General features: G+C 51.0%; 52 protein-coding genes, 1 tRNA gene, 1 other RNA gene, 1 pseudogene and 1 other annotated feature (1 of these 56 running past the window's edge). Of the genes and pseudogenes, 29 read left to right on the forward strand and 26 right to left on the reverse strand.

Annotation, left to right across the window (positions count from 1 at the left end; translation table 11 throughout):
• Window positions 1–629, reverse strand: the 5' portion of a protein-coding gene (gene rnm / locus PMPD1_RS11915; protein ID WP_173634244.1) for an RNase RNM. Its footprint begins 277 nt before the window's first position; the window shows 629 of its 906 coding nt (coding positions 1–629); the start codon lies at window positions 627–629; its stop codon lies off the left edge, out of view.
• Window positions 630–750: 121 nt separating this feature from the next.
• Window positions 751–851, forward strand: a sequence feature (Trp leader region).
• Between the two features lie 23 nt (window positions 852–874).
• Between rnm and PMPD1_RS11920 the strand changes: the two genes are divergently transcribed.
• The 6 genes and pseudogenes from PMPD1_RS11920 to PMPD1_RS11950 all read left to right on the forward strand — a co-directional run bounded on the left by PMPD1_RS11920 (window position 875) and on the right by PMPD1_RS11950 (window position 7,883).
• A complete protein-coding gene (locus PMPD1_RS11920; RefSeq protein ID WP_173634245.1) occupies window positions 875–2,437 on the forward strand; it encodes an anthranilate synthase component 1 in 1,563 nt (520 codons plus the stop codon).
• Window positions 2,437–4,030: pseudogene (trpD, locus tag PMPD1_RS22725) on the forward strand (bifunctional anthranilate synthase glutamate amidotransferase component TrpG/anthranilate phosphoribosyltransferase TrpD). The gene PMPD1_RS11920 and the pseudogene trpD overlap by 1 nt, the downstream one beginning before the upstream one ends.
• A gap of 2 nt (window positions 4,031–4,032) precedes the next feature.
• Window positions 4,033–5,394, forward strand: coding sequence for a bifunctional indole-3-glycerol-phosphate synthase TrpC/phosphoribosylanthranilate isomerase TrpF (trpCF, locus tag PMPD1_RS11935; protein ID WP_173634248.1), 1,362 nt, complete (start codon window positions 4,033–4,035; stop codon window positions 5,392–5,394).
• A 47-nt stretch (window positions 5,395–5,441) separates the two neighbouring features.
• Window positions 5,442–6,632, forward strand: coding sequence for a tryptophan synthase subunit beta (gene trpB / locus PMPD1_RS11940; RefSeq protein ID WP_173634249.1), 1,191 nt, complete (start codon window positions 5,442–5,444; stop codon window positions 6,630–6,632).
• Complete coding sequence (gene trpA / locus PMPD1_RS11945; RefSeq protein WP_173634250.1) at window positions 6,632–7,435, forward strand: tryptophan synthase subunit alpha; 804 nt, start codon at window positions 6,632–6,634, stop codon at window positions 7,433–7,435. Before trpB ends, trpA begins: the two co-directional genes overlap by 1 nt.
• Before the next feature lie 133 nt (window positions 7,436–7,568).
• The gene (locus PMPD1_RS11950) at window positions 7,569–7,883 is read left to right on the forward strand and encodes a BON domain-containing protein (RefSeq protein ID WP_173634251.1); all 315 of its coding nucleotides are present in this window, start codon (window positions 7,569–7,571) and stop codon (window positions 7,881–7,883) included.
• Window positions 7,884–7,962: 79 nt separating this feature from the next.
• Here PMPD1_RS11950 and ompW read toward each other — a convergent pair whose 3' ends face one another.
• Window positions 7,963–8,595, reverse strand: coding sequence for an outer membrane protein OmpW (ompW, locus tag PMPD1_RS11955; protein WP_173634252.1), 633 nt, complete (start codon window positions 8,593–8,595; stop codon window positions 7,963–7,965).
• Between the two features lie 267 nt (window positions 8,596–8,862).
• On the opposite strand from ompW, the gene PMPD1_RS11960 reads away from it, so the two are divergent.
• Genes PMPD1_RS11960 through yciA form a run of 4 tightly spaced genes read left to right on the forward strand, consistent with a single transcriptional unit; the run spans window position 8,863 to window position 11,112 of the window.
• Window positions 8,863–9,282, forward strand: a complete 420-nt coding sequence (locus PMPD1_RS11960; RefSeq protein WP_173634253.1) for a YkgJ family cysteine cluster protein — start codon at window positions 8,863–8,865, stop codon at window positions 9,280–9,282.
• Between the two features lie 25 nt (window positions 9,283–9,307).
• Window positions 9,308–10,045: a YciC family protein gene (locus PMPD1_RS11965; protein WP_173634254.1), complete on the forward strand. Its 738-nt coding sequence runs from the start codon at window positions 9,308–9,310 to the stop codon at window positions 10,043–10,045.
• Window positions 10,046–10,092: 47 nt separating this feature from the next.
• On the forward strand, window positions 10,093–10,629 hold the full coding sequence (locus PMPD1_RS11970; protein ID WP_173634255.1) for a septation protein A: 537 nt from the start codon (window positions 10,093–10,095) through the stop codon (window positions 10,627–10,629).
• A gap of 54 nt (window positions 10,630–10,683) precedes the next feature.
• Window positions 10,684–11,112: an acyl-CoA thioester hydrolase YciA gene (gene yciA / locus PMPD1_RS11975; protein WP_173634256.1), complete on the forward strand. Its 429-nt coding sequence runs from the start codon at window positions 10,684–10,686 to the stop codon at window positions 11,110–11,112.
• 41 nt (window positions 11,113–11,153) lie between these two features.
• Here the strand turns inward: yciA and tonB are convergent, their stop codons facing one another.
• On the reverse strand, window positions 11,154–11,888 hold the full coding sequence (gene tonB / locus PMPD1_RS11980) for a TonB system transport protein TonB (protein WP_173634257.1): 735 nt from the start codon (window positions 11,886–11,888) through the stop codon (window positions 11,154–11,156).
• A 205-nt stretch (window positions 11,889–12,093) separates the two neighbouring features.
• Between tonB and PMPD1_RS11985 the strand changes: the two genes are divergently transcribed.
• Window positions 12,094–12,390: a YciI family protein gene (locus PMPD1_RS11985; protein ID WP_173634258.1), complete on the forward strand. Its 297-nt coding sequence runs from the start codon at window positions 12,094–12,096 to the stop codon at window positions 12,388–12,390.
• 37 nt (window positions 12,391–12,427) lie between these two features.
• Here PMPD1_RS11985 and PMPD1_RS11990 read toward each other — a convergent pair whose 3' ends face one another.
• Window positions 12,428–12,607, reverse strand: coding sequence for a YciY family protein (locus tag PMPD1_RS11990; protein ID WP_173634259.1), 180 nt, complete (start codon window positions 12,605–12,607; stop codon window positions 12,428–12,430).
• A gap of 144 nt (window positions 12,608–12,751) precedes the next feature.
• Between PMPD1_RS11990 and cls the strand changes: the two genes are divergently transcribed.
• The gene (gene cls, locus PMPD1_RS11995; RefSeq protein WP_173634260.1) at window positions 12,752–14,212 is read left to right on the forward strand and encodes a cardiolipin synthase; all 1,461 of its coding nucleotides are present in this window, start codon (window positions 12,752–12,754) and stop codon (window positions 14,210–14,212) included.
• Between the two features lie 44 nt (window positions 14,213–14,256).
• Window positions 14,257–14,580 carry an HI1450 family dsDNA-mimic protein gene (locus PMPD1_RS12000; RefSeq protein WP_173634261.1) on the forward strand — a complete coding sequence of 108 codons (324 nt, stop codon included), beginning with the start codon at window positions 14,257–14,259 and terminating at the stop codon, window positions 14,578–14,580.
• 46 nt (window positions 14,581–14,626) lie between these two features.
• Here PMPD1_RS12000 and oppF read toward each other — a convergent pair whose 3' ends face one another.
• The 7 genes from oppF to PMPD1_RS12035 all read right to left on the reverse strand — a co-directional run bounded on the left by oppF (window position 14,627) and on the right by PMPD1_RS12035 (window position 23,309).
• Window positions 14,627–15,628, reverse strand: a complete 1,002-nt coding sequence (gene oppF / locus PMPD1_RS12005; RefSeq protein WP_173634262.1) for a murein tripeptide/oligopeptide ABC transporter ATP binding protein OppF — start codon at window positions 15,626–15,628, stop codon at window positions 14,627–14,629.
• Window positions 15,625–16,638, reverse strand: coding sequence for an ABC transporter ATP-binding protein (locus tag PMPD1_RS12010; protein ID WP_173634263.1), 1,014 nt, complete (start codon window positions 16,636–16,638; stop codon window positions 15,625–15,627). Before PMPD1_RS12010 ends, oppF begins: the two co-directional genes overlap by 4 nt.
• An 11-nt stretch (window positions 16,639–16,649) precedes the next feature.
• Window positions 16,650–17,558 carry an oligopeptide ABC transporter permease OppC gene (gene oppC, locus PMPD1_RS12015; RefSeq protein ID WP_173634264.1) on the reverse strand — a complete coding sequence of 303 codons (909 nt, stop codon included), beginning with the start codon at window positions 17,556–17,558 and terminating at the stop codon, window positions 16,650–16,652.
• A gap of 14 nt (window positions 17,559–17,572) precedes the next feature.
• Window positions 17,573–18,493, reverse strand: coding sequence for an oligopeptide ABC transporter permease OppB (gene oppB / locus PMPD1_RS12020; RefSeq protein ID WP_173634265.1), 921 nt, complete (start codon window positions 18,491–18,493; stop codon window positions 17,573–17,575).
• 99 nt (window positions 18,494–18,592) lie between these two features.
• Window positions 18,593–20,230 (reverse strand): oligopeptide ABC transporter substrate-binding protein OppA, encoded by a 1,638-nt coding sequence (gene oppA, locus PMPD1_RS12025; RefSeq protein ID WP_173634266.1) that lies wholly within the window; start codon window positions 20,228–20,230, stop codon window positions 18,593–18,595.
• A 183-nt stretch (window positions 20,231–20,413) separates the two neighbouring features.
• Window positions 20,414–22,048 (reverse strand): ABC transporter substrate-binding protein, encoded by a 1,635-nt coding sequence (locus tag PMPD1_RS12030; RefSeq protein WP_173634267.1) that lies wholly within the window; start codon window positions 22,046–22,048, stop codon window positions 20,414–20,416.
• Window positions 22,049–22,661: 613 nt separating this feature from the next.
• A complete protein-coding gene (locus PMPD1_RS12035) occupies window positions 22,662–23,309 on the reverse strand; it encodes a YchE family NAAT transporter (RefSeq protein WP_173634268.1) in 648 nt (215 codons plus the stop codon).
• A 489-nt stretch (window positions 23,310–23,798) separates the two neighbouring features.
• On the opposite strand from PMPD1_RS12035, the gene adhE reads away from it, so the two are divergent.
• Window positions 23,799–26,486, forward strand: a complete 2,688-nt coding sequence (gene adhE, locus PMPD1_RS12040) for a bifunctional acetaldehyde-CoA/alcohol dehydrogenase (protein ID WP_173634269.1) — start codon at window positions 23,799–23,801, stop codon at window positions 26,484–26,486.
• Between the two features lie 65 nt (window positions 26,487–26,551).
• Here adhE and tdk read toward each other — a convergent pair whose 3' ends face one another.
• On the reverse strand, window positions 26,552–27,169 hold the full coding sequence (tdk, locus tag PMPD1_RS12045) for a thymidine kinase (RefSeq protein ID WP_173634270.1): 618 nt from the start codon (window positions 27,167–27,169) through the stop codon (window positions 26,552–26,554).
• Between the two features lie 527 nt (window positions 27,170–27,696).
• Between tdk and hns the strand changes: the two genes are divergently transcribed.
• Window positions 27,697–28,104: a histone-like nucleoid-structuring protein H-NS gene (gene hns / locus PMPD1_RS12050; protein WP_173634271.1), complete on the forward strand. Its 408-nt coding sequence runs from the start codon at window positions 27,697–27,699 to the stop codon at window positions 28,102–28,104.
• A 153-nt stretch (window positions 28,105–28,257) separates the two neighbouring features.
• On the opposite strand, the gene PMPD1_RS12055 is transcribed toward hns, so the two are convergent.
• From PMPD1_RS12055 to rssA, 5 genes are all read right to left on the reverse strand, one after another.
• A complete protein-coding gene (locus PMPD1_RS12055; protein WP_173634272.1) occupies window positions 28,258–29,262 on the reverse strand; it encodes an NAD-dependent epimerase in 1,005 nt (334 codons plus the stop codon).
• A 10-nt stretch (window positions 29,263–29,272) separates the two neighbouring features.
• Window positions 29,273–30,616: a UDP-glucose dehydrogenase family protein gene (locus PMPD1_RS12060; RefSeq protein ID WP_173634273.1), complete on the reverse strand. Its 1,344-nt coding sequence runs from the start codon at window positions 30,614–30,616 to the stop codon at window positions 29,273–29,275.
• A gap of 26 nt (window positions 30,617–30,642) precedes the next feature.
• Window positions 30,643–31,551 carry a UTP--glucose-1-phosphate uridylyltransferase GalU gene (gene galU, locus PMPD1_RS12065; protein WP_173634274.1) on the reverse strand — a complete coding sequence of 303 codons (909 nt, stop codon included), beginning with the start codon at window positions 31,549–31,551 and terminating at the stop codon, window positions 30,643–30,645.
• Between the two features lie 194 nt (window positions 31,552–31,745).
• Entirely contained in the window at window positions 31,746–32,759 is a 1,014-nt protein-coding gene (rssB, locus tag PMPD1_RS12070) for a two-component system response regulator RssB (protein ID WP_173634275.1), read from the reverse strand.
• A gap of 100 nt (window positions 32,760–32,859) precedes the next feature.
• Window positions 32,860–33,762, reverse strand: a complete 903-nt coding sequence (gene rssA / locus PMPD1_RS12075) for a patatin-like phospholipase RssA (protein ID WP_173634276.1) — start codon at window positions 33,760–33,762, stop codon at window positions 32,860–32,862.
• 111 nt (window positions 33,763–33,873) lie between these two features.
• Between rssA and PMPD1_RS12080 the strand changes: the two genes are divergently transcribed.
• From PMPD1_RS12080 to xthA, 5 genes are all read left to right on the forward strand, one after another.
• A complete protein-coding gene (locus PMPD1_RS12080) occupies window positions 33,874–34,332 on the forward strand; it encodes a YchJ family metal-binding protein (protein ID WP_173634277.1) in 459 nt (152 codons plus the stop codon).
• A gap of 52 nt (window positions 34,333–34,384) precedes the next feature.
• Complete coding sequence (gene purU / locus PMPD1_RS12085) at window positions 34,385–35,233, forward strand: formyltetrahydrofolate deformylase (protein ID WP_173634278.1); 849 nt, start codon at window positions 34,385–34,387, stop codon at window positions 35,231–35,233.
• A gap of 145 nt (window positions 35,234–35,378) precedes the next feature.
• Window positions 35,379–35,463, forward strand: a tRNA-Tyr gene (locus PMPD1_RS12090).
• 40 nt (window positions 35,464–35,503) lie between these two features.
• A non-coding RNA gene (locus tag PMPD1_RS12095) (RtT sRNA) lies at window positions 35,504–35,632 on the forward strand.
• Window positions 35,633–35,818: 186 nt separating this feature from the next.
• On the forward strand, window positions 35,819–36,625 hold the full coding sequence (gene xthA, locus PMPD1_RS12100) for an exodeoxyribonuclease III (RefSeq protein WP_173634279.1): 807 nt from the start codon (window positions 35,819–35,821) through the stop codon (window positions 36,623–36,625).
• Between the two features lie 46 nt (window positions 36,626–36,671).
• On the opposite strand, the gene PMPD1_RS12105 is transcribed toward xthA, so the two are convergent.
• From PMPD1_RS12105 to PMPD1_RS12120, 4 genes are all read right to left on the reverse strand, one after another.
• Entirely contained in the window at window positions 36,672–36,968 is a 297-nt protein-coding gene (locus PMPD1_RS12105; protein WP_173634280.1) for a YnjH family protein, read from the reverse strand.
• A complete protein-coding gene (locus PMPD1_RS12110) occupies window positions 36,968–38,890 on the reverse strand; it encodes a DNA topoisomerase III (RefSeq protein WP_173634281.1) in 1,923 nt (640 codons plus the stop codon). The genes PMPD1_RS12105 and PMPD1_RS12110 overlap by 1 nt, the downstream gene beginning before the upstream one ends.
• Window positions 38,891–38,912: 22 nt before the next feature.
• On the reverse strand, window positions 38,913–39,956 hold the full coding sequence (gene selD, locus PMPD1_RS12115; protein WP_173634282.1) for a selenide, water dikinase SelD: 1,044 nt from the start codon (window positions 39,954–39,956) through the stop codon (window positions 38,913–38,915).
• Window positions 39,957–40,110: 154 nt separating this feature from the next.
• Entirely contained in the window at window positions 40,111–40,662 is a 552-nt protein-coding gene (locus PMPD1_RS12120) for an NAD(P)H nitroreductase (RefSeq protein ID WP_173634283.1), read from the reverse strand.
• 173 nt (window positions 40,663–40,835) lie between these two features.
• Here PMPD1_RS12120 and sppA point away from each other — a divergent pair, with 173 nt between their 5' ends.
• Together sppA and ansA are read left to right on the forward strand one after the other, a co-directional pair.
• Complete coding sequence (gene sppA, locus PMPD1_RS12125; protein WP_173634284.1) at window positions 40,836–42,692, forward strand: signal peptide peptidase SppA; 1,857 nt, start codon at window positions 40,836–40,838, stop codon at window positions 42,690–42,692.
• A gap of 82 nt (window positions 42,693–42,774) precedes the next feature.
• Window positions 42,775–43,797: an asparaginase gene (ansA, locus tag PMPD1_RS12130; protein ID WP_173634285.1), complete on the forward strand. Its 1,023-nt coding sequence runs from the start codon at window positions 42,775–42,777 to the stop codon at window positions 43,795–43,797.
• Window positions 43,798–43,901: 104 nt separating this feature from the next.
• Here the strand turns inward: ansA and PMPD1_RS12135 are convergent, their stop codons facing one another.
• Together PMPD1_RS12135 and msrB are read right to left on the reverse strand one after the other, a co-directional pair.
• Window positions 43,902–44,183 (reverse strand): YeaC family protein, encoded by a 282-nt coding sequence (locus PMPD1_RS12135; protein WP_173634286.1) that lies wholly within the window; start codon window positions 44,181–44,183, stop codon window positions 43,902–43,904.
• 4 nt (window positions 44,184–44,187) lie between these two features.
• Window positions 44,188–44,598, reverse strand: coding sequence for a peptide-methionine (R)-S-oxide reductase MsrB (gene msrB / locus PMPD1_RS12140; RefSeq protein ID WP_173636205.1), 411 nt, complete (start codon window positions 44,596–44,598; stop codon window positions 44,188–44,190).
• Between the two features lie 341 nt (window positions 44,599–44,939).
• Here msrB and gapA point away from each other — a divergent pair, with 341 nt between their 5' ends.
• Both gapA and PMPD1_RS12150 read left to right on the forward strand, forming a co-directional pair.
• Window positions 44,940–45,938, forward strand: a complete 999-nt coding sequence (gene gapA / locus PMPD1_RS12145) for a glyceraldehyde-3-phosphate dehydrogenase (protein ID WP_173634287.1) — start codon at window positions 44,940–44,942, stop codon at window positions 45,936–45,938.
• An 80-nt stretch (window positions 45,939–46,018) separates the two neighbouring features.
• Window positions 46,019–46,897: a D-hexose-6-phosphate mutarotase gene (locus PMPD1_RS12150; protein ID WP_173634288.1), complete on the forward strand. Its 879-nt coding sequence runs from the start codon at window positions 46,019–46,021 to the stop codon at window positions 46,895–46,897.
• Between the two features lie 87 nt (window positions 46,898–46,984).
• Here the strand turns inward: PMPD1_RS12150 and PMPD1_RS12155 are convergent, their stop codons facing one another.
• Window positions 46,985–47,734, reverse strand: a complete 750-nt coding sequence (locus PMPD1_RS12155) for a MipA/OmpV family protein (RefSeq protein ID WP_173634289.1) — start codon at window positions 47,732–47,734, stop codon at window positions 46,985–46,987.
• Between the two features lie 440 nt (window positions 47,735–48,174).
• On the opposite strand from PMPD1_RS12155, the gene yeaG reads away from it, so the two are divergent.
• The 5 genes from yeaG to PMPD1_RS12180 all read left to right on the forward strand — a co-directional run bounded on the left by yeaG (window position 48,175) and on the right by PMPD1_RS12180 (window position 55,078).
• The gene (gene yeaG, locus PMPD1_RS12160; protein ID WP_173634290.1) at window positions 48,175–50,109 is read left to right on the forward strand and encodes a protein kinase YeaG; all 1,935 of its coding nucleotides are present in this window, start codon (window positions 48,175–48,177) and stop codon (window positions 50,107–50,109) included.
• 79 nt (window positions 50,110–50,188) lie between these two features.
• Window positions 50,189–51,466, forward strand: a complete 1,278-nt coding sequence (locus PMPD1_RS12165; RefSeq protein WP_173634291.1) for a YeaH/YhbH family protein — start codon at window positions 50,189–50,191, stop codon at window positions 51,464–51,466.
• A 232-nt stretch (window positions 51,467–51,698) separates the two neighbouring features.
• Window positions 51,699–53,426, forward strand: a complete 1,728-nt coding sequence (locus tag PMPD1_RS12170; RefSeq protein ID WP_173634292.1) for a potassium/proton antiporter — start codon at window positions 51,699–51,701, stop codon at window positions 53,424–53,426.
• A 79-nt stretch (window positions 53,427–53,505) separates the two neighbouring features.
• Window positions 53,506–53,739, forward strand: coding sequence for a DUF1480 family protein (locus PMPD1_RS12175; protein WP_173634293.1), 234 nt, complete (start codon window positions 53,506–53,508; stop codon window positions 53,737–53,739).
• A gap of 148 nt (window positions 53,740–53,887) precedes the next feature.
• Window positions 53,888–55,078 carry a multidrug effflux MFS transporter gene (locus PMPD1_RS12180; protein WP_173634294.1) on the forward strand — a complete coding sequence of 397 codons (1,191 nt, stop codon included), beginning with the start codon at window positions 53,888–53,890 and terminating at the stop codon, window positions 55,076–55,078.
• Window positions 55,079–55,090: 12 nt separating this feature from the next.
• Here PMPD1_RS12180 and dadX read toward each other — a convergent pair whose 3' ends face one another.
• Complete coding sequence (gene dadX / locus PMPD1_RS12185) at window positions 55,091–56,161, reverse strand: catabolic alanine racemase DadX (protein ID WP_173634295.1); 1,071 nt, start codon at window positions 56,159–56,161, stop codon at window positions 55,091–55,093.
• Between the two features lie 19 nt (window positions 56,162–56,180).
• Window positions 56,181–57,485 (reverse strand): D-amino acid dehydrogenase, encoded by a 1,305-nt coding sequence (locus PMPD1_RS12190; protein WP_173634296.1) that lies wholly within the window; start codon window positions 57,483–57,485, stop codon window positions 56,181–56,183.
• Window positions 57,486–57,671: the final 186 nt, after the last annotated feature.

The raw sequence follows: 57,671 nt of genomic DNA on the forward strand, positions 1-57,671 counted from the left end.
AGCACTGCACGACCACCAGAATGGTGAATAGCATCAATAGCTTGTTCTATTGTACACCACTGGGGCGGGACATAACCGGTTTTACCGCGCGCGAGGAAACGTTTAAACACCTGCGCCATATTTTCCGCTTTGCCTTGTTCAACTAAAAAACGCGCAAAATGACCACGCGTTACCGCTCCGCCCTGAGCCAACCGCAGCGCCCCTGCCAACGCCCCCGGAATATGTGCCTTTTCCAGGCGCTCAGCGATGAGTTGCGCGCGCGCCATGCGGCGTTCAGCCTGATCGCTAAGGAAATCAATCAATGCCGGTTGCTGCGGGTTAATGCCGAGCCCAACAATATGGATTTCATGGTTTTCCCATAGGGTTGAGATTTCTACGCCATTGATTAAACGCAAGGACAATTGATGGCGCGCAATGGCCTCGTGTGCCGCAGCAAGGCCTGCGGTCGTATCATGATCGGTGATCGCCAGAACACCAACGCGCTGTTCAACCGCCCGCAAGACTAGCGCCTCCGGGGTTAGCCGCCCATCTGAAGCGATAGTGTGACTATGAAGATCGTACAGAGGAAAATTACTTAACGGCGTCGTGTTACTCACACCTGCTCCGGCAGTCAGGAAATCATGCGGCATGATAGCGAGATTTTCGCCGAAGAGAAAAAAAGAGTATTGACTTTTTTGCTACGAACCAGTTAACTAGTACGCAAGTTCACACACTGAGGTTGAGAGCATGACGAGTAATAATACGCTGATGAAAGGTTGGTGGCGCACTTCTCCCTATTAGGGCGACGTCGTCATGCACCTGCGTATAACCGAAGTGCTGAGACCTGAGCCCGCTAAAGCGGGCTTTTTTTTGAGCGAAATTTAGAGAAAACATCATGCCAATTGCGAAACCTACATTGAAGTTGATTACCGGCAACGCGCCTTATCGCGAAGATCCGGCCGCGGTGTTTCATCAATTATGCGGCGCACGCCCGGCGACTCTGTTACTTGAATCCGCCGATATTGACAGCAAGCGTAACCTGAAAAGCTTGCTGATTGTCGATAGCGCGCTGCGCATTACCGCGTTGGATAACAAAGTCACCCTGCAGGCACTGTCGGAAAACGGGCGCAATCTGCTGCCGCTGCTGGACCAGGCGTTACCGGCTGAGGTAGAAAACCTGCCGCGTCCGGACGGCCGGGAATTAACCTTCCCGCAGACCGAAGCCTTACAGGATGAGGATTCTCGCCTGAAGTCACTGTCAGTATTCGATGCATTGCGCCTGATCCCACAACTGCTTAATACGCCGGAAGAAGAACGCGAGGCAATGTTACTGGGCGGCCTCTTCGCCTATGATTTGGTTGCCGGTTTTGAGCCATTACCCGAAGTGAAAAACGAGCAGCGCTGCCCGGATTACTGTTTCTATCTCGCCGAAACCTTATTGGTGCTCGATCACCAAACGCAGAGCGCACGCTTACAAGCGAGCCTGTTTGCTCCCTCAACCAGCGAGTTTCAGCGTTTACAGAGCCGCATTAAACAGTTGCACGATCAAATGTTGCAACCGGCACAGCCGCTGCCGGTGCAGAAAGTCGAGCAGATGGCGTTGAGCTGCAATCAGAGTGATGAAGAGTATTGTGAAGTTGTGCGTACCATGCAGTCCGCCATCCGCATTGGTGAGATTTTCCAAGTGGTGCCCTCACGTCGTTTCTCATTACCCTGCCCATCGCCGCTGGCCGCCTATGACACCTTAAAAACCAGCAACCCAAGCCCCTACATGTTTTTTATGCAGGACCAGGATTTCAGCCTGTTTGGCGCCTCGCCGGAAAGCTCGCTGAAATATGAATCCCTCCAGCGTCAGATTGAAATCTATCCGATCGCCGGTACACGCCCGCGTGGACGCCACGCTGATGGCTCGCTAGATCGCGATCTCGACAGCCGCATTGAACTTGAGATGCGTACCGATCACAAAGAGCTGGCGGAGCACCTGATGCTGGTTGATTTGGCGCGCAACGACTTAGCGCGCATCTGCCAGCCGGGTAGCCGTTACGTGGCCGATTTAACCAAAGTGGATCGTTACTCTTTTGTCATGCACTTGGTCTCACGGGTGGTTGGCAAACTGCGTGAAGACCTCGACGTGCTGCATGCTTATCGCGCCTGTATGAATATGGGCACGCTAAGCGGCGCGCCAAAAGTACGCGCAATGCAACTGATCGCCGGAGCGGAAAAAACACGCCGTGGTAGCTACGGCGGCGCGGTGGGATATTTTACCGCGCAAGGTGATTTGGATACTTGCATCGTGATCCGCTCGGCATACGTCGAAGACGGCGTTGCTACGGTTCAAGCCGGTGCCGGCGTGGTGCTGGACTCAAACCCTCAGGCGGAAGCGGATGAAAGCCGCAACAAAGCCCGCGCGGTACTGCGCGCAATTGCTACCGCTCATCATTGCACGGAGATTTTCTGATGGCCGATATCCTGTTGCTCGACAATATCGATTCATTTACCTGGAACCTCGTCGACCAGTTACGCGCCTTTGGCCACAACGTGGTGATTTATCGTAATAACGTTCCGGCCGATGCGCTGATTGAGCGCTTACAGGAAATGGAAAATCCACTCCTGATGCTCTCACCCGGCCCAGGCGCCCCTTCTGAGGCGGGCTGTATGCCTGAGTTACTACAACGCTTACGCGGACGTCTACCGATTGTCGGTATCTGCCTCGGACACCAGGCGATTGTCGAAGCCTATGGCGGTTACGTTGGTCAGGCAGGTGAAATTCTCCACGGCAAAGCGTCATCCATTTCCCACGATGGTGAAGCGATGTTTGCCGGATTGAGTAATCCACTGCCGGTGGCGCGTTATCACTCGTTGGTTGGCAGCAATACTCCGGACGAACTGACGATTAACGCCACCTTTAACGGCATGGTGATGGCGGTGCGCCACGATGCCGATCGGGTGTGTGGTTTTCAATTCCATCCGGAGTCCATCCTGACCTCACAGGGTGCGCGGTTACTTGAACAAACTCTGGCCTGGGCGCTGGCTTAATTATCGGGAGATCAGGATGCAACACATATTGGAGAAGCTTTACCAGGCGCAGACGCTAACACAGGCGGAAAGCCACCAACTGTTCAGCGCGATTATTACCGGGCAACTCGAACCCACCCAGCTGGCTGCCGCATTGATTGCTATGAAGGTGCGTGGCGAACGACCAGAAGAGATTGCCGGCGCGGCAACCGCGTTGTTGGAAGATGCGAAACCTTTTCCGCGCCCTGAATACGCGTTTGCCGATATTGTCGGTACCGGCGGCGACGGCAGCAACAGTATCAATATTTCTACCGCCAGCGCCTTTGTTGCCGCGACCTGCGGCCTGAAAGTCGCCAAACACGGTAACCGTAGCGTCTCAAGCAAATCCGGCTCTTCCGATCTGCTGGCCGCTTTTGGTATTAGTCTTGATTTACCGGCGCAGCAAGCACGTAACGCGTTGGATGAGTTAAATGTCTGCTTCCTGTTCGCGCCGCAGTATCACAGTGGATTCCGTCATGCGATGCCGGTGCGCCAACAGTTGAAAACCCGTACGCTTTTTAATGTGCTGGGGCCATTAATCAATCCGGCACGTCCACCGCTGGCGGTAATCGGCGTCTACAGCCCGGAACTGGTGCTACCGGTAGCGGAAACGCTGCGCGTACTTGGCTACCAACGTGCGGCGGTGGTTCACGGCGGCGGTATGGATGAAGTGGCCTTACACAGCGCCACGCATGTCGCAGAACTGCGCGATGGTGAAGTGACCAGCTATCAATTAACGCCGGAAGACTTCGGGCTGAACTTCCATCCGAAAGAGGCGCTGGCAGGCGGCTCACCGGAAGAAAACCGTGACATTTTAACTCGATTACTTCAGGGTAATGGCGAACGCGCCCATGAAGAAGCGGTCGCCATCAACGTTGCTATGCTGCTAAAAATATTCGGCAATGAAGACTTGCGCGACAACGCTCAGCGGGCACTGAATGCTATACGCAGTGGCCAGGCCTATGAACGTGTTGTGGCTTTAGCCGCGAGAGGATAATCATGCAAGAAACTGTACTGAATAAAATCGTTAGAGATAAAGCCGTATGGGTCGAAGCCCGTAAGGCGCAACAACCGCTCGCCACTTTTCAGAATGAGGTAAAACCCGCAACGCGTAGTTTTTATGACGCGTTGCAAGGCACGCGCACCGTGTTCATTCTGGAATGCAAAAAGGCCTCGCCCTCAAAGGGGCTGATCCGGGAAGATTTCGATCCGGCAACCATCGCCGGTGTTTACAAAGATTACGCTTCGGCAGTCTCAGTGCTGACCGATGAGAAGTATTTTCAGGGTAGCTTTGATTTTCTGCCAGTGGTGAGCGCCGTGCTGACGCAGCCGGTACTCTGCAAAGACTTTATTATCGACCCTTATCAAATTCATTTGGCGCGTTTTTATCAGGCCGACGCGATTTTGTTAATGCTTTCCGTGCTGGACGATGCGCAATATCGTCAATTGGCGGCCGTTGCCCACAGCCTCAATATGGGTGTGTTGACTGAGGTCAGTACCGAAGATGAGCTAGAGCGTGCGATTGCGTTGGAAGCAAAAGTGGTGGGTATTAATAACCGTGATCTACGCGATCTCTCGATTGACTTGAACCGTACCCGGCAGTTAGCGCCTCGTCTGACTCACGGCGTGACGGTGATTAGTGAGTCAGGAATTAATAACTATGCGCAAATCCGCGAGTTAAGCCACTTTGCCAATGGTTTTCTGATTGGTTCCGCTCTAATGGCGGAAGAGGATCTTAACGCCGCCGTGCGCCGTGTAATATTGGGCGATAATAAAGTCTGTGGTTTAACCCGTGCGGAAGATGCCCGCGCGGCCCATCAGGCTGGCGCTATCTTTGGTGGCCTGATTTTTGCCGATGGCTCGCCGCGCCGCATTGATATTGAGCAGGCCAAATCGCTGATGGTTGCCGCACCGCTCAAGTATGTGGGTGTGTTCCGCAATCACGATCTCCGTGACGTTGTCACTCATGTGAATACGCTGGCGCTGCACGCTGTACAGTTACACGGTGATGAAGATCAGGAGTACGTCAACGCACTCCGCGCAGCGTTACCCACGCAGACACAAATCTGGAAAGCGCTAAGCGTTGCCGAACAGTTGCCGCCCCGCGATTGGCAGAATGTTGACCGCTATGTCTTTGACCAAGGGAGTGGTGGCAGCGGCAAGCGCTTTGACTGGTCGCTACTACAGGGCCAAGACCTGAACAATGTTCTGCTAGCGGGGGGGTTGAGCGCCGATAATTGCGTCGAAGCCGCGCGTCTCGGCTGTGCCGGTCTTGATTTTAATTCCGGCGTCGAAAGTGCGCCGGGCATCAAAGATGCCGAGAAAATCGCGGCGGTGTTCCGCACCTTGCGCGCCTACTGATTTTTACGAGCCCGGATAACCGGCTCCCTGTAATAAAGAGAATACGCATGACTTTATTAAATCCTTTTTTCGGTGAGTTTGGCGGTATGTACGTGCCGCAGATCCTGATGCCGGCCCTGCGTCAATTGGAAGAAGCGTTCGTTAGCGCTCAGCGCGATCCGGAATTCCAGGCGCAGTTCACTGATTTACTGCAGAACTATGCCGGGCGTCCTACCGCCCTAACCTTGTGCCAGAACCTGACTAAAGGTACGAGTACTCGTCTCTATCTGAAGCGTGAGGATCTTCTTCACGGCGGCGCGCACAAAACCAATCAGGTATTGGGGCAAGCGTTGCTGGCGAAGCGGATGGGTAAAACGGAAATTATCGCCGAGACCGGCGCGGGTCAACATGGCGTCGCGTCGGCGCTCGCCAGCGCTCTGCTCGGTCTGAAATGCCGCATCTATATGGGCGCTAAAGATATTGAGCGTCAATCGCCGAACGTTTTTCGGATGCGTTTAATGGGTGCCGAAGTGATCCCGGTACACAGCGGCTCCTCTACGCTGAAAGATGCCTGTAATGAAGCGCTGCGCGACTGGTCAGGTAGTTACGAAACCGCGCACTACATGCTCGGCACCGCGGCAGGTCCGCATCCATATCCTACTATTGTGCGCGAATTCCAACGCATGATTGGCGAAGAGACTAAGGCGCAAATCCTGGAGCGCGAAGGCCGTTTACCGGACGCGGTTATTGCCTGCGTTGGCGGCGGTTCAAACGCGATTGGGATGTTTGCCGATTTTATTGAAGACGAATCCGTTGGGCTGATCGGCGTCGAGCCCGCCGGGCATGGTATTGAAACCGGTGAACACGGCGCGCCATTGAAACATGGTCGCGTGGGGATCTATTTCGGGATGAAAGCGCCGATGATGCAGACCGAAGAGGGGCAGATTGAGGAGTCCTACTCAATTTCCGCCGGGCTCGACTTCCCGTCCGTTGGTCCACAGCATGCGTATCTGAATAGCATTGGTCGCGCGGAATATGTCTCGATTACCGATAACGAAGCCATTGAAGCGTTTAAAACCCTGTGCCGTGCCGAAGGGATTATTCCGGCGTTGGAATCCTCACACGCGTTAGCCCATGCGCTAAAAATGATTGCTGAAAACCCGGAAAAAGAGCAGCTACTGGTGGTGAATCTCTCGGGCCGCGGTGATAAAGATATTTTTACCGTTCACGATATTTTAAAAGCGAAGGGAGAAATCTGATGGAACGTTATCAGCAACTGTTTACTCGCCTTGAAGCGAAGAAAGAAGGCGCGTTTGTTCCCTTTGTCACGCTGGGCGATCCCTCTCCCGAACTGTCGCTAAAAATTATCGATACGCTGGTCGCCGCAGGCGCTGATGCATTGGAGCTGGGTATTCCGTTCTCCGATCCGCTGGCCGATGGCCCGACCATTCAGGGCGCTAACCTGCGCGCCTTCGCTGCGGGTACCACCACCGCGCAGTGTTTCGAAATGTTGGCCACCATTCGCCAGAAATATCCGGATCTCCCTATTGGGTTGCTGATGTACGCCAACCTGGTGTTTCACAAAGGGATTGATGCGTTCTATGCACGCTGTGCCGAGGCTGGTGTCGATTCAGTACTGGTTGCCGATGCGCCAATCGAAGAGTCAATGCCGTTCCGCCAAGCGGCCATGCGCCACAATATTGCGCCTATTTTCATCTGCCCGCCAAATGCTGATGATAATCTGCTGCGTGAAATTGCATCGCACGGGCGCGGCTATATCTACCTGCTTTCGCGCGCGGGTGTAACCGGTACAGAACAACGCGCCAATCTGCCGCTGAAGCATTTGGTTGACAAACTCAAGGAGTACCATGCTGCGCCGACGCTGCAAGGGTTTGGTATTTCTGAACCTTCGCAGGTAAAAGAGGCGATTGGCGCTGGCGCCGCCGGTGCGATTTCCGGCTCAGCGATCGTAAAAATTATCGAGCAACACCATCATCAACCTGAAATCATGCTGGATAAACTGGCCGGTTTTGTTAGCAGCCTGAAAGCCGCTACGCGTTAATGTTGGATAACGCCTTACTTGCTAAGGCGTTATTTCTCTCCGCTATTTGTACATTTTCCAGCTTTATTCCAGAATTAGAAAGGTTCCGCCGCCGTTGGCGGAATTTTCCATATCGTGACAGGGAGATTAAACAATGAAGTTTTTGAAAGTCCTGACGGGCGTTGTCGCGGCGGCAGTGGTTGCCATGACCCTGAGCGCCTGTGCGCCCACCTCGACCAAAGAAGGCACTGGCGGTTATATTGATGATACGGTGGTGACTACCAAAGTGAAAAGTGAGCTGCTGCGCGATGATTCATTAAAATCAACCGAGATTAATGTTGAAACCTTTAAAGGGCGCGTACAGTTGAGCGGGTTTGTCTCCTCACCGCAGATGGCGAATCGGGCGGTGGAAGTCACACGTGGCGTGGCAGGAGTGAAATCCGTCGTCAATAATATGCAAATAAGATAACGCGTGCGTTAATGATTGAAAGGCCATCTCACCGCGAGATGGCCTTTATTTTTTATTTCATTCAACCTGCGTAAAACGCTTAAAAACGGTAACCCACACCGAAGAAGAATACCCACGGATCAATACGCGTATTAATATTCTGCTGCTGACCGGCTGCCTTAAATTTCACTTCGGTATCAATATCCATGTACCACAACGACATATTCAGCAGCCAGTTAGAATCAATCTCATAATCTAACCCAACCTGCCCCGCCATCCCCCAGGAATCTTTCACGCTCAGGTCGCTCAACCCGGCATCACGCCCGGTTTGATTAAAGTCGGCATCATAAAAGGTGGTGTAGTTAATACCGGCGCCAACATACGGGCGAAACTTACTGTTGGCATCAAAAAAGTAATACTGCGCCATTAACGTCGGCGGTAACTGGCGCACCGTTGCCAGTGTGCCGGTCGCCGCCAGGCCCACCTTGTGACGAAACGGCGTGGCCGCCAGCAGCTCAATGCCGATATTATCCGTCGCCATCCAGGTAAATGTCAGCCCCAGTTGCGTATCATTATTGACATCAAATGAGCCCATACCTAACACATTGTCTGATCCCTCCGTCGGGCGCACGGTTGCCGTACCGGCACGCATAAAGAAATCACCTGCCTGATGTGCGCTCGCCAGCGCGGGTACCACCGTGAGTAACACCAGAGATAAAGCTGCCAGTTTCATATTCTCTCCTTTTGAAAAATGCACCGTTGTTTCATACCCATTTTTGGGTAGAGAAAATTCAGTGACACATCTTTACCTCTAATTTCATCGAAAATCATTCAAATCAATTCTTTCAAACTCCTTAAAAAACAATGAATTGATTTAGATCAAAAATAGGAGGTTCCTGCGTCAGCAGATACCGATTGAAGAAATGCGATGGAAGCATTATTTTGCTTCTCTCTCTTAATGTGATTTTGGTTCGATGCCTCAGGAGGGGCGGGCGATCAAATGAGCGAAAACCTCAATCCTTGCATTACCTGTGGCGCTTGTTGCGCTCACTTTCGTGTCTCTTTCTATTGGGCTGAAGCAAACGACGCCGGTGGCTGCGTGCCTGCCGACCTGACGGAACAATTAAATCTCTTTATGCGCAATATGCGGGGGACCAACAGTAAAACGCCGCGCTGCGTGGCGCTGGAAGGTGAGATTGGTCAGTGCGTGTCTTGCACTATTTATGAAGATCGCCCAACGCCGTGTCGTGCGTTCGCGCAGTCGGGCGAGGATAATGTTGCGAACCCGGCCTGCGATCGCGCCCGTGCGCGCTATGGTCTTCCGCCGCTTTTTACGCCTCAACTTCATGCAATTACGGAAAGTTATGTAAGTGCAGGTGCCAGCACTGCCTCAGACCATGTACAATCGCCGGGTCTGTAAACCGGTTTTCACCAAAGGAGTGTACATGTCTATCACGGCGAGTTCGTTATACCGTGACACGGGAAATTTTTTACGCCATCAGTTGGTCACCATTGCGCTGATGGCGCTTCTCACCTCGTTTATTACCGTCATGATTGGGCATGCCCTCACGCCCAATGCCGATCAACTGTCAATTTTATCCGATGGGGATAACGGTAGCGCACGCTCGCTGTTTGAGATGGTGCAAAATATGACGCCTGAGCAGCAGCACGTGCTGTTGCGTGCGTCCGCCGCCGGAACCTTTGCCTCGCTGGTAGGAAATACGTTATTGCTTGGCGGCATGTTGTTTCTGATCCCGTTAGTCTCAGCCGGGCAGCGTACCAGCGCTCTGCGCGCTATCGGCGCATCCGCCCCGCTGCTACCGCGTCTGTTATTGTTGACGTTTCTGATTACCCTGGTCGTGCAGATCGGCTTTATGGTGTTGGTCATTCCAGGCGTCCTGCTGGGCGTGGTTCTGTCTCTGTCGCCGATTATTTTGGCAACGGAAAAAGTGGGCGTCCTGGCAGCAATGCGTGCCAGCGCTCGCCTCGCCTGGCAACAGATGAAATTAATCGCGCCGGCGGTCATCGTATGGTTGTTAGCGAAATTGGCGCTGTTACTGCTCGCCTCCTCGTTTACCGTGTTGCCGGCCAACGTGGCCTCAGTGCTGCTGAACGCACTCAGTAATTTGGTTTCAGCCATATTGATTATCTATTTGTTCCGACTCTATATGCTGTTACGTTAAGCGTATGCCGTTGTAATAACGTCGCAGATGGTTATTTGGGAACCCCTATGAAGCAGTTACTTGATTTTCTTCCGTTGGTTGTCTTTTTTGTATTTTATAAACTGTACGATATTTATGTTGCTTCCGGCGCGCTGATCGCTGCGACCGGCATTGCACTGGTTGTCGGCTGGGTGCTGTACCGTAAGCTGGAAAAGATGACCATTATTACCTTTGTGCTGGTCGCGGTGTTCGGCACCTTAACGCTGGTTTTCCATAATGATGAGTTCATCAAATGGAAGGTCACGGTTATCTATACGCTGTTTGCCGCTGCGCTGCTGTTTAGCCAGTTTTGGATGCCGCAGCCGCTGATACAGAGTATGTTGGGGAAAGAGTTGCATCTACCGCTCGCCGCCTGGCGTAAGCTGAATATGGCATGGGCGCTATTTTTCCTTGCTTGTGGCATCGGCAATATCTACGTTGCGTTTTGGTTGCCGCAGTCGGTGTGGGTAAATTTCAAAGTGTTTGGCCTGACCGGTCTGACGCTGTTGTTTACCTTGGTTAGCGGTATTTATATCTATCGATTGATGCCGCAAGAAGAAAAATAACCTTCATCCGCCCGAGCGAGTATCGGGCGCGGTGTACCTTTAAGAAGCAGAGCAATGGACGATAAGCATAAATTACCGCAAGGTGAAATGGTGTTGCGTACCCTGGCGATGCCTGCCGATACCAACGCCAATGGCGATATCTTTGGTGGTTGGCTGATGTCGCAAATGGATATTGGCGGCGCGATTCTGGCGAAAGAGATCGCCGAAGGGCGCGTGGTTACCGTGCGTGTAGACGGTATGACATTCCTGAAACCGGTAGCGGTTGGTGATGTAGTGAGTTGCCATGCACGCTGTATCCGTACCGGCAGCAGCTCAATGACAATTAACGTTGAGGTGTGGATTAAAAAAGTCTCTTCCGAACCGATTGGTCAACGCTATTGCGCCACCGAAGCCGTATTTATCTATGTGGCGGTTGACGAAGAAGGAAAATCACGCCCATTGCCGCCGGGCAAAAGTAACTTTCGCGGTGATGCTGAAGCATAAAATACCGGGCGGACGGCGGCTAGCGCATCCGCCCGGATTTTTTATTCGATGCTGCTCCCGCCATTAATACGGAACACAATATTCATCGTCAGGTTATGACCGGGTTTGCCGCTCTCATAACGCCACTTTCTCATCGCCTGTTTCACTTCGCGTTCAAACATATTGCGCGGCTCGGCAGACAGAATTTGGATATTATCCACCCGCCCGTCGCTATCAACATCAAACTGTACCCGTACCCGCCCTTCTACACGCAACGCAAAGGCACGCGCCGGATAAGCAGGTTTACTCACGCTCAGCGCTCGCGGCCCGGTCGCCACCGGCTGCGGCGGCGCAGGATTTGGTTTTGGCGCGGTGGACGGCTTGGATACGGTATTTTTCGGCGTCTCCTGGTTAAATGGCGACGCCTCACGCGGTTCTGGTTTTGGTTTCACCACTTTTTTCGGCTTCACCACTTCCTTTTTCACCGGTTTCGGCTTGGGTTTCGGCTCCGGTTTCGGAATCGGTACCGGCTCAGGTTTAGGCGGTTCAGGCGCAGGTTGTGGCTCCGGCTGTGGTTCGGGCTCCGGCTGAGGGGGCGGTGCAGGTGTTGGCTGCGGTTCGGGCTGCACCTGAGGAGCAACCATCGTCACACTGATGGGTTGAGACGCTGTAGGAACTTTAACAACCTGGTGAAAGGAAGCATACAATAAACCGGCGATAACCGAACCATGTAACGCTACGGAGAGCAGTACCGGTAAAGATAAACGTCGTGGTAAAGGTGTTGTTAGCGTCGTCATAAGCATTCGGCTGATTTAGTGAAGCGCCAATATTAAATGCAAATAGCAATCAGTTTCAATAACCATCCCTCTTTGGGACGCGAAAAGAACGGCAAATTTAACCTTAGTTGCGGGGAATCAACCCTACGTTATCTTTCAATTGCAGAAAACTTTACGATAGCTTAACGTGATCGCCAAATTTACACCTCCCGACAGGAGTTCTAACGTGCTCTATGTAATCTATGCTGAAGACCATGCCGACTCGCTGGAAAAGCGCAACACTGTCCGCCCTGCCCATCTGGCACGTTTGCAATTGCTGCATGATGAAGGCCGCTTAGTCGTTGCCGGGCCTTTGCCTGCTGTCGACAGCAACGATCCTGGCGCGGCGGGTTTTTCCGGCTCAACCATTATTGCCGAGTTCCCTTCGCTGGAAGCCGCGCAATCGTGGGCCAATGATGATCCCTATATCGCCGCCGGTGTGTATAAACAGGTGGCGGTTAAACCTTTCAAACGCACCTTTTAAACTGCGTACCTCACGGACGGTGCCATCCACCGTCCGGTTATCCCGGCAGTTGATTCACGAACAGAATAGAGCGCCGCAGTTGTTGTGCGGTAAGTTGCTGTCGCACTGCGCGAATACGCCCATAACGGCGCGACTGCCCCTCCCGCCAGCGGGCGCGATGGCGTTGCGATTGGCGTAACATACGCCAGCGAGCAACTTCGGTTCTGCTTCGTTTCATTGCCTGATTACCTGTTAGACTTTTCCGCGGCGCATTATAGACCTTTCCCCATCACTGAACAGCTTTAAAACCGCGAAAGGGTTTCGTCTGGCTTCATCTACACGTACACTCCAGTTATCAATGTGTGAACAGGATTTTCACTGAATGACCACTTTTTACACCCTAATCAGTTGGCTGCTGTTTTTTGGTTATTGGTTACTGATTGCCGGTGTGACGCTGCGGATTTTAATGAAGCGTCGGGCCGTGCCTTCGGCAATGGCTTGGTTGCTGATTATCTATATTCTGCCGCTGGTTGGGATCATCGCTTACCTCTCTTTTGGCGAGTTGCATCTCGGAAAACGGCGCGCTGAACGGGCGCGAACCATGTGGCCCTCCACGGCGAAATGGTTAAATGATTTGAAATCCTGCCACCATATTTTCGCTAGCGAACACAGCGAGGTCGCGCGCTCTTTATTCCAGCTTTGTGAAAACCGTCAGGGGATCGCCGGTGTTAAAGGAAACCAATTACAGCTTCTAACCACCTCGGACGACACCATGAAGGCGTTGATCCGGGATATTCAACTGGCGCGGCACAATATTGAGATGGTGTTTTACATCTGGCAACCGGGCGGCCTCGCGGATGAAGTGGCCGAGTCGTTAATGGCGTCCTCCCGGCGCGGCGTGCACTGCCGTTTAATGCTGGATTCGGCGGGCAGCGTTGATTTTTTCCGCAGCCCGTGGGCCGGGATGATGCGCAACGCCGGTATTGATGTGGTTGAAGCGCTAAAAGTGAGCTTACTGCGCGTATTTCTGCGCCGGATGGACCTGCGGCAACATCGTAAAGTGGTGCTGATTGATAACTATATCGCTTATACCGGCAGTATGAATTTGGTCGATCCACGCTTTTTCAAACAGGACGCTGGAGTGGGACAGTGGATTGATTTGATGGCCCGCATGGAGGGGCCGGTAGCAACCACCATGGGGATCATTTACTCCTGCGACTGGGAAATTGAAACCGGCAAACGTATCCTACCGCCGCCGCCGGATGGTAATGTGATGCCGTTCGAACAAGAAAGCGGCCACACTATTCAGGTCATCGCTTCGGGCCCCGGTTTTCCGGAAGATATGATTCACCAAGCCTTGCTGACTGCCATCTATTCTGCGCGTGAGCAGTTAGTTATGACTACGCCTTACTTTGTTCCGAGCGACGATCTGCTGCATGCTATCTGTACTGCGGCGCTACGCGGCGTAGATGTGAGCATTATTGTGCCGCGTCATAATGACTCGCTGTTAGTGGGCTGGGCCAGCCGGGCATTCTTCGCCGAGCTGCTGGAGGCTGGCGTAAAAATCTACCAGTTTGAAGGTGGCTTGCTGCACACCAAGAGCGTGTTGGTGGACGGGCAACTCAGCCTGGTGGGGACCGTTAACCTCGATATGCGCAGTTTATGGCTGAATTTTGAAATCACGCTGGTGATTGATGACGATGGTTTCGGCAGTGATTTAGCCTGCGTGCAGGATGATTATATTGCCCGTTCCCGCTTGGTGGATGCCACCCGTTGGGCAGGTCGTGCTTACTGGCAGCGTATTGTTGAACGACTGTTTTACTTCTTCAGTCCATTGCTGTAAAACGGGCGGCAGTGTAAAACGCCTTAGGGCTTACGGAACGTATCATGGATTTAAATAATCGCCTTACTGAAGATGAAACGCTGGAACAGGCTTACGATATTTTTCTTGAGCTGGCGGGGGATAATCTCGATCCGGCCGATATTATTCTGTTCAACTTACAGTTCGAAGAGCGCGGCGGCGCGGAGTTGTTTGATCCTTCAGAGGATTGGCAAGAGCACGTTGATTTTGATCTGAATCCTGACTTTTTCAGTGAAGTGGTCATTGGTTTGGGCGAAGCCGACGGCGAGCCAATTACCGATGTGTTCGCACGCGTACTGCTGTGCCGCGAGAAAGACTATAAGTTGTGCCATATTTTGTGGCGTGAATAAGCGCACTCAGAAAGAGAAAAGCCGGACATCAGTCCGGCTTTTTTTATTACAGCGGGTCGACTTTTAGGCAGGAAACCGCATGGCGGAAGCTGCCCTCCAGCAACGGACGTGTCTGCGCGCATTCTGGCCCGGCAATCGGACAACGGGTGCGGAACACACAACCTGACGGTGGATTAATCGGCGAAGGAAGCTCTCCTTCCAGTAACTGAATGGTTTTCTCCTTTTCCAAATCGGGATCGGGAATTGGCACCGCCGACATCAACGCTTTGGTATAAGGATGTTGCGGATGGTTATACACCGAATCATAGGTGCCTAACTCTACCGCGTGACCAAGATACATCACCAATACGCGGTCAGAGATATGCTTAACCACCGCCAAGTCATGCGCGATAAAGATTAGCGATAATCCCATCTCACGTTGCAACTGTTGCAACAGGTTCACTACCTGCGCCTGGATGGAAACATCGAGTGCCGAGACCGGTTCATCACAGATGATCAGCTTCGGCTCAAGAATCAGGGCACGAGCGATACCGATACGCTGACACTGACCGCCGGAAAACTCGTGCGGATAACGGTTAATCAGGTTTGGCAACAGCCCCACTTTCATCATCATATTTTTGACGCGATCTTTTACTTCCTGACGCGGCATTTTCGGATGGTAGGTGCGTAGCGGCTCGGCAATAATTTCGCCAATGGTCATACGTGGGTTAAGCGATGCCAGCGGATCCTGAAAAATCATCTGAATATCGCTACGTGCGTTGCGCCACTCCTCTTCGCTCTGCCCCAGCAGGTTACGCCCGAGCCAGGCAATACGACCATCGGTGGCCTCAACCAGACCGATAATCGCACGCGCCAGCGTCGATTTACCGCAACCGGATTCACCGACTACGCCTAACGTTTCCCCTTCATAAAGCCGCAGGCTAACGCCATCGACCGCCTTGAGGGTTTTTGGCGGCTGCCAAAACCATTGGTGCCCATCTTTAATATTGAAATGCACTTTTAGATCGGCAATTTCTAGTAAGACTTTTTTCTCGGCTACGGCGTTCATACCAATTCCTCCACCGGCTTAAAGCAGGCACGTAAGCGCCCTTCTCCAAAAGCTTCCAGCGGCGGCGCACTGGCGCAGATCTCCATCGCATGCGGACAACGCGGCTGGAACGGACAACCTTTTGGCAAGCGCAGTAAGTTGGGCGGATTGCCGGGGATAGTCATTAACGCTTCCCCTTCCGCATCCAGACGCGGTACCGCATTAAGCAGGCCGACCGAATAGGGGTGTGCCGGATGATAAAACACATCGCGCGCCATGCCATATTCCATGGTACGACCGGCATACATCACCAGCACTTTGTCGCAAATACCGGCGACCACGCCAAGGTCATGAGTGATCATGATAATTGCGGTATTAAACTCACGTTTCAGCTCATTCAACAGCGTCATGATTTGTGCCTGCACCGTCACGTCTAACGCGGTGGTCGGTTCATCGGCAATCAGTAGTTTTGGCCGACACAGCAGCGCCATCGCAATCATGACGCGCTGACGCATTCCGCCGGAAAATTCATGTGGGAACATTTTCATGCGCTTCCGCGCTTCCGGCATTTTTACCGCATCCAACATCCGCACCGACTCTTCAAACGCCTGGCTGCTACTCATCCCTTTATGCAGTTTCAGTACTTCCATCAGTTGTTCGCCCACCCGCATATAAGGGTTGAGCGAAGTCATTGGATCCTGAAAAATCATCGCAATCTGTTCAGCGCGTAACCGGTTAAGCTGTTTTTCCGGCAGATTAAGGATCTCTTTTCCGTTAAACAGCGCCGAACCGCCAATGCGGCCATTACCGGCGAGTAATCCCATCAGCGCAAATGCGGTTTGCGATTTACCGGAGCCGGACTCACCGACAATGCCCAGCGTCTCACCGGCCCGCAGGCTAAAGTTAAGGTCATTCACTGCCGTAACATCGCCATCTGGCGTGGAAAACGTCACGCGCAGATCTTTAACGTTTAATAATCGTTCGCTTCCCGCGTTGCTCGCCTGCACTGGCTGTATTTCAATGGTACTCATCGGGAAACTCCTTAACGATCTTTCGGGTCGAGGGCATCACGCAGGCCATCGCCGATAAAGTTAAAACAGAACAGCGTGATCACCAGGAACCCCGCCGGATACAGCAGTAACCATGGAGAGACCTCCATAGAGTTAGCGCCATCGCTTAGCAACGCGCCCCAACTGCTTAACGGTTCTTGTGTACCGAGGCCAAGGAAGCTGAGGAAAGATTCGAACAGAATCATGCTAGGAACTAATAACGAGGCATACACCACCACCACGCCCAAAACGTTAGGCACAATATGACGCAGCACGATATTCCGCGTTGACACCCCGCCCACCTGCGCCGCTTCAATGAACTCTTTACGTTTTAGGCTCAGCGTTTGGCCCCGCACGATACGCGCCATATCCAGCCAGGAAACCATGCCGATCGCGATAAAGATCAGCAAGATATTCTGACCAAAAAAGGTCACCAGCAGAATTACGAAGAACATAAATGGAAAGGAGTTGAGGATTTCCAGCAAGCGCATCATCACCGAGTCGGTTTTACCGCCGAGGTAACCGGCCAGTGAACCATACAGCGTTCCCACAATCACCGCGACTAACGCCGCGGCGATGCCGACCATCAGAGAGATGCGCCCACCGATCGCCACCCGCACTAACAGGTCGCGCCCGGAAGAGTCAGTACCGAAATAGTGGCCGGAAGCCATATCCGGCGCCGCAGACATCATTGCCCAATCGGTATCATCGTAGGCGAAGGGCGAAAGCATTGGCGCCAGAATAACAAACAGCGCCACCAATAGCAGAACAACCAGACTGGCTAACGCGGCACGGTTATGCATAAAACGGCGGCGCGCGTCCTGCCACAGACTACGCCCTTCAACTTCCAGCTTTTCACTGAATGCATCAAGAGCATCGCTATTTTTCTTACCTAAAATCATGGCGAGCTCCAGGATTAGTAACGAATTTTCGGATCGATTACCGCGTACAGCACGTCGACAATCGCATTAAATAGAATGGTCAGCGCACCGACGAGGATCGTCAGGCTTAAGACCAGCGAGTAGTCGCGGTTCAGCGCACCGTTAACGAACAGTTGACCAATCCCCGGCAGACCATAGATAGTTTCAATCACCATGGAGCCGGTAATGATGCCGACAAATGCCGGTCCGAGGTAAGAAAGCACTGGCAGCAGCGCCGGTTTTAACGCATGACGCAGTACGATGCGGTGCATCGGCAACCCTTTCGCTTTGGCGGTGCGAATAAAGTTTGAGTGCAGCACTTCAATCATCGACCCACGCGTGATACGCGCGATGCTGGCGATATAGGCCAGCGACAGCGCCACCATCGGCAGGATCATAAATTTCAGCGCGCCGCCATTCCAGCCGCCGCCGGGTAACCACTCCAGCAAGATCGCGAAAACCAGTACCAGTAGCGGCGCCACCACAAAACTGGGGATGACAACCCCCGTCATCGCAACGCCCATAACCATATAGTCCCACCAGGTGTTTTGCTTTAACGCCGCGACTACGCCAGCGGCAACACCCAGTACCAGCGCCAAAATGAACGCGGCGGCCCCCAGTTTGGCCGAAACCGGAAACGAGGCGGCAACTAAGTCATTCACCGAATAATCTTTATATTTAAACGATGGGCCGAAATCACCGTGCGCCAGTTGTTTTAGATAACTGAAGTACTGGGTAATCATCGGATCGTTTAAATGGTATTTGGCTTCAATATTTGCCATTACTTCCGGCGATAACGCACGCTCACCGGTAAACGGGCTCCCCGGCGCCAAGCGCATCATAAAAAAGGAAATCGTAATTAGAATTAATAACGTCGGAATTGCTTCAAGGCAGCGACGTAGTATGAACTTTAACATTGCTGGTACCTAACTGACTGAGCCGCAGGAATATCTCCTGCGGCCACATTGCTTTCACAGGGCGGCAAACTGGCCGCCCATATCACTAACTTACAGCTATTAGTGCTTGATAATGTAAAGGTTCTTGTCGTAAGTCTGATCCATTACATCTTTACCGGTATAACCGCCAACCCATGGTTTCACCAAACGGGTATTGACGTAGTAATACACCGGCACGATGCCTGAGTCTTTATCCAGGATCTGCTCAGCTTTTTGATACAGCGCACTACGCTCCGCCTCGGTCGAAACTTTCAGCGAATCGGCAATCGCCTGATCGTAGGCTTTGTTGGAGTAGAATGCGGTGTTGCTGCTACCGCCGGTTAACATGATGTTGAGGAATGAGGTTGGCTCATTATAGTCGGCACACCAACCGGCGCGCGCCACATCAAAGTTCCCCTGATGACGGGTATCAAGGAAGGTTTTCCACTCTTCATTGCGCAGCTTAACGTCAACGCCTAAGTTTTTCTTCCAGATTGAAGCCGCAGCGATAGCCAGTTTCTTATGCAAGTCTGACGTGTTGTACAGCAGGCTGAATGACAGTGGCTTATCTTTAGTAAACCCGGCCTCGGCCAGCAGTTTTTTCGCTTCTTCGTTACGCTTTTCCTGGCTCCAGCTAAACCACTCCGGCTTAGTCAGCTTGATGCCATCGGTGTACGGCGGCGTAAAGCTATAGGCGGGCAAATCACCCTGATTCTTCACTTTGTTAACGATAATATCGCGGTCAAGGCCCAGTTTCAGCGCGGTTCTGACGCGTGGGTCATTAAATGGCGCTTTCTGGTTATTAATTTCGTAATAATAGGTGCACAGGTACGGATCGATATGCACCTCTTTCGGGGTGTCTTTCCGCAATTTCTGGAACAGCTCGATAGGCAGATAGTTAGACGTCATATCGCTACCGCCGCTGCGGTAACGGTTCGCATCCGTTACTTCAGAAGAGATTGGCAGGAAGGTGACTTTATCCAGTTTAGTATTCGCGTTATCCCAATAGTTAGTGTTACGCACCATGACGATACGCTCATTCACTACCCAATCCTGTAGTTTAAACGCGCCGTTACTTACGATATTTTGCGGCTGAGTCCACTTATCGCCAAATTTGTCGATAGCGGCTTTATATACTGGCGACATTGCCGGGTTAATCAACAGTTTATAGAAATACGGCACCGGCTCGCTGAGGGTAACCTCCAGCGTGTGATCATCCACCGCTTTTAAGCCGAGCGCGTCCGGCGCTTTTTTACCGGCGATCACCTCGTCGATATTTGCAATATGGCCGTATTGCAAATAGCTAGCATATGGCGAAGCGGTTTTCGGGTCAGCCAGACGCTGCCAGCTATAAACGAAATCTTGCGCGGTAACCGGCTGGCCGTTTGACCATTTGGCATCTTTACGCAGGTGGAAAGTCCAGACTTTGAAATCTTTATTATCCCAGCTCTCCGCCACGCCTGGGACCACTTTGCCGTTCTCATCACTGATTGCCAGCCCTTCAAACAGATCGCGCGATACGTTGGCTTCCGGCACACCTTCAATTTTATCCGGATCGAGTGATTGCGGCTCTGCACTGTTCCCTTTCACTAACTCCTGTTTCGCCGCCAGCTCTACCCCTGCCGGTACTTTAGCGGCAAAAGCGCTGTTCCCTGCCAAGGCGCCAATTGCCGCCATAACCCCAAGGGCAATCAGGCTTTTTTTCGTGATGTTGGTCATTTTCTCTCTACTCCAGTTTTTATAATTGCCGGGGCTTTAAAGCCCAGCTATCCCCCGTTGACCGGGTAACCTGCTTGCCGTTTCGGAACGAAAGGAAACGTTAAGCGGCTTTGTTGTTGACCCCGAATGGTGGTCTTGCCATTGTTCGCCACGCCCGGACTGTCTCGCCCGATGCGCTGCAAATTAATGTTTGGTGATGTAGTAATACTTCAAATCCGGTAAATCTTGCGGATCTTTTCCGCTAAACCCACCAACCCACGGTTTGACTAACCGCACGCTAACGCGATAGTAAACCGGAACAATTGCCGAATCGTTATCCAACTGCGTTTCAGCCTGTTGATAAATCGCCGCACGCGCCTGGCTATCTTTTGCCGCCAGTGATTTCGCCATTAACGCATCAAACGCCAGGCTATGATAGAACGCCGTATTGGTCGACGAATCGCTTAATAACATATTGAGGAACGTTGATGGCTCGTTATAGTCCGAACACCAAGTCGCACGCACCACATCGTAATCGCCCTGGTGCCGGGTGGTCAGCAACGTCTTCCACTCTTGGTTCTGTAATGTCACCTGCGCGCCGAGATTTTTCTTCCACATCGACGCGGCGGCTATCGCCTGCTTCTTATTTTGATCTGAGGTGTTGTACAACAGCGTAAACTTCAGAGGGTTATCGGCACTGAATCCCGCCTGCTCCAGCAATTTTTTCGCTGTCGCATTACGTTGCGCCTGCGTTTGCGTAAACCAGGCCGGTGGCGTGAAATGTGCGCCGTCGGTAAATGGCGGCGTTAGGCTCCAGGCCGGGATTTGCCCCTGCCCCATCACTTTATTGGCGATAATATCGCGGTCTAGCGTCAGCTTAAGCGCTGCACGTACACGCGGATCGGTAAATGGCGCCTTTTTATTATTAATTTCGTAATAAAAAGTACAAAGATACGGGCTAACACGCATCTGCGAGCCCAATTCATGGCGTAGCTTATTGAACAAGTCGGGTGGAATGGCACTGTTCGTCATATCAATTTCACCGCTGCGGTAGCGGTTAACATCACTATTTTCTGAGGCGATCGGCAAGAAAGTGGCGTTATCAATAATGGTCTGGCGATTATTCCAGTAACTGGGATTACGCTTTACGACCACTTTTTCATTTACCACCCAATCACTCAGTGTGTAGGCGCCATTGCCAACATAATGCTGTGGCGTAGTCCACTTCTCGCCCCACGTTTCTACCGCCTGACGATTGACGGGTTTCATCGCCGTATGAGCTAACATGGCGATAAAATAAGGAACCGGCTCGCTTAATGTGACCTGTAGGTGATGTTCATCCAGCGCTTTCACACCGAGCGTTTCTGGTTTTTTCTGCCCACTGATAATGGCATCAACATTGGCAATATGGGCGTATTGCACATAGCTGGCGTAGGGAGATGCCGTTTTCGGATCGACCAAGCGGCGCCAGCTATAGACAAAGTCGGCGGCGGTCACCGGGGTGCCATTACTCCATTTCGCATCGGCACGCAGCGTAAAAGTCCATATCCTACCGTTCTGACTCTCCCAATGCTCCGCCACGCCCGGCACCAGATGGCCATTATTATCGGTGCTCACTAACCCTTCGAGCAGATTGTTAATAATGTTAGTTTCTGGTGTGCCTTCAACTTTATGCGGATCGAGAGAAGCGACTTCGGTGCCATTATTAATCACCATGGATTGCTTAGCGGCTAATTGCACGCCCGGCGGGACAGTCGCAGCAAAAGAAGAACCAATGAAAGCCAGGGAGAAAACGGCCAGAGGTAAGGCTCGGTTGCGCGGTGCGATAACCCATTTCATTAAACGTTGTTCAACCCTTAAAAAAAGAAACCTGCAAACAGGCAAGCAAAATTCGTTCTCATTCTGCCCGTCGTTGCCAAAAAAAAGCGATGTGACGGAAATTAACAGAAGGTGCCAATGGGTGCCAAAGCTAAATAACAAAAATGTTAACCAATTCTCTTTTATCACGTTCCCTTGTAACACGGAAGTGTTATTTAAAAAAATAAATTAACTATAACCTCATGAATAAAAACGAATTTAATCGAATGAAGGGAATTTAACCACACCTGGAAAGATCTATCTGCGCACAAAATGAACAAACTTTTGCAACATTTCATTTACATGGCATATTTCGCTACGCTAACAGTATAATTAATGATAACAATCTAAAAAAAACGGCAATAGCCGACGCAGATGATGTGAAAAAAATAACATTCGATAACCAGACTAAAATCAGGGCTTCTCTGGCAAGAAAAAAGGCTAATTTTGTGCAGCACACGTTAAGAAAAATTGATAAATGCACAAAAATAAGGCATTAAAGACCGGGTTTTGCACCAAGTTAGGGCGAAAAGGAATTAGAGACAAAAAATAAGCGCATAAAATGCGCTTATTGTTGAAAAAAAGAGGGATTTGTTTAATTAAGCAGCCCGGGGAATAGCGCTTTAATACCGGCGACCACAAATTCAATTCCAAGTGCCATTAACAGTAAACCCATAATACGTGTAATGACATTTATCCCGGTTTGCCCCAACACGCGTACCATCATTGGCGCGGCGCGAAACAATAACCAGCAGCAAAAGGCAAACAGCGCAATCGCCAGGCTAAAACCCAGTAAATTAAACCAACTGTGGTAACGCGTGCTCCAGACAATCGTCGAACTAATCGCCCCCGGCCCGGCCATCAGCGGCAAAGCCAGCGGAACCACGCCAACGCTTTCACGCACCGCCGTTTCCGATTTTTCCTGCTTATTCTGTTTATCTTCACCTAATTTTCCGCTAATCATCGACATAGCAATCGTAACCACCAGGATACCGCCGGCGATGCGGAAAGAATCAATAGAAATCCCAAACACGCGTAAGATCGCATCGCCGAGAAACAACGATGTCCACAGGATAATTGCCACAGCAAGGTTGGCGGTAAGATTGGTTTTATTCCGCTCTGCTGCCGCCTGATAGCTGGTCATACTAATAAAAACCGGAATGATGCCCACCGGATTAACCAATGCAAACAGACCGACAAAGAATTTTATATAACCAGATAAATCAAGAATTGCGGGAGTCACTTAGCGCTCCTGACCCGGGACCAAAATCAGGGGCCTAATTTAATGGAAAATGCCCCGCGATACTAGCGGGTAAAGTTAGGATTAACCACTGGATTTTTGGCTCCTTTCCAGATAAACCTTCTAATGTTAACTGCTTGTATAGGCAATGATATTTATCGATAGTCTCTTTTTCCTCATTGCACAAGGACTAAGCAATCCCTGCAAAACCGGCAGCTGAAAGGAGTCAGCATCAATAAAACATGATCTGAATCACTAAATGATTACCTCGTTATAGGTAAGCTCAGTCTCAACAAAGGGAAAAGTTACGTTTCGGAACACCAAGTCAAAGGTAGCAATGCAGAGGAACTCTTTCAGTAAAACGGCATGATTTTTAACGAGTAATTCAATACGTTGTAACGTATTGCTCCGCCGCACTTCACTGAGCGGCAGCTATACTCCTAAGTTCAGGCTGATTTACTAAAAGAGTTTAACTTCCATCAGGAGAGCATTATGGCCGTTACTAATGTCGCTGAACTTAACGCACTCGTTGAACGCGTAAAAAAAGCCCAGCGTGAATATGCTAACTTTACCCAAGAACAGGTTGATAAAATCTTTCGCGCCGCCGCCTTGGCCGCTGCGGATGCCCGTATCCCCTTAGCTAAAATGGCCGTTGCGGAATCAGGGATGGGTATCGTTGAAGATAAGGTGATCAAAAACCACTTTGCATCTGAATACATTTATAATGCCTACAAAGATGAAAAGACCTGCGGCATCCTTGAAACGGATGATACGTTTGGCACCATCACCATTGCTGAGCCTACCGGCATAATCTGCGGTATCGTTCCAACCACCAACCCAACCTCTACCGCTATATTTAAGGCGTTGATCAGCCTCAAAACGCGTAACGGTATTATTTTCTCTCCGCACCCACGTGCTAAAGATGCCACCAATAAAGCGGCAGACATTGTCCTGCAAGCGGCTATTGCAGCTGGCGCGCCAAAAGATATTATCGGCTGGATCGATGTGCCGTCTGTTGAATTGTCTAATCAGTTGATGCATCACCCGGATATTAATCTAATCCTCGCAACCGGCGGGCCGGGTATGGTGAAAGCCGCCTATAGCTCCGGTAAACCCGCCATTGGCGTTGGCGCCGGTAACACGCCGGTAGTCATTGATGAAACGGCTGATATTAAACGCGCAGTAGCATCAATCCTGATGTCAAAAACCTTCGATAACGGTGTGATCTGCGCTTCTGAGCAGTCGGTTATTGTGGTTGACTCAGTCTATGAAGCAGTACGTGAACGTTTCCAAACTCACGGCGGCTATCTGTTACAGGGCAAAGAATTAAAAGCGGTTCAAGATATTATCCTGAAAAATGGCGCGCTGAATGCAGCTATTGTCGGCCAACCGGCGGTGAAAATCGCGGAAATGGCAGGCATCAATGTACCGGCTAATACCAAGATTTTGATTGGTGAAGTGAAACTGGTTGATGAATCAGAACCTTTCGCGCATGAGAAACTCTCCCCTACGCTTGCGATGTACCGCGCGAAAAACTATGAAGACGCAGTTGATAAAGCCGAGAAACTGGTCGCAATGGGCGGTATCGGTCACACCTCTTGTCTGTATACCGACCAGGATAATCAGCGTGAGCGCGTGAACTATTTTGGCGACAAAATGAAAACCGCCCGCATCCTGATTAACACGCCAGCATCTCAAGGCGGCATTGGCGACCTGTATAACTTTAAACTGGCTCCGTCTCTGACATTAGGCTGTGGTTCATGGGGCGGAAACTCCATTTCTGAAAACGTCGGACCTAAGCATCTGATCAATAAGAAAACTGTCGCCAAGCGAGCTGAAAATATGTTGTGGCATAAACTTCCTAAGTCTATCTACTTCCGCCGCGGCTCTTTACCTATTGCCCTGGAAGAAGTGGCAACCGATGGGGCTAAACGCGCCTTTATCGTTACCGACCGTTTCCTGTTCAATAACGGTTATGCCGACCAAATTGTTTCCGTGTTGAAAAAACATGGCATTGAAACCGAAGTCTTCTTTGAGGTTGAGGCCGATCCGACACTGAGCATCGTACGTAAAGGCGCTGAGCAGATGAACTCCTTCAAGCCTGATGTTGTGATTGCGCTGGGCGGTGGTTCTCCGATGGATGCGGCGAAAATCATGTGGGTCATGTACGAACATCCGGAAACTCACTTTGAAGAACTGGCATTGCGCTTTATGGATATTCGTAAACGTATCTATAAATTCCCGAAAATGGGCGTAAAAGCGAAAATGATCGCGATTACCACCACTTCCGGTACCGGTTCTGAAGTCACGCCATTTGCCGTGGTGACCGATGATGCTACCGGGCAAAAATATCCGCTGGCTGACTACGCGCTGACGCCTGATATGGCGATTGTGGATGCCAACTTGGTGATGAACATGCCGAAGTCGCTGTGTGCCTTCGGTGGCCTGGATGCGGTAACCCACGCCCTGGAAGCCTATGTTTCGGTGCTGGCTAACGAATACTCTGACGGCCAGGCGCTACAAGCGCTGAAGCTGCTGAAAGAGAATCTACCCGCCAGCTACCGTGACGGAGCGAAAAATCCAGTGGCGCGTGAACGCGTGCACAATGCCGCTACTATCGCTGGTATCGCCTTTGCGAACGCCTTCCTTGGTGTCTGTCACTCAATGGCGCATAAACTGGGCTCGGAGTTCCATATTCCACACGGCCTGGCGAACGCCCTGCTGATTTCAAACGTTATTCGCTATAACGCCAATGACAACCCAACCAAGCAAACTGCTTTCAGTCAGTATGACCGTCCGCAAGCGCGTCGTCGTTATGCTGAAATCGCCGATCATCTTGGTCTGAGCGCGCCGGGCGACCGCACCGCACAGAAAATCGAGAAGTTGCTGGCTTGGCTGGAAGAAATTAAAGCGGAATTGGGTATTCCTAAATCCATTCGTGAGGCAGGCGTTCAGGAAGCTGATTTCCTGGCGAAAGTCGATAAACTGGCCGATGATGCATTCGATGACCAGTGTACCGGCGCTAACCCACGCTATCCGCTGATTGCCGAGTTGAAACAAATTATGCTCGACACTTTCTATGGTCGCGAATTTGCCGAACCATTCGCCAGCGTAGCCGAAGCGGTTACCGCGCAGCCGGTTAAGGCAGAAAAAGTCGAGAAGAAAACCAAGAAAGCCTAATCTTTAGGTGATAAAAAACCCGCTTCGGCGGGTTTTTTTTATTGTTTATCTGTGCTGTTCTGCCATTACTGCCCAATCTTATTTCCGTAAATAGCGTGTAAAGAGCCGCTCTGTAACGCTTCTTTATAGTGTTTACGGCACACTGAGACATAACGCTCATTACCGCCAATCACCACCTGCTCACCCTCTTTAAATGGCGCGCCCTGGCTATCGAGACGGAGCACCATACCGGCTTTTCGCCCACAATGGCAGACGGTTTTTAATTCCACCAACTTATCAGACCAGGCTAATAAATACTGACTCCCGCTAAACAATTCACCACGGAAATCGGTACGTAAACCATAGCAGAGTACGGGAATATCTAAACAGTCAACGACGTCTGACAGTTGTTTAACTTGCTCGCGCGTCAGGAATTGGCTCTCATCGATCAATACACAATGTACAGGATTAACATCATGTTCTGCCGCAATTTCTTCTAATAGTAAGCTCTGGTTATTATACAATTTCGCCGGCGATGAAAGGCCTATTCGTGAGGAAATCTTTCCACTACCAAAGCGCGTATCAATTTCCGCTGTATAGACCAGGGTACGCATCCCTCGCTCCTGGTAATTATAAGAAGATTGCAACAATGCGGTGGACTTGCCGGCGTTCATCACCGAGTAATAAAAATAAAGCTGAGCCATCGGGCCAAACTCCGCAAAAAAAGTTAACCGGAAAAATCTGTCGGGGAGTGTACCACATTGTTGCCCTATATAGGCTGTGAACCCGGCAATACCGCAATTTTTATAGCCCCACCTCGCTCAATCCAGGGCGGATAATGGTTGCACAAATGACGTTGTACTGGCGGCTAGCACAGCACATTTAGCGCTTAAAAAAACAGAATAGTGAGATCATTATCGTTCAGTTTACCGTCAAATATACCGCTATTGTACGGATGAACTGCCGTCTTAGCCGGTTGTTGCAGATTATTTGATGCATTACCGACGGTAAATCCCTTCGAAATTTATGGATGTTACGTGTTGTTTTTAAAAGTCTGACTTATTTGTGGCACATCTGGCATTAAATTGCTGCAAATAGCGTTACCCGAATCCCACTTTAATAAGCATTTTTGAATTTCTTACACAATTAACTATTGCAGTTCCTATTTTCGGCCTCTATTATTATCAGGCAGAACATTTCCCCCACCCAATATATATTTGAGATTAGGACAATGAGCGAAGCACTTAAAATTCTGAACAACATCCGTACACTGCGTGCACAAGCAAGAGAATGTACGCTGGAAACGCTGGAAGAAATGCTGGAAAAACTGGAAGTCGTCGTTAACGAACGTCGCGAAGAAGAGAGCCAGGTTCAGGCTGAAATTGAAGAGCGTACCCGTAAGCTACAGCAATATCGTGAAATGCTGATTGCAGACGGCATTGATCCGAACGAATTACTGCAAACCATGGCGGCCTCTAAGGCTGCAGGTAAAGCTAAGCGTGCTGCACGTCCGGCAAAATATAAATATATTGATGAGAATGGCGAATCCAAAACCTGGACTGGCCAGGGCCGTACGCCAGCAGTGATCAAGAAAGCCATCGATGAAGAAGGCAAAAAGCTGGATGATTTCCTGCTGTAATTCCTGATCCGGGTGCTTCACAATTAACCCCATTTACTCTTGATGGGGTTTTTTATTGAACAATTTTGTTTGATTTTTGTATCACCAGGTCATCCTAATAAAAAAGGAAGCTTTGCTTCCTTTTTTGTTTTTGATAACACAACGCCCACCTTATCAAACGCGATAGAACTCTCTGTACCACGTGACAAAGCGTTTAATCCCCTCTTTCACGTCAGTCTGCGGTTTGAAGCCTATAACCTGATATAACGCGGCTGTATCGGCGCTGGTGTCCAGCACATCGCCAGGTTGCATCGGTAACATGTTTTTCCGTGCGGTGGTTCCTAACGCGTCTTCCAGCGCCTCAATGTACGCCATCAATGAAACCGGTTGGCTATTACCAATATTATAAACACGGTATGGTGCCGAGCTGGTTGCTGGCGAGCCGGTTTCTACCGTCCAGCTTTCATCGGGTTGAGGAATAACGTCCTGTAAGCGGAAAATAGATTCGGCGATATCATCAATATAGGTAAAGTCGCGACGCATCTGCCCGTTGTTGTACACATCAATACTTTCACCAGCGATAATAGCGCGTGTAAATTTAAATAACGCCATATCCGGGCGCCCCCACGGGCCATATACGGTAAAAAAGCGCAGACCGGTGGTTGGGATACCGTACAAATGCGAATAGGTGTGGGACATCAATTCATTCGCTTTCTTCGTCGCAGCGTAAAGAGAAACCGGGTGGTCAACGCTATCGTCGGTTGAGAACGGTAATTTGCGATTCAATCCATAAACAGAGCTTGAAGAAGCATAAAGCAGATGCTCTATCTTATGATGCCGACATCCTTCAAGAATATTTAGGTGCCCGACCAAGTTAGCATCGGCATACGCATGGGGATTATCAATTGAATAGCGCACCCCCGCCTGGGCAGCTAAGTGGATAACACGTTGAAATGCATGTTCCTCAAACAGCGCGGCAATCGCTTGACGGTCTGCTAAATCGCACTGAATGAAGGTAAAGTTTGGTGACTGGATTAAATCGAGACGGGCGTGCTTGAGGTTAACATCATAATAATCATTCAGGTTGTCGATCCCGACAACCTGGTGACCGGCAGACAACAGGCGTTGGCTGACATGAGAACCAATAAAGCCTGCTGCGCCGGTAACCAGATAGTTCATATTATCCCCGTTAGCCTGCCAGCTTGATAGATTCACCGCGGCCAATGGCGTAATAGGTAAAGCCGCGTTTATTAATCCTTTCGGGGTCGTACAGATTTCGTCCGTCAAAAATGACCGGCTGTTTTAACGATTTTTTGATCAGATCGAAATCTGGCGCACGGAAGCTTTGCCATTCGGTACAAATCACCAAACCATCACACCCCTGCAAAGCAGCCTCTTTGGTGCCCATTAAGCGAAGGTCGCTACGATGCCCATAAATACGCTGAGCTTCATCCATCGCCTCCGGGTCAAACGCTTGCACCGTGGCGCCTGCCGCCCACAATGTCTCCATCAACACACGGCTGGATGCTTCACGCATATCATCGGTGTTAGGTTTAAACGCCAAGCCCCATAACGCGAAGGTTTTCCCTTTCAGGTCTTCACCGAAGTGGCGTTTAATAAATGCCGGCAGTTTCATTTTCTGCGCGTCGTTAACATCCTCAACGGCCTGTAGCAGACGAGAATTATAACCAATGGATTCGGCGGTGCGAATCAATGCCTGAACGTCTTTCGGGAAACAGGAGCCGCCATAACCACAGCCGGGATAGATAAAATGGTACCCAATACGCGGGTCGGAACCGATCCCCTGACGTACTTTTTCAACATCAGCACCCAATCGTTCCGCAAGATTGGAAATTTCATTCATAAAGCTGATCTTGGTCGCCAGCATGCAGTTGGCCGCATATTTTGTCAGTTCAGCGCTACGAATATCCATCAGGATCATACGATCGTGGTTACGATTAAACGGCTCATAGAGCTCACGCAGCAAATCAACCACATCTTCGTTATCCGTCCCGACAACAATACGCTCAGGACGCATACAATCGCTGACGGCGGCGCCTTCTTTCAAGAATTCCGGATTGGAAACCACATCGAACGTTAGTTCAACGCCGCGCGCATTAAGGGTTTCCTGCATTACGCTGCGTACTTTATCCGCAGTACCCACCGGAACGGTGGATTTATCCAGCACCACTTTATGCTCATCCATATACTGAGCAATGGTACGCGCCACGGCGGTAACATACTTAAGATCGGCAGAACCATCTTCGTCCGGCGGCGTGCCTACCGCGATAAATTGCATCACGCCATGTTTTACGCCCTCTTCCGCATTGGTGCTGAAGTTAAGGCGGCCAGCCTCGTAGTTTTGCATGACCAGCGGCGTTAAACCCGGTTCAAAAATAGGGATGAGACCCTGTTTCAAATTTTCGACTTTTGCTTCGTCGACATCGATGCAAAGAACGTCATGTCCGACTTCGGCCAATACCGCGGCCTGAACGAGCCCGACATAGCCGATACCAAATACGGTGACTTTCATTGAGTTATCCCGTTTTTAAAAATAGATTACTTTTTGTCGCCGATGGCGCTTTCCAGCCACTGTTTAAAATCACTACCCAGCGAAGCATGCCGGATGCCATATTCAACAAAGGCCTGCATGTAGCCCAGTTTGTTACCGCAATCGTGGCTCACACCTTTCAGGTGATAAGCCTCAACGGTCTCTTTTTCCATCAGCATGGCGATGGAATCCGTCAATTGCACTTCACCACCGGCTCCCGGAGGCGTTTTTGCCAGCAGCGGCCAAATATCGGCGGAAAGCACATAACGCCCGACAACGGCAAGGTTAGAAGGCGCTTCGCTGGCTTTTGGTTTCTCAACCACGCCAACCATTGGCGAACTGTCACCCGGTTTTAATTCTGCGCCCTGGCAATCAACCACACCGTAGGCGGTAACATCGGCAACTGGCTCAACCATAATCTGGCTACGGTTGGTTTCATCAAAGCGTTGCAGCATTTCAGCCAGGTTATCTTTGGTCGGATCAGATTCGTATTCATCAATAATAACGTCTGGCAGAATCACCGCGACTGGCTCATCACCCACCAGCGGATGCGCGCACATGACTGCGTGGCCCAGACCTTTCGCGATCCCCTGACGCACCTGCATGATGGTGACGTGCGGCGGACAAATCGATTGGATTTCATCCAGTAACTGACGCTTAACGCGTTTTTCCAACATCGCTTCCAGCTCGAAGCTAGTATCGAAGTGGTTCTCAATGGAGTTTTTAGAAGAGTGCGTAACCAACACAATTTCGTTAATGCCCGCAGCGATACACTCGTTAACGACATACTGAATTAACGGCTTATCAACCAGCGGTAACATTTCTTTTGGAATTGCCTTGGTAGCAGGCAGCATACGCGTCCCCAAACCTGCAACCGGGATTACCGCTTTTTTTACTTTGGACTTATAGGCAGACATCAAGGTACCTCTCTTTAGGCCGTTCAAGTTATTACTTGATATGTCGATTTAAAAACGAAACGAGTATATCAGTTCAGTAAGGACGGATTTATCCTGGATGAACCCTTTCCCGTTAATTTAAGACTATTACCCAAGTGTAAAGCTTATGGCAGATGCTGTCTGCCGAGGTAAACGAAATATTATTTTTCCGCTTATTATTCCGCCGACAGCATTAAACGCAGGCGCCCGCCTGCGCCCCATACCTGGCACTGCCAGGCATCACAACGTTGACTTATTTGATTGAGATGTGTGCTGCCCAGCGTGCCGAGCGGAACGCCATTATTGAGCTGTATTTGATGGGTATTGATGTTAAGCGTGGCGTTTAATCCAGCGGAAACGAGGATCAGGTTTTTCAGGCTTTGGTGATAATACCCAACCAATAAGGGAAACTGACCTTTCAGATTCGCCTGACGCAATAACATATTGACCTGTTTCAGTAGATTACTTAATTCCGGCAGCCGCTGTTTTTGTCCCGAGAGCTGTTCCTGCAACAATCCGTTAAACAATGCGCGTAATAATAAAGCGGCCAGAACACCGTTATCCCCGGCTCGCGTCACATCAAGACAGTAGAAAGCTAAATCTTTATCGGAAAGCGCAGCGATGTCTAACACCAGCCCCGGCTGTTCTGCCATGGTGAGCTGACGATAGTTAACCCGGCAATTCGCGATAACTTGTTGCACCGGAGGCTGAAGTTGTTTGAGTAATTTTGCGGCGGCGGTCGGATTACGCGTCAGCGCTTCCCAATCTTGAAATAGCTGTTCATCTTCCTCGACTTTTGAGGTGAACATTGAAGGATAGAGGCATTCATAGACGGCCTCGCGCAACCGTTCAAGATTTTTAACCGGCTTGAGCAACACATCCTGTACCCCAAGACGCAGTACATGAGCGATGTCCGCCATATTTTCAGTGGCGGATATCACTAAGATAGGAACCTGATTTCCCTGGGTACGGATATGCTCCACCAGTTTGATTCCATTCATGCGCGGCATTTCTAAATCGCACACAATCATATCTGGCGTTATTTTTTGCAGCATTGAAATGGCCTCAAGGCCATCGCCCGCCAAACAGATGACAGCGCCTAAAGCCTGCAAAAAATTTTCTAACAGAGAGCGGAAAACGATCTCATCTTCTACGATGAGAATCTTTTTTCCTGTTAATGGTTTTTCCATCGCTCCCCCCAGTGCATCAGATAACTCAATAGTGGTTCATAAAACGCACTTGCGCCTGTCAGAATTGACTGAAGTAACATGTGTGATTGATCCACAAGCATTATCTGTTTCGAACAAGCGGTAGAAGCTCATCCATTTTCTTTTCAACAGCCGCTTTGCCCGCGGCTATCGCTTCTTCAGCTCGATGAAAATCAAGCGTCGATATCTGCGGGCAGAACGGCTGGATTAATACATCTGGCGGATCGCCCGCCATGCGATTACGTTTTAACCGGTTTTCCAGCACCTGAATCGAGGTGGACATAATCTCCATCGCGCCAGGCGTATGGTTGATACGCCGTTGCGCCATTTTCCCCAACTGTTGCCGCAAGCGGCCTCCCCATGTCGTCGCCGACTCCGCTACTATATTGTTCCCTTCCGGCGTGACCGACAATAAATCTTGCTGCATCAGATGCGCGTCATGCTGCAAATCAACCGCAATCACAATATCGGCACCTAAAGCACGGGTAAGCGAAATCGGTACCGGATTGACGACTGCGCCGTCAACCAACCAGTAACCGTTATAAGGCACTGGCGAGAGTAAGCCGGGCATGCTGCAGGATGCACGTACCGCCTGATGTAAGTCCCCCTCCGTCAGCCAAAGTTCGCGCCCGGTACTGAGATTGGTCGCCACCGCGCCGAACCGGCGCCCACACTCTTCAAAGGCTTCATGAGGTACGATTCGACGTACATGATTGAAGACGCGTTCACCGCGCAGCAACCCGCCGCGCCGCCATGAAAGGTCCATCAACCGCAACACATCCCAGTAGCTAAATGAGCGGACCCACTTCTCCATGACTGGCAGATGATGGCTGGCGTACGCGGCACCCACTAAAGCGCCAACCGAACATCCTGCCACCACATCAATCTCGATCCCCGCGCGTTCCAGCGCGTGGATCACGCCTATGTGGGCCCATCCTTTGGCAGCGCCTGAACCCAGCGCCAATCCAATTTTTACCTGTCTCATTCAACCTCTGGTGCTTGCTTAAACTGTCTAAAATGGCTTACCGCGCTTTCCTCGGTTAACATAGCGCGTATTTTTCACTTTATATCTGCGAGTAGATAAACCGGAGCTATCGTGTCTGAAAACTGCCCATGCTGTAGCGGATTGCAGTATAGCCTATGTTGCGCCCCCTATCTAAGCGGCGAAGCCATTGTGCAAACGCCGCAGGCTTTAATGCGGTCACGCTATACCGCGTATAGCAAACAAAACGCCGAATACTTGGTGAGCACCTGGCATGCTAGTTGCCGGACGCCACAGTTGACACAGGTTCTGTCTGAAAGTTTTGCCGCAACCACGTGGTTAAGCTTGAATGTAAACGCTTGTGAGGCCGGAAGCCATGATAATGAAGGTTTTGTGACCTTTTTTGCGCGATACCTCGAGAAACAGCGTACCGGAACCCTGTATGAGCGTTCTCGCTTTCTTCGTGAGGATCAACGCTGGTACTATATTGATGGAACTACGCCGCAGGTAGGGCGTAATGATCGCTGCCCTTGTGGTGCCGAAAAAAAATACAAAAAATGCTGCGGCCAATAATTCCGCTGCCGTTGAGATTCACCTTATTCGTTTCGACAGGATAGAGACCAAGATGCAAGCGCAAACTACGCAACGAAAAATACTACGCACCATTTGCCCGGATGCCAAAGGGTTGATTGCCAAGATCACCACTATTTGTTACCAGCATGAATTGAATATCGTGCAGAACAATGAATTTGTCGATCATCGTACCGGTCGCTTTTTTATGCGCACCGAGCTTGAAGGCATCTTTAATGATGAGATTCTGTTGGCCGATCTTGATGCCGCATTGCCGCAAGGTTCAGTACGGGAACTGAATGCAGCCGGTCGTCGTCGGGTTGTCATTCTGGTGACCAAAGAGGCGCACTGTCTTGGCGATTTGTTGATGAAATCGGCCTATGGCGGTTTGGATGTTGAGATTGCGGCGGTAATTGGTAACCATGCGACGTTGCAGACTCTGGTCGAGCGGTTTGAGATTCCTTTTGTGCTGGTCAGCCACGAAGGGTTAACGCGTGAAGAGCATGACAATAAAATGGCGGCGGAGATTGATAATTTCCAACCAGACTATGTTGTTTTAGCCAAATATATGCGCGTATTGACGCCAGGGTTTGTGCAACATTTTCCAAATCAGATTATCAATATTCATCACTCGTTTCTGCCGGCCTTTATTGGTGCACGCCCTTATCATCAAGCCTATGAGCGTGGCGTTAAGATTATTGGCGCTACCGCGCATTACGTGAATGATAATTTGGATGAAGGGCCGATTATTATGCAAGACGTTATTCACGTTGATCATAGCTATACGGCGGAAGAGATGATGCGCGCTGGGCGTGATGTGGAGAAGAATGTACTGAGCCGGGCATTAGATAAGGTGCTGTCTCAGCGCGTGTTTGTTTACGGTAACCGAACGATTATTTTGTGATCATTTTTGGCGCTGTTTGTTTGACAAATCAGCGCCCGTGCATAATTTTTCGGCAAACGAAAAAGTTTTCATTAATCCATACTTTACATCATCGGTTCATTTGATATGATGCGCCCCGCTCTCCAGCAGAGCGGTTAAGGCCAGTGGTGGGGTTCCCGAGCGGCCAAAGGGAGCAGACTGTAAATCTGCCGTCATCGACTTCGAAGGTTCGAATCCTTCCCCCACCACCATTTCAGATATTCACCTTTCTTCCCAGCCAACGCTAAGTACTCATAATTCCCGACGGGAAGGACGAGAAACTTCGACCCGAAGGTTTGAGTCGAGCATAGCGAGACAACGCGCACAGCGCGGCCCGCAGGGTGAGGAACGTAGTGACGAATCATCCTTCCCCCACCACCATTTCAGATATTCACCTTTCTTCCCAGCCAACGCTAAGTACTCATAATTCCCGATGGGAAGGACGAGAAGCTTCGACCCGAAGGTGCCTTCACCTCCTAATGGTTTCCCCTTTTGCACTAATCGTGACAACACTGAGAAAACTCTGCTACCATCCCGCCATCTTTTCCCTGCAAAATGGCGACTGAAATGAAATTCATTTCCTTTAACATCAACGGGTTACGTGCACGCCCTCACCAACTGGCAGCATTAATCGAACAACATCAACCTGACATAATCGGCCTACAAGAAACCAAAGTTCATGATGATATGTTCCCGCTGGAAGAGATAGGTAAACTGGGTTACAACGTTTTTTACCACGGGCAAAAAGGCCACTATGGTGTGGCGCTAATGACCAAAGTGCAGCCAGTTATGGTACGTCGTGGCTTCCCGGATGACGGCGAAGAAGCGCAACGTCGTTTAATCATGGCCGAGATCCCCAGCCCAATCGGCGATATTACGGTAATCAACGGTTATTTTCCTCAGGGAGAAAGCCGCGACCACCCGACTAAGTTCCCGGCCAAAGATAAATTCTACCGCGATCTCCAAAATTACCTTGAGCAAAATCTCCAGACAGATAAACCCGTATTAATTATGGGTGATATGAATATCAGCTCAACCGATCTGGATATTGGTATCGGCGAAGAGAGCCGCAAACGCTGGTTACGCACCGGGAAATGTTCATTTTTGCCGGAAGAACGTGAATGGATGACTAGGCTGCTGAAATGGGGTTTAGTTGATACCTGGCGTGCCGCCAACCCAGACACTAACGATCGCTTCTCCTGGTTCGATTATCGTTCAAAAGGTTTTGATGATAACCGCGGTCTACGGATAGACTTACTCTTAGCCAGCCGCCCACTGGCAGAATGCTGTGTCGATACCGGTATTGATTACCAGATACGCAGTATGGAAAAACCTTCCGACCACGCCCCAATTTGGGCAACCTTTAAACTGTAGTATTTCCACCTGCTACGGACCAGGCGGTTACCGTAGCAGGCACGGATTATTTGAGTTGGCGCCAGACCAACGGGTTAGTCCCTAACACCTTCTCATCACGCGTACACTGCAATAAAATTCCTTCGGCTTTCACTACCGCCCCTTCAGAGTAACTACGATTTTCGTACAGGCAACATTGCGCGCAAGGTGTCGACTGCTGGCGATTTTGCCCCTGCGTCCACACCTCTGGCGGCATATCCACGACCACATCGGTATTCCCGCCGCTATGCAAACTCTCGACGCGCTGCGCGAGGGCCGGGGCGCAAAGCAACACGCCTAACGCCCATACTAGCGATAATTTCATCACTCAGTTTCCTTCTCTTTGGTCGATTTTCGGCGCGTTTTTTTCGCATTACCCTTGGTGGGCGCCGGCACACCGCGAAAAGCCTGCGCGCTGGGTTGCTGCCGGGCTTGATAAATCAAGTTTTGCAGCGTATCCACCAAAGGTTGCATAAAGTCCTGATAACGACACTGCTTTTCGCTGATTTTAGTCAGCGTCGATTCCCAGTGCGCCGTCATATCTGGCCGCGCCGCCATCTCGGGCAACGAGTGGATCAGTGCCCTACCGGCCTCGGTAGCATGAATATAGCGCCCTTTTTTAATTAAAAAAGCACGCTTAAACAGCAGTTCAATAATGCCCGCCCGGGTGGCTTCGGTTCCTAAACCATCGGTCGATCGCAGAATTTTCTTTAATTCTTTATCCTGAACAAAACGCGCAATCCCGGTCATGGCAGACAACAATGTGGCATCGGTAAACGGGCGCGGCGGCTGTGTCTGTTTTGCCACCACTTCACCACGCTCACACAATAACTCATCATCTTTCGCCACCACCGGTAACGGCGTGCCGTCATTCTCTTCGTCTCGTTCTTTACTTCCCAACAGAGCACGCCACCCGGCCTCGGCCAGAAAGCGCGCTTTAGCGACAAATTTCCCGCCGGCAATATCCAGTTCGATCACGCATTTGCGATATACCGCATCCGGGCAAAACTGCATCAAATATTGACGCGCAACCAACCCATAGACATTGGCTTCGTTTTCACTCAGCGTAATTTTTCCGCTGCGCGCGGTAGGGATAATCGCATGATGCGCATCGACTTTTTTATCATCCCAACAGCGATTTTTACGATCGGGATCGAAATCTGTCGGCGGCGTTAAATCCGGCTGATGCGCGGCAATGGCGTTCAGCACCGCATGGCGACCGGCAAAATGCTCGTCCGGAAGATAACGGCTATCGGAACGCGGATAAGTAATCAACTTATGGGTTTCGTAGAGACGCTGGCAGGTATCCAGAACCATTTGAGCGCTGAGTCCATAGCGTTTCGCCGCCTCAATTTGCAAACTGGAGAGCGAGAAAGGCAGCGGCGCGGTATCATTTTCTCGCTTGTCATGGTAGCTGGTAACCCATGCCGGTTGGCCGGTAATCCGCGCCACGACGTGTTCGGCTAATGGGCGATGTAATAAACGCCCCTCTTCATCCTGCCAGGGCTCACAGGTTTCACTCGGCTGCCACAGGGCGACAAAGCGCTCCTCTTTTGGCGTGACGATATGGGCTTTAACCTCGAAAAAGTCCTTCGGGATAAAGTTTTCAATCTCTTCGTCGCGCCGGACCACTAAACCGAGCACCGGGGTCTGTACGCGACCTACCGAAAGCACGCCATCATAACCGGCATTGCGCCCCAGCAAAGTATAAGCACGAGTCATATTGATGCCATACAGCCAGTCGGCGCGCGCGCGCGCCAGCGCTGAAACACACAGAGGAATAAACTCACGGTTTTCCCGTAAACGCCCGATTGCGCGCTCCACCGCTTGCGGATTAAGGTCATTAATCAAACAGCGTTGGACCTTTTCGCGTTTTTCCGCCGGTAAGGCCAAATAATCCAACACTTCGTCCACCAGCAGTTGCCCTTCACGATCCGGGTCACCGGCATGAATAACTTCGCTCGCCTGTTCCAATAATCCCTTAATGACATTGAGTTGTTTGGCTACCGATGGCCGCGGTTGCAAACGCCATTTTTGCGGAATAATTGGTAAATCATGCAGTGACCAGCGAGCATAACGGCTGTCATAGCTGTCAGGCTGCGCCTGCTCCAGTAAGTGCCCGACGCACCAAGTTACCACTTGGTCGTTACCACAGGCGATATAGCCCTCTCCACGGCGGTGCGGCTTCGGTAATACATCGGCAATGGCGCGCGCCAGACTCGGTTTTTCAGCAATAAACAAGCGCATTAATCAGCAATAACCTTGTGCATCATGGCGTAATCTCAATCAATGCGCGCCCCGCTTCCGCCGGAAACAGTTCCCCAATCAACGAAGCCGGTACGTCAAGTTGTGCCGTCATCTCAAGGAATGCTGCTTCGGCAGCAGGTTTAACCGCCACTAACAGGCCGCCCGAGGTTTGGGGATCGCACAGTAACTTGCGCCAGGAATCTTGCATAGGGCCAATTAGATGTCCATAACTGGCAAAATTACGATCGGTGCCGCCCGGTACGCAACCGGCAGCAATATAATCATCCACGCCCGGCAGGCGCGGCACCGCGCTAAACGCCACTTCGGCGCGCACCGCCGAACCCTGGCAAATTTCGCTCAAATGCCCTAATAGCCCAAAGCCGGTAACATCAGTCATCGCGGTCACGCCGTTCAGTTCAGCGAATTGCGCGCCGGCGCTATTCAACCGGCACATGACTTCAGTCGCCTGACCTTGATGCTCCGGTTTGAGCAGTCCTTTCTTCTCGGCGGTAGTCAGTACGCCAATCCCCAGCGGTTTAGTTAAAAACAGTTTGCAACCGGCCTCGGCGGCGCTATTTTTCTTCACGCGATCGGTGGGAACAATGCCGGTCACGGCCAGGCCAAAAATGGGTTCCGGCGCATCTATCGAGTGGCCGCCAGCCAGTGCAATACCGGCCGCCTGACAGGCGCTACGCCCGCCCTCAATCACCTGGCGGGCAATTTCGGGCGCCAAAGTACCGATTGGCCATCCCAGGATGGCGATCGCCATCAGTGGCTTGCCACCCATGGCATAAACATCGCTAATCGCATTGGTGGCGGCGATTCGGCCAAAATCGAACGGGTCATCGACAATCGGCATAAAAAAATCGGTGGTGCTGACAACCGCTGAACCGGTACCTAAATCGTACACTGCTGCGTCATCGCGCGTTTCATTGCCGACCAATAAATGGGGATCGTGAAAAGCAGCGGCTTCGCTGTGGAGAATGGTTTCCAGTACTTTCGGGGAGATCTTGCAACCACAGCCAGCGCCGTGGCTGTACTGTGTTAGGCGAATAGCATCACTCATCGGTAACTCCTTTGTCCGCACCTTAATTGCGCTATGTTAGCGTTTTCATCACAGGCTGATAAGAGTATCCGCGCTTTTCGCTGACTGTTCGCTCACTATCCCGACAAAATGCAGGGCTGCTCACAACCCTGCCCGATGGCGCTAAAAAAGTCTCTCAGAAATAGCTGACAAAGTCGCGGGTGTCAGGAGGGAGAACCGTGGTGGAAGATTTTAACTGCGGCGTGCCAAGATAGAGAAAGCCGACGATAACATCCTGCTCACGGCAATGAAATGCCTCGCGTACCGCCTGATTCTCGGTCCAGGCGCCGCTGCGCCAGATACCGTTAAACCCTTGCGCCAGCGCCGCCATTTGCATCGCCATCACCGCACAACCGGCGGAAACCACTTGCTCCCAATGCGGGACTTTGTGGTGCGGGTCGCAATGTGCCACAACAGTAATAATCATTGGCGCGCGATATGGCGCCTGCCGCGCTTTCTCGCGACCTTTTTCATCCATTTCTTCTTCGCGCGCGGCTTGCTCCAGCAAGGCGCTAAACCGATCTCGTCCCTCATTTTCAACAATAATAAACCGCCACGGTTGCAACGTCCCGTGATCGGGCGCGCGCATTCCGGCATGCAGTATCTTTTCCAAGACCTCACCCGCTGGCGCCGGCTCCGCTAAACGCGAGGCGGAACGGCGATTAAGCAGTAACTCAAGTGCATCCATTAATGCCTCCTGATAATGATTAGCATTCACAGCAAACTAACACAGGCTGACCTTTTGTTACAGCATGGCGCGATTTCCTGCTGACAATTTGTCTGCCGCTCTTTAGGATGTTGACGATATTCGAGGCGAAAGCGTGATTCTTTGCCTTATTACTTAGCGATTGTGGAGATAACATGCGCACGTTGTGGCGAATTATCGCTGGCTTTTTTAAATGGACCTGGCGAGTGTTGAACTTTATTCGAGAGTTCATCCTCAACCTTTTTCTAATTTTACTTATCCTGGTAGGCGTGGGCATTTGGTTCCAGCTTAGTAGCGCTAAAGCGCCGGCGGAGACGCCACGCGGCGCGCTGCGCGTTGATTTAACCGGTGTGGTGGTTGATAAGCCTTCGGTCAGTAATAAACTGAGCAAGATTGGTCGCCAACTATTGGGCGCCAGTAGCGATCGTTTAAAAGAAAACTCCCTGTTCGATATTGTTGATGCGATTCGTCAGGCGAAGGACGATAAGAATATTACCGGAATGGTGCTTGACCTGCGTGATTTTGCCGGTGCCGATCAGCCCTCATTGCAGTATATCGGCAAAGCGCTACGCGAATTCCGCGATAGCGGCAAACCGATTTACGCCACCGGGGACAGCTATAGCCAGGCGCAGTATTACCTCGCCAGCTTTGCCAATAAAATCTATCTTTCGCCGCAAGGCACCGTCGATTTACATGGTTTTGCCACCAACAGCCTTTACTACAAATCCTTGTTAGACAAGCTAAAAGTATCATCTCATGTCTTCCGGGTCGGCACCTATAAATCTGCGGTGGAACCTTTCCTGCGTGACGATATGTCACCCGCCGCACGTGATGCAGATAGCCGTTGGGTTGGTGAATTGTGGCAAAACTATCTGAATACCGTCGCCGCTAACCGTCAGCTTACGCCGCAACAAGTGTTCCCTGGCGCGCAAGGTTTGTTGGATGCGCTACAAAAAGTAGACGGTGATACCGCCCGCTATGCCAAAGAGAACAAACTGGTTGATGAGCTGGCCTCCAATGCCTCAGTCGATCAGTTGCTGGTAAAACAGTTTGGCTGGGATAAGCAGAACAACGACTACAACAGTACCAGTATCTATGATTACGCTCTGAAGAATACCGGCAGCCAGGACGGGAACATCGCGGTAATTTTAGCCAACGGCGCCATCATGGACGGCGAGGAAACGCCGGGTACCGTAGGCGGTGATACCACGGCGCAAGAGATTCGTCAGGCGCGGCTGGACCCGAAAATTAAAGCGATTGTTTTCCGCGTTAATAGCCCGGGCGGTAGCGTAAGCGCATCAGAAGTGGTACGTGAAGAGTTAGCGGCAGCGCGTGCGGCGGGTAAACCGGTGGTGGTGTCGATGGGCGGTATGGCGGCATCCGGCGGTTACTGGATTTCTACCCCTGCGGATTATATCGTTGCCAGCCCGAGTACCTTAACCGGTTCTATCGGCATTTTTGGCGTGATTAATACCGTTGAACAGTCGCTGGACAGCATTGGCGTTCATACCGACGGTGTGGCGACATCGCCGTTGGCTGATGTCTCCACCACCAAAGCATTGCCGCCAGAAGTACAGCAGATGATGCAGCTCAGCATTGAGAAGGGTTATAAAAACTTCCTCGGTATTGTCGCAGCATCACGCAAGAAAACGCCGGAGCAGATCGACCAGATCGCGCAGGGCCATGTCTGGACCGGTAGCGATGCGAAAGCGAACGGGTTGGTTGATGCCTTGGGCGATTTCGATGATGCCGTCGCTAAAGCCGCCGAGTTGGCGAAGGTGAAAAACTATCAGTTGAGCTGGTATCAGGACGATCCGAGCTTCTTTGACCTGGTGTTAGGGCAAATGGATGCTTCGGTACGCGCCACGTTGCCAGAGACGTTAAAAGCGTTGCTGCCTGCACCGATGTTCGACGTGATGACAGCGATGAAAAACCAACCGGGTTTGCTGGATAACCTTAACGACCCGCAAAACCGTTACGCATTTTGTCTCACCTGCGGTAACGTCCGCTAAGATAACAGCCCGGCATCGCCGGGCTGTTTTTCTCCTGCTTTCCCCTTATACTGCCCCCTTTTACGCAACTCCGAGTGAGTCCATGCAGAAGAAATCTATTTATGTTGCCTACACTGGCGGCACTATCGGAATGCAACGTTCGGAGCAGGGTTACATTCCGGTTTCCGGCCATCTTCAGCAGCAGTTGGCGAAGATGCCTGAATTTCATCGCCCTGAAATGCCCGAGTTTACTATCCACGAATATCATCCGCTGATCGACTCTTCCGATATGACGCCGCAAGACTGGCAGGCGATTGCCGATGATATCCGCCATAATTACGCGTTATACGACGGTTTTGTCATTCTGCACGGTACGGACACCATGGCGTTCACCGCCTCTGCGCTGTCGTTTATGCTGGAAAATCTGGCGAAACCGGTTATTGTGACAGGGTCACAAATACCGCTTGCGGAACTGCGTTCCGATGGCCAGCAGAATTTGCTTAATGCGCTGTTTGTCGCCGCTAATTATCCGATTAATGAAGTCACGTTGTTCTTCAATAACACGCTCTATCGGGGTAACCGCACCACGAAAGCGCATGCCGATGGCTTCAACGCGTTTGCTTCACCAAACTTACCGCCCTTGCTGGAAGCCGGCATTCATATACGCCGCCTCAATACACCTCTAGCCCCGACAGGAAGCGGCGACTTGGTGGTTCATCCGATTACACCACAACCGATTGGCGTAGTGACTCTCTATCCGGGTATTTCCGCTGAGGTGGTGCGTAATTTCCTGCGTCAGCCGGTTAAAGCGCTAATCTTACGCTCCTATGGCGTAGGTAATGCCCCGCAAAATGCCGAGTTTCTGGCTGAGCTGAAGGCCGCCTGCGAACGTGGGATTGTGGTAGTAAACCTGACGCAATGTATGTCGGGCAAAGTGAACATGGGCGGCTATGCCACCGGCAACGCGCTGGCGCATGCTGGCGTGATTAGCGGATATGATCTTACCGTTGAAGCGACGCTGACTAAATTGCATTTTCTGCTCAGCCAACCGCTTTCAGACGTCGATGTCCGTCGTCAAATGCAGTGTAATCTGCGTGGAGAACTGACGCCTGACGAAATTAGCTAAGGAAGCCAGTGCTGGCACAGGCGCTGGTGTTAGTGTCAATAACGGCGTTTTTTGATAACGGCGTTAGTCATGATGGGGCTGGCATCCCTGCCAGCCACCAGCGATTATTGCAGGGTTATTTTTGTGACATCGTCACTAATACCCCACTCCTCTTTCAATTCGCGCTTCGATTTCATCACCACGTGTCCCTGTTGGTTAATACTCATGTGCTGCGGCTGATGATTGTTACGCGCTTGCCATAGCATCACCAATTGCAAACAGTGTTCTTTCTGCTCGGCTGTTAACGCCACGCCATCCGGCCATTTCCCAATTTCCACCGCCGTCGCCAAGCGTTGGTAAACCTCTGGCGTCATGGCCTCTATCATGGCATTCAGGTCATGTTTCATCGCCTTAACCTCGCGTTTGCTGACCATCATCGTCGGTAAAATTTAACGAGGCTGAATTCACACAATAACGCTCACCACTCGGCTGCGGGCCATCAGGGAAGACATGCCCCAAATGCGCATCACAATTGCCACAGCGGATTTCGATCCGCTGCATACCGTGCGAGTCATCCTCCAGATAACGGATCGCCTCATCGCTATAGGGCTGATAAAAGCTCGGCCAGCCACAGCCAGAATCGTACTTGGTTTCGGAGAGAAACAGCGGCGCATTGCACACCAGACAATGATAAATGCCGTCGCTTTTATTGTGTAACAAGGCGCCGGAAAACGGCGGCTCAGTACCGCGCTGTTGGGTAACGTAGCGCTGCATTTCAGTTAATTCGGTATCGGGTATCATGCGGGAAGGATCTTTAGCCATTTTGCGTGTCTCTGACAATGTCATTCCAGTAAAATCAGCTAATATTCTAACAAACACTTAACACGAGCAGGCGTTTTTTTCGTACCACTGAACCTGCTTACTGAAGCAACCTATAAAATTGTGATCAATATCACCTTTTAATGTGGACACCCCTTTATATTCGACCTCTGTGCCCCCATGTGGAGAATATCCTTGGCGGCGGAAGCGTTTCACAGACCAATAATTCCTGCTCTGCGGTTTGATTTGTCGCAATTATTGACACGATTCCGCTTGACGCCTGGTAAGGTTTTTGTAATTTTACAGGCAACCTTTTATTCACTAACAAATAGCTGGTGGAATATATGACTATCAAAGTAGGTATCAACGGTTTTGGCCGTATCGGTCGCATCGTTTTCCGTGCTGCTCAGCAGCGTTCTGATATTGAAATCGTTGCAATTAACGATCTGTTAGATGCGGATTACATGGCTTACATGCTGAAGTATGACTCAACGCACGGCCGTTTCGATGGCACCGTTGAAGTGAAAGACGGCGCACTGATTGTTAACGGTAAAAAAATCCGCGTTACCTCCGAAAAAGATCCGGCTAACCTGAAGTGGGACGAAGTCGGCGTTGACGTGGTTGCTGAAGCAACCGGTATCTTCCTGACTGACGAAACCGCGCGTAAACATATCGCCGCTGGCGCGAAGAAAGTGGTTCTGACTGGCCCGTCTAAAGACGACACTCCGATGTTCGTGCGTGGCGCTAACTTCGACAAATATGCTGGCCAGGATATCGTTTCTAACGCTTCTTGTACCACTAACTGCTTGGCGCCGCTGGCTAAAGTTATCAATGACAACTTCGGTATCATCGAAGGTCTGATGACTACTGTTCACGCTACTACCGCCACTCAGAAAACCGTTGATGGCCCGTCTCATAAAGACTGGCGCGGCGGCCGCGGTGCAGCACAGAACATCATCCCATCCTCTACCGGCGCGGCGAAAGCTGTAGGTAAAGTTCTGCCAGAACTGAACGGTAAACTGACCGGTATGGCTTTCCGTGTTCCAACTCCGAACGTTTCTGTGGTTGACCTGACCGTTCGTCTGGAAAAAGCAGCGACTTACGAAGAAATCAAGAAAGCTATCAAAGCGGCTTCAGAAGGCCCGATGAAAGGCGTTCTGGGTTACACCGAAGATGACGTTGTTTCTACCGATTTCAACGGTGAAGCGCTGACTTCTGTGTTTGATGCTAAAGCGGGTATCGCACTGAACGACAACTTTGTGAAACTGGTTTCCTGGTACGATAACGAAACCGGCTACTCCAACAAAGTACTGGATCTGATCGCTCTGGTTGCCGCTAAATAAGGCATCCTGACGCATTCATGATTTAAGGGTGACTACGGTCGCCCTTTTTTTTGCCGCGATGTTCAACAGAAGGTTTCATCATGAACGAAAAACTGTTTTCGCTGCCAGTGGTTAACCAAATCACACCGTATATCTCTGAGCGCCAAATCGATGCCCTTTCGGTTATTGTGATCAGTCATCCTAAAGTCCGCGCCGCCGTGACGCCGCAAGGGGCGCACCTTATCGCCTGGCAACCAACGGGTGAAAAACCGGTCATTTGGTTGAGCGAAAAAACCCCTTTTATACCCGGTAAAGCCATCCGTGGCGGCGTACCGATTTGCTGGCCGTGGTTTGGCCCGGCAGGCGAACCCGCACATGGTTTTGCGCGTAATATGCCTTGGCGCCTCTCCGCTCACGACGAAAATGACGATAACGTCTTGCTGACTTTTGTGCTGGAGAGTAACGAACAAACCAAGCGTTTATGGCCGCATGACTTTACCCTCTTCGCCCGTTTCCGCCTCGGCGAGCGTTGTGAAATTGAACTGGAAGCGCATGGCGATTACGACTCTACCGCTGCATTACACACCTACTTTGCCGTTACCGATATTGATGGCGTAGAAATTAGCGGCTTAGGTCAGCCTTTCATCGATAAAGTTGATAATGGCGTTGAAGGAAACTTATCTGACGGAAAACAAACCTATCCGGGACGGGTTGATCGTATCCATACCCAGCCGGAAGATTGCAGCGTCATTAATGACAAAGCCGGTAGCCGTTTTATAGAAGTGTATCACCACCATCAAAGCGATGTGGTGACCTGGAATCCTGGAGCAGAACTCTCTTGCAGCATGGGTGATATGCCGAACGATGGCTATAAAACCATGGTTTGTGTAGAAACCGCCCGGATTAGCGCTCCGCTGAAAAGCGCAGGTGAAATGCCGGCGCGCCTTGGCGCAACCTTTCGCTTACGCAAAAAAGCGTAACGCGGACGTCTTTGCACCAAAACAACGCACCAATAACGTGCAAAGGGGCGCAATGCGCCCCTTTTTTGTGCATGCCATTCAAGCCAATCAAAAGGTGTAACTCACGCCCGTCCAAACGGTCAACTGTGAATTATTGTCCACCATTGGACTGTCTTTAATTTCATCGCCCAGGCGGGTGTAACGGCCCACCAGCGAGGCACGCCAACTCTCATTAATCTTATAGTCGGCGCTCATTTCAACATATGGGCTCCAACTATCGTCCGGACGGTATCGGTCAATACCGGTGCGCTCCATCTCGCGCGATGAGACGCCGTAATAATAGCGGTTCTGATTGGCGCTGTTCCACAATGCCCCAATCCCCGGCGTTAAGCTAAAGTCGCCGAAATCGAAACGATACAAATAAGCCAGATCCCACAAAATGCCATTACTGTTGTTTAGCACATCACCAGCCAATGTGGTGCGAACGATCCCCCAATCCGCAACATGGCGATAAGCCAGGCCGCCCAACAAGGTCATATGACGTTTGTCCAGCCGTTTCATATCGCCACGGTCGTTCTCATCAGGATCATAATGCTGCGGGCCGCCCAACACGGTAAGCGACAACTGGTCTTGTTTATCCTTCCAGAGATAGTAACCCGCCTGCAGACTACGGAAGTAAAAGTTATCGCCTTCGTAGTTAATGATGGGAACCGGAAGATAACGATCTTGTCCACCTTTATAAGGGCTTTGGTAGTAAAGCACTGATGCGCCGACTGACAGAGGATTGTCTTGCGCGTAAGCCGCAGTTAGGCTGCCCGGTAAAACCAGAGCAAGCGCGCTAAGTTTGAAATAGTTCACAATTTATTCATTCCATAAATATAACAATCAGGCGTGTAGTGTAACCGTATTCGCTCAATATGATGAGATTTTTACATATTTAGCCGCACGCAGAATTCATTTTCCACCACAAATAGTATCAGGAGGGCAATTTTCACGTATTTACAAATATGCCGTAGGTCGCGTCAGTACCGGTCATCGCTTATCACCCTACTGACTTTGTTATTGAAATTTCTTTAAAAATACCTGGCATGGCAGAAAATTTTCTGAATGCCATCTACAGTTAAAAGTAAGAACGTTAATTTGTGCGAGAAGAGTAACCACACGTTGTGTATATCCCGATAAAAACGTCAGGTTGGCATAAGGGTTGCTGTACTCATATGAGAATATCTTCCGGGAGCTGAAGTCCCTTTTATTACGCTTCCATTACCTGTGCTAAAAACGAAAGGACGGGCATCGCTATGAATATATTCGATCACTATCGTCAGCGTTATGAAGCTGCCAAGGACGAAGAGTTCACACTGCAGGAGTTTCTTGCCATCTGTAAGCAAGATCGCAGTGCATACGCCAACGCGGCAGAAAGATTGTTAATGGCTATTGGTGAGCCAGAAATGGTCGATACTGCCCAAGAGCCACGCCTTTCCCGACTGTTCTCCAATCGTGTCATTGCACGCTATCCGGCCTTTGAAGAGTTTTACGGTATGGAGGAAGCGATTGAGCAAATTGTTTCTTACTTAAAACATGCCGCGCAGGGTCTGGAAGAGAAGAAACAGATCCTCTATCTGCTGGGCCCGGTGGGCGGCGGTAAATCCTCACTCGCTGAACGCCTCAAATCACTGATGCAGCGAGTTCCTATCTACGTACTGAGCGCAGATGGCGAACGCAGCCCGGTGAATGACCATCCGTTATGCCTGTTTAACCCGCAGGAAGACGCCAACATCCTTGAAAAGGAGTATGGCGTACCGCGTCGTTATCTCGGCACCATCATGTCGCCATGGGCGGCAAAACGCCTGCATGAGTTCGGCGGCGATATTACACGCTTTAAAGTAGTCAAAGTTTGGCCATCCATCCTTGAGCAGTTAGCGATCGCCAAAACCGAGCCTGGCGATGAAAATAACCAAGATATTTCTGCTCTGGTCGGGAAAGTCGACATCCGGAAACTGGAGAATCACGCGCAAAACGATCCCGATGCCTATGGCTACTCCGGCGCACTCTGCCGGGCGAACCAAGGCATCATGGAATTCGTGGAGATGTTCAAAGCGCCAATAAAGGTTCTGCATCCGTTACTGACTGCAACGCAAGAAGGGAACTATAACGGAACCGAGGGGATCTCTGCCCTGCCGTTTAACGGCATCATTTTGGCGCACTCCAACGAATCAGAGTGGGTTCAGTTCCGTAATAACAAAAACAATGAAGCCTTTCTTGACCGCGTATATATCGTGAAGGTGCCGTATTGCCTGCGGGTTTCAGAAGAGATGAAAATCTACGAGAAACTGCTTAATCACAGTGAGCTTACACATGCGCCTTGTGCGCCGGGCACGCTAGAAACGCTGGCGCGCTTCTCTATCCTCTCGCGCTTGAAAGATCCGGAAAACTCCAGTTCGTACTCCAAAATGCGGGTATACGATGGTGAGAGTTTGAAAGATACCGATCCGAAGGCGAAATCGTACCAGGAGTATCGCGATTACGCCGGCGTCGACGAAGGCATGAATGGGCTCTCTACCCGCTTTGCGTTTAAAATTCTCTCGCGAGTATTTAACTTCGATCATGCGGAGGTCGCAGCGAATCCGGTTCATCTGTTCTATGTCCTTGAACAGCAAATTGAACGTGAGCAATTTCCGCAGGAGCAAGCGGAAAAATACCTTGAACACCTGAAAGGTTATTTGATCCCGAAATACGCGGAGTTTATCGGGAAAGAGATTCAGACCGCCTATCTGGAGTCTTATTCGGAATATGGTCAGAATATTTTTGACCGCTATGTTACTTATGCCGATTTCTGGATTCAGGATCAGGAATATCGCGATCCGGACACGGGACAGTTATTTGACCGTGAATCGTTAAATGCGGAACTGGAGAAGATTGAGAAACCGGCTGGTATCAGTAACCCTAAAGATTTCCGAAACGAAATTGTTAACTTTGTTCTGCGCGCACGTGCGCAAAACAGCGGGCGGAATCCAAACTGGACTAGTTACGAGAAGCTCCGCACGGTCATTGAGAAGAAAATGTTCTCTAACACCGAAGAACTGCTGCCGGTGATTTCGTTTAACGCTAAGACGTCCACCGACGAACAGAAAAAACATGACGATTTTGTCGACCGTATGATGGAGAAAGGTTATACCCGCAAACAGGTCCGTTTATTATGTGAATGGTACCTGCGCGTGCGTAAATCGTCTTAAGTCGGAGAGCGGTAACTCTATCCGCCTCGTTAAAGGCCGGGTTCGCCCGGCCTGACTTGTAACGTTGTTTGGGGGAACTATGGCCTATTTCATCGATCGGCGGCTAAATGGCAAAAACAAGAGCGCGGTTAATCGCCAGCGCTTCTTGCGCCGTTATAAGTCGCAAATCAAACAGTCGATATCCGAGGCCATTAATAAGCGTTCGGTTACCGACGTTGAAAGTGGTGAGTCCGTTTCAATCCCGGTGGATGACATCAATGAGCCGGTTTTCCATCAGGGCCGTGGTGGGCATCGGCATCGCGTTCATCCCGGGAATGACCACTTCGTACAGAACGATCGCGTCGAACGCCCACAAGGCGGTGGAGGCGGCGGCAGTGGTCAAGGTAATGCCAGCCAGGATGGCGAAGGTCAGGATGAGTTTGTCTTTCAAATTTCGAAAGATGAATATCTCGATTTGCTGTTCGAAGATCTCGCGCTGCCCAATTTACGGAAAAATCAGCATCGTCAGTTGAACGAGTACAAAATGCATCGCGCCGGTTATACCTCTAACGGCGTACCGGCCAATATCAGCGTTGTCCGGTCGTTGCAGAACTCGCTGGCGCGGCGTACCGCGATGACCGCCGGTAAACGCCGGATGCTGCATGAGCTGGAAGAGGCGCTAAGCGCGGTAGAGCAAGCCGAACCGGTACAATTACTGGAAGAGGAACGGCTGCGTAAAGAGATCGCCGAACTGCGCGCGCGCATTGCCAGCGTGCCGTTTATTGATACCTTCGACCTGCGTTATAAGAATTTTGAAAAACGCCCCGAGCCTTCCAGCCAGGCGGTCATGTTTTGCCTGATGGACGTTTCCGGCTCAATGGACCAGGCGACGAAGGATATGGCGAAACGCTTCTATATTTTGCTCTATCTCTTCCTGAGCCGAACCTATAAAAATGTTGAAGTCGTCTATATCCGCCACCATACGCAGGCGAAAGAGGTTGATGAACAGGAGTTTTTCTACTCACAAGAAACCGGCGGCACCATTGTTTCCAGCGCGCTGAAATTAATGGATGAGGTGGTGAAAGATCGTTACGACCCGGCACAATGGAATATCTATGCCGCGCAGGCTTCTGACGGAGATAACTGGGCAGATGATTCACCGTTGTGTCACGAAATTCTGGCAAAAAACATTCTGCCGGTAGTGCGTTACTACAGCTATATCGAAATTACGCGGCGCGCGCATCAGACATTGTGGCGTGAATATGAGCACCTGCAAGCGATGTTCGATAACTTCGCCATTCAGCACATTCGTGAGCCGGAAGATATTTACCCGGTGTTCCGCGAGCTTTTCCACAAACAGGCAGAGGAAAGCTACTGAACCGGAAAGCCAGACGCAATGTCTGGCTTTTCTTTTTTCCGCGCTTTACTCATAAATAAAGGGTTTTTTCCGCACTTACCGACGAATAATACGCCGTAAAAGCTGTTATTCTCTCTGACAGCTCACAACCCCCTGTTTCTATGCGGTGAAAGTCGGATAACTTTTGACATTCTTCGCCGTGTTTAACACACTGTTACTCATCCCAAACTTTATCAACGCAGGAGTTCGTCCATTGGAAGACAGCGCGATCTACAGTTTATTTATTATTGGTTCAGTGCTGGTCTGCGCGAGCATCTTGTTAAGTTCGTTCTCTTCTCGTTTGGGTATCCCGATTTTAGTTATCTTCCTTGCGCTTGGAATGCTGGCGGGCGTTGATGGCATTGGCGGTATCGCCTTCGATAACTATCCTACCGCCTATCTGGTTTCCAACCTGGCGCTAGCGATAATTTTGCTCGATGGTGGTATGCGTACTCAAGCCAGTTCATTTCGCGTCGCGCTCGGCCCGGCGCTCTCGCTGGCCACCATTGGCGTGCTAATCACCGCTGGTTTAACCGGTATGGTCGCCGCTTGGCTGTTTCACCTCGATATCATGCAAGGTTTCCTGGTCGGCGCGATCATCGGTTCTACCGATGCCGCCGCGGTGTTCTCGCTGCTCGGCGGTAAAGGGCTTAATGAGCGTGTGAGTGCCACCCTGGAAATTGAGTCAGGCAGTAACGATCCGATGGCGGTATTCCTGACGATTACGCTTATCGACATGATTCAGCAAGGTCAAAGCGGGTTGAGTTGGCTATTTGTGGTTCATCTAATCCAGCAGTTTGGTTTAGGGATCGTGTTAGGTCTTGGCGGCGGCTGGGCAGTACAGCAGTTGATTAATCGTATTTCACTGGCTAATGGCTTATATCCGTTACTGGCGCTCAGCGGCGGCATTCTGGTGTTCGCATTAACCACGGTGCTGGAAGGCAGCGGGATCCTGGCGGTTTACCTGTGCGGCTTTTTACTGGGCAACCGCCCTATTCGCAACCGTCACGGCATCCAACAAACCTTTGATGGGATGGCATGGCTGAGCCAAATCGGCATGTTCCTGGTGCTGGGGTTGCTGGTAACGCCGTCCGATTTATGGCACATCGCGGTGCCGGCGATGATTTTGTCGCTCTGGTTGATTTTAGTCGCTCGTCCACTCTCCATCGCGGTAGGTTTGATGCCATTTCGCGGTTTTAACATCCGCGAACGTTTCTTTATCAGTTGGGTTGGGCTGCGCGGCGCGGTGCCGATTATTTTGGCGGTGTTTCCGATGATGGCCGGGCTGGAAAATGCCAGACTGTTCTTTAATATCGCCTTCTTTGTGGTACTGGTTTCATTAATGCTACAGGGCACTTCGCTGGGGTTTGTGGCGCGTAAAGCGCGGGTGGTGGTGCCGCCAACCGCCTCGCCGATCAGTCGCGTAGGGCTGGATATTCATCCGGAAAACCCGTGGGAACAGTTTGTCTACCAACTGGGGGCGGATAAATGGTGCATCGGCGCCACGCTACGTGACCTGCAAATGCCGCGTGAGACCCGCATTGCCGCGTTGTTCCGCAATAATACGCTGATGCACCCCACCGGTAACACTCGTCTGCAGGAGGGCGATGTGTTGTGCATTATTGGGCGCGAGCGCGACCTGCCCGCACTAGGTAAACTGTTCAGTCAGTCGCCGCCGGTATCACTTGATCAGCGTTTCTTCGGCGATTTTATTCTCGAAGCCGATGCGCAGTTGCGTGATGTGGCGCAAATCTATGGCCTGGAGTTAGAGGAAGGCACCAATGATCGGCAAACATTGGGGCAACTTATCCTCGGCATGATCGGCGGCGCGCCTGTCGTTGGCGATCAGGTTGAATGGAACAATCTGTTGTGGACCGTCGCGGAAAAAGAGGATAACCAGGTAATGAAGATTGGCGTACGCGTACCGGAAGAGAAGGAATAATCCTGGCCGGTAGCGCTCGATTTTCTCCCGCGAACGACTACGCTTAAAGTTCATGTCATTGCCTTAAGGGAAATACATCATGGGTCATGTAGTCAAAATTGGTCGCTACGAGATTATCGATGCAGATCTGAATGCAGAACAGGTGGATACCGTTAGCATTCCCTGCGAAACCAATCCCGGCCTCAGCTACCAGCTTGACGGTTGGGATCATGAAACCAGTGTTCCCGCCTGGATTGACGGAGAGCCGGTCGATCTGGAAATCGGGCATTATGATAAGCAACAGGATCGCTGGGTACTGAAGAAACCGGCCTGAATCCACTGGTATTGCTGCCCGATACGCTGTGTCGGGCAGTTATTCGCCCAACGCATTCCTTCACGCGAGTTCGGCAATTTTCCCCTTTCCTTTTTTCAGACTTATCACTAACCTTGCGGCTTAATTTTACAGGACGTTAACCGCCTCTATGCAAAAATTCACGCTGCTATTGCTCAGTCTGGTGTTATTGGCACCACTCGGCATTGATCTCTACCTCCCTACGTTGCCCCAAATTGCGGAAGGCCTTCACACGCCAGTAAGTCGTATTCAAACCACCATCCCCCTGTTTTTGCTGGTGATGGGGCTTGGCCAAATTGTTGCCGGCCCACTGGTGGATAACTTTGGTCGTAAGCCCATCGCGTTGATTGGATTATTGCTTTATCTGCTGGGCAGCGCGCTAGGTGCGCTAGCGGTAAATTGGCCAATGTTCTTAACCGCTCGCCTAATTCAGGGCTGTGCGGTGTGTTGCACGGCGGTTGTCGCATTTAGCGGCGTTAGGGACCGGCTGGATGGTGAAGAAGCAGCGCGTGCCTATGGCTTCCTTAATGGCGCCTTAAATATTGTGCCCGCGCTGGCGCCGATGCTTGGCGGTTTTCTTGCCGACGCATTTGGCTGGCGCGCACCGTTTTGGTTTCTGACCAGCTATGCATTGGTTATTGGCGCGTTAATTATTCTATTCTTACCGGAAACCCGGCCGGCAGAAACCCAGTCAGTTAAAGGGTTACCGGTGCGCCAATATCTTCAAATTTTACGGCAGCCACGCTTTCTCGCCTTCTCATTCGCCAATGCCGGGGCTATGGGCATGGTTCTGACCTATGTCTCGCTGGCTCCGCAGGTGTTAATGACCGAGGGGCAGCTCAGTGCACTCCAGTTTTCCATTGCGTTTGGCGCAAATGGGTTTTGGATCATGCTAGTGAGCGTGCTGGTAAATAAAATTATTCGCAAAGTTGGCCGTCCATTTTGTCTGGCGATGGGCAGTTTAACCATGTTGGTCGGCGCCACATTACTGTACGGCGGCGTCACGCTATTGCCGGAAGGCTGGCAAACACACTGGGCGCTGTATATGTTTCCGGTAGCGATTGCGGTCGCTGGGCTGGCATTTACCGTGGGCCCGGCCACCAGCTACGCGCTGGAGCCCTATCAGCAACAGGCCGGTGTTGCTTCGGCATTGGCGGGCTTTATTCAGATGGCTGGCGGTTCATCGGCCGGTTTGTTGATGATGGCGCTACCGTTACATGAAAAAACGGCGCTCACGCTGATGATGTTGATAGGAACCGCGCTCAGCTTTATCGCCTGGCGCTGCAGTAAGACAGCGCGCGGTCGGCTCACCGCGCTCTGATATATCTTTGCTTTATAAGGTTTCCACCGGTACCCGCGGCGCCAGCGCACACATCAGCTCATAGCCTACGGTACCGGCCGCACTGGCAACATCATCAATCTTCACCTGGTTGCCCCACAGCTCAACTTTAGAGCCAATCCCGGCCTGCGGGCAAGGCGTGAGGTCGACCATAATCATATCCATTGAGACCGCGCCCAGCGTCTGTGTTACTACGCCATCGACCGCAACCGGCGTTCCGGTCGGCGCATGACGCGGGTAACCATCGGCATAGCCGCAGGCTACCACACCAATACGCTGCTCCTCGTGCGCATGATAACGGTAGCCATAGCCAACGCCATCGCCTGCTTTGAGATTTTGAATGCCAATAATTTCACTCCTTAGCGTCATTACCGGTTTTAAGCCGGTTCCGGCAATATCCTGCCATTGACCGCTTGGCGAGGCGCCGTACAAAATAATGCCGGGGCGTACCCAATCATAGTGGGTTTCAGGATGCCACAAGGTTGCCGCCGAATTCGCCAGCGAACGGGGGCAATCGAGCCCTTCCGCTGCCTGCTCTACCCGTTTCATCGGTTCCAGCACGCCGCTGTTTTTTTCCGCCTCGGCAAAATGCGCCATCAGCGTCATTTCGCCGACATTTTCCAGCGCCCGTAACTTTTGCCAAACGTTATGTATCTGCTCAGGTTGAAAACCGAGGCGGTTCATACCACTGTTCATTTTGACGTACACATCCAGCGGCGCAGACAGTTTTGCCTTCGCTAATGCCTGGATTTGCCAGTTACTATGCACGCTTGTCGTTAATCGATAGCGGTCAAAAATCGCCAATTCATCACTGTTAAAAAAACCTTCGAGCAATAAAATCGGCTTCTTCCAGCCACGTTCGCGTAGCAGAATAGCCTCTTCCAGCCCTAATAGCGCGAAACCGTCAGTATCGGACAAGCTTTGCCAGATACGCTCGATGCCGTGACCATAAGCATTGGCTTTAACCACTGACCAGACCCGCGAATTTGGCGCGGCCTGGCGCGAAATAGCCAGATTTTGTCGCAACGCAGCGCAATCGAGAGTTGCGACAATCGGACGTGACATAACTTCTCCTTGTAAAACCTTAACGCGTGGCGTCAGCGTTATGTAAAGGACGATGAGTAAGTGGTGAAAAACCCGGCAGGTAACGCAGTACAGACAGATCATCCGCTGCAATCGCCGTCGAATTACCGGAAATAATATCAGAAAGTAGCTGGCCTGAACCGCATGCCATCGTCCATCCCAGCGTACCGTGTCCGGTATTTAAAAACAGGTTTTTCAGCGGCGTCCGCCCAACAATCGGCGTACCATCCGGCGTCATTGGACGCAGGCCGCTCCAAAAAGTAGCTTGTTCAACCCGCCCGCCAGTGGGATAGAGATCGCGTACCACCATCTCAAGCGTTTCTCGCCGCGCGGGCAACAGTTTGGTATTGAACCCGACAATTTCCGCCATGCCGCCAACGCGAATACGTTGATCAAAACGGGTTATCGCCACTTTATAACTTTCATCCAGCACAGTGGAAACAGGCGCACCCGTTTCATCGTTGATCGGAATGGTTAACGAATAGCCTTTTAGCGGATAAACCGGAATAGAGATAATGTCATCCAGGAGCGCCGTGGAGTATGCGCCAAATGCCACCACATACGCATCGGCTTTGACTATCTCATCACCGCATTTGACGCCAACAATCTGATTACCCTCGCGCAGTAACCGCTCAACCGGCGTGTTAAAGCGGAAGCGGACGCCTGCCGCCTGCGCCATTTCAGTCAATCGACGCGTAAATAGCTGACAATCACCGGTTTCATCATTGGGTAAGCGCAACCCGCCGGTCAGTTTATGGCAGGTTTGCGCCAGTGCCGGTTCGGCCTGAGCAAGTTGGGAAGACTCCAATAATTGCCATGGAACGCCCGCTTCTTTTAGCACCGCAATATCTTTGCTGGCGTTCTGATACTGTTGCTCGGTACGGAATAGCTGCAGAGTACCGCCCTGGCGCCCTTCATAAGCGATGCCGGTCTGCTCACGTAGCGCTTTCAGGCAATCCCGACTATATTCAGCAATCCGCACCATACGGCTTTTATTCTCTTGATAATGGCGCATATCGCAATTGCGTAGCATTTGCCACATCCACTGTAACTGGAAGCGGCTACCATCCAAACGAATCGCCAGCGGCGCATGGCGTTGAAACATCCACTTAATGGCTTTCAGCGGCACGCCCGGCGCCGCCCATGGCGCAGCATAGCCGGGTGAAATCTGTCCGGCATTACCGGCGCTGGTTTCCAGTGCCGAGTCCGGCTGACGGTCAATCACCGTCACTTCATGGCCCGCTTGCGCCAGATACCATGCGCTGGCAACGCCCACCACACCACTTCCCAGAATGACAACTCGCATAACCACCCCACGGCCGATTACAAAAGAACAATATACTAACCATAAGCTAACGATTCGGACGAAAATACTAGTGCAAATATCATCACATCGCGGTGACATATTTCACATCTTTTTTACCTTACATGTCACTAAAAATAAGCGCCTCAGCCGACTTCGGAGCAATATTTTGCCGTTAAAAGCTTTACA

The sequence above is a fragment of the Paramixta manurensis genome (genome assembly GCF_013285385.1).
GTDB classification, from domain to species: Bacteria; Pseudomonadota; Gammaproteobacteria; order Enterobacterales; family Enterobacteriaceae; genus Paramixta; species Paramixta manurensis.

Excerpts from the sequence above, each read along its gene's own strand:
- PMPD1_RS12135 (WP_173634286.1), bottom strand. The coding sequence starts at position 44,183 with ATGAAACATGACCTGAATGCCATGATAGAGGCCATGACGCCAGAGGTT.
- yciA (WP_173634256.1), top strand. The coding sequence starts at position 10,684 with ATGGACGATAAGCATAAATTACCGCAAGGTGAAATGGTGTTGCGTACC.
- PMPD1_RS12150 (WP_173634288.1), top strand. The coding sequence starts at position 46,019 with ATGAACGAAAAACTGTTTTCGCTGCCAGTGGTTAACCAAATCACACCG.
- PMPD1_RS11960 (WP_173634253.1), top strand. The coding sequence starts at position 8,863 with ATGAGCGAAAACCTCAATCCTTGCATTACCTGTGGCGCTTGTTGCGCT.
- PMPD1_RS12010 (WP_173634263.1), bottom strand. The coding sequence starts at position 16,638 with ATGAGTACCATTGAAATACAGCCAGTGCAGGCGAGCAACGCGGGAAGC.
- tdk (WP_173634270.1), bottom strand. The coding sequence starts at position 27,169 with ATGGCTCAGCTTTATTTTTATTACTCGGTGATGAACGCCGGCAAGTCC.
- sppA (WP_173634284.1), top strand. The coding sequence starts at position 40,836 with ATGCGCACGTTGTGGCGAATTATCGCTGGCTTTTTTAAATGGACCTGG.
- oppF (WP_173634262.1), bottom strand. The coding sequence starts at position 15,628 with ATGAACGCCGTAGCCGAGAAAAAAGTCTTACTAGAAATTGCCGATCTA.
- trpCF (WP_173634248.1), top strand. The coding sequence starts at position 4,033 with ATGCAAGAAACTGTACTGAATAAAATCGTTAGAGATAAAGCCGTATGG.
- PMPD1_RS12165 (WP_173634291.1), top strand. The coding sequence starts at position 50,189 with ATGGCCTATTTCATCGATCGGCGGCTAAATGGCAAAAACAAGAGCGCG.
- PMPD1_RS12000 (WP_173634261.1), top strand. The coding sequence starts at position 14,257 with ATGGATTTAAATAATCGCCTTACTGAAGATGAAACGCTGGAACAGGCT.
- PMPD1_RS12190 (WP_173634296.1), bottom strand. The coding sequence starts at position 57,485 with ATGCGAGTTGTCATTCTGGGAAGTGGTGTGGTGGGCGTTGCCAGCGCA.
- adhE (WP_173634269.1), top strand. The coding sequence starts at position 23,799 with ATGGCCGTTACTAATGTCGCTGAACTTAACGCACTCGTTGAACGCGTA.
- PMPD1_RS12110 (WP_173634281.1), bottom strand. The coding sequence starts at position 38,890 with ATGCGCTTGTTTATTGCTGAAAAACCGAGTCTGGCGCGCGCCATTGCC.
- ansA (WP_173634285.1), top strand. The coding sequence starts at position 42,775 with ATGCAGAAGAAATCTATTTATGTTGCCTACACTGGCGGCACTATCGGA.
- PMPD1_RS12030 (WP_173634267.1), bottom strand. The coding sequence starts at position 22,048 with ATGAAATGGGTTATCGCACCGCGCAACCGAGCCTTACCTCTGGCCGTT.
- purU (WP_173634278.1), top strand. The coding sequence starts at position 34,385 with ATGCAAGCGCAAACTACGCAACGAAAAATACTACGCACCATTTGCCCG.
- PMPD1_RS11965 (WP_173634254.1), top strand. The coding sequence starts at position 9,308 with ATGTCTATCACGGCGAGTTCGTTATACCGTGACACGGGAAATTTTTTA.
- oppC (WP_173634264.1), bottom strand. The coding sequence starts at position 17,558 with ATGATTTTAGGTAAGAAAAATAGCGATGCTCTTGATGCATTCAGTGAA.
- PMPD1_RS11970 (WP_173634255.1), top strand. The coding sequence starts at position 10,093 with ATGAAGCAGTTACTTGATTTTCTTCCGTTGGTTGTCTTTTTTGTATTT.
- oppA (WP_173634266.1), bottom strand. The coding sequence starts at position 20,230 with ATGACCAACATCACGAAAAAAAGCCTGATTGCCCTTGGGGTTATGGCG.
- cls (WP_173634260.1), top strand. The coding sequence starts at position 12,752 with ATGACCACTTTTTACACCCTAATCAGTTGGCTGCTGTTTTTTGGTTAT.
- PMPD1_RS12175 (WP_173634293.1), top strand. The coding sequence starts at position 53,506 with ATGGGTCATGTAGTCAAAATTGGTCGCTACGAGATTATCGATGCAGAT.
- selD (WP_173634282.1), bottom strand. The coding sequence starts at position 39,956 with ATGAGTGATGCTATTCGCCTAACACAGTACAGCCACGGCGCTGGCTGT.
- gapA (WP_173634287.1), top strand. The coding sequence starts at position 44,940 with ATGACTATCAAAGTAGGTATCAACGGTTTTGGCCGTATCGGTCGCATC.
- dadX (WP_173634295.1), bottom strand. The coding sequence starts at position 56,161 with ATGTCACGTCCGATTGTCGCAACTCTCGATTGCGCTGCGTTGCGACAA.
- yeaG (WP_173634290.1), top strand. The coding sequence starts at position 48,175 with ATGAATATATTCGATCACTATCGTCAGCGTTATGAAGCTGCCAAGGAC.
- rssA (WP_173634276.1), bottom strand. The coding sequence starts at position 33,762 with ATGAGACAGGTAAAAATTGGATTGGCGCTGGGTTCAGGCGCTGCCAAA.
- PMPD1_RS11920 (WP_173634245.1), top strand. The coding sequence starts at position 875 with ATGCCAATTGCGAAACCTACATTGAAGTTGATTACCGGCAACGCGCCT.
- PMPD1_RS12120 (WP_173634283.1), bottom strand. The coding sequence starts at position 40,662 with ATGGATGCACTTGAGTTACTGCTTAATCGCCGTTCCGCCTCGCGTTTA.
- trpB (WP_173634249.1), top strand. The coding sequence starts at position 5,442 with ATGACTTTATTAAATCCTTTTTTCGGTGAGTTTGGCGGTATGTACGTG.
- PMPD1_RS12105 (WP_173634280.1), bottom strand. The coding sequence starts at position 36,968 with ATGAAATTATCGCTAGTATGGGCGTTAGGCGTGTTGCTTTGCGCCCCG.
- galU (WP_173634274.1), bottom strand. The coding sequence starts at position 31,551 with ATGTCTGCCTATAAGTCCAAAGTAAAAAAAGCGGTAATCCCGGTTGCA.
- trpA (WP_173634250.1), top strand. The coding sequence starts at position 6,632 with ATGGAACGTTATCAGCAACTGTTTACTCGCCTTGAAGCGAAGAAAGAA.
- PMPD1_RS11950 (WP_173634251.1), top strand. The coding sequence starts at position 7,569 with ATGAAGTTTTTGAAAGTCCTGACGGGCGTTGTCGCGGCGGCAGTGGTT.
- oppB (WP_173634265.1), bottom strand. The coding sequence starts at position 18,493 with ATGTTAAAGTTCATACTACGTCGCTGCCTTGAAGCAATTCCGACGTTA.
- PMPD1_RS12060 (WP_173634273.1), bottom strand. The coding sequence starts at position 30,616 with ATGAAAGTCACCGTATTTGGTATCGGCTATGTCGGGCTCGTTCAGGCC.
- msrB (WP_173636205.1), bottom strand. The coding sequence starts at position 44,598 with ATGGCTAAAGATCCTTCCCGCATGATACCCGATACCGAATTAACTGAA.
- xthA (WP_173634279.1), top strand. The coding sequence starts at position 35,819 with ATGAAATTCATTTCCTTTAACATCAACGGGTTACGTGCACGCCCTCAC.
- ompW (WP_173634252.1), bottom strand. The coding sequence starts at position 8,595 with ATGAAACTGGCAGCTTTATCTCTGGTGTTACTCACGGTGGTACCCGCG.
- PMPD1_RS12180 (WP_173634294.1), top strand. The coding sequence starts at position 53,888 with ATGCAAAAATTCACGCTGCTATTGCTCAGTCTGGTGTTATTGGCACCA.
- PMPD1_RS11990 (WP_173634259.1), bottom strand. The coding sequence starts at position 12,607 with ATGAAACGAAGCAGAACCGAAGTTGCTCGCTGGCGTATGTTACGCCAA.
- hns (WP_173634271.1), top strand. The coding sequence starts at position 27,697 with ATGAGCGAAGCACTTAAAATTCTGAACAACATCCGTACACTGCGTGCA.
- tonB (WP_173634257.1), bottom strand. The coding sequence starts at position 11,888 with ATGACGACGCTAACAACACCTTTACCACGACGTTTATCTTTACCGGTA.
- rssB (WP_173634275.1), bottom strand. The coding sequence starts at position 32,759 with ATGGAAAAACCATTAACAGGAAAAAAGATTCTCATCGTAGAAGATGAG.
- PMPD1_RS12055 (WP_173634272.1), bottom strand. The coding sequence starts at position 29,262 with ATGAACTATCTGGTTACCGGCGCAGCAGGCTTTATTGGTTCTCATGTC.